This window comes from Rhizobium sp. WW_1, from assembly GCF_003610155.1.
Taxonomy (GTDB): domain Bacteria; phylum Pseudomonadota; class Alphaproteobacteria; order Rhizobiales; family Rhizobiaceae; genus Rhizobium; species Rhizobium tropici_A.
The window spans coordinates 1-55,020 of the sequence record NZ_RAIN01000015.1 but is presented as its reverse complement, the minus strand read 5'-3'; the positions used below and the strand labels follow the sequence as shown (position 1 = coordinate 55,020).

Annotated in this window: 64 protein-coding genes and 1 tRNA gene (1 of these 65 only partly in view); 18 read left to right on the top strand and 47 right to left on the bottom strand. The window is 60.1% G+C overall.

From position 1 onward, the window contains the following. Positions 1–177 carry the 5' portion of an HlyU family transcriptional regulator gene (locus tag BJ928_RS30060; RefSeq protein WP_047634746.1) on the bottom strand. Its footprint begins 162 nt before the window's first position, so only the first 177 of its 339 coding nucleotides appear in the window; the start codon lies at positions 175–177; its stop codon lies beyond the left edge, outside the window. 37 nt (positions 178–214) lie between these two features. Beyond that, positions 215–1,465, bottom strand: a complete 1,251-nt coding sequence (gene ilvA, locus BJ928_RS30055) for a threonine ammonia-lyase (protein ID WP_047634748.1) — start codon at positions 1,463–1,465, stop codon at positions 215–217. Between the two features lie 354 nt (positions 1,466–1,819). Here ilvA and BJ928_RS30050 point away from each other — a divergent pair, with 354 nt between their 5' ends. Together BJ928_RS30050 and BJ928_RS30045 are read left to right on the top strand one after the other, a co-directional pair. After that, positions 1,820–2,161 (top strand): hypothetical protein, encoded by a 342-nt coding sequence (locus BJ928_RS30050; protein ID WP_047634749.1) that lies wholly within the window; start codon positions 1,820–1,822, stop codon positions 2,159–2,161. Positions 2,162–2,251: 90 nt separating this feature from the next. Further along, positions 2,252–2,337, top strand: a tRNA-Leu gene (locus tag BJ928_RS30045). A gap of 79 nt (positions 2,338–2,416) precedes the next feature. On the opposite strand, the gene wrbA is transcribed toward BJ928_RS30045, so the two are convergent. Then, entirely contained in the window at positions 2,417–3,016 is a 600-nt protein-coding gene (gene wrbA, locus BJ928_RS30040; RefSeq protein WP_047634750.1) for an NAD(P)H:quinone oxidoreductase type IV, read from the bottom strand. 242 nt (positions 3,017–3,258) lie between these two features. Here wrbA and BJ928_RS30035 point away from each other — a divergent pair, with 242 nt between their 5' ends. The 5 genes from BJ928_RS30035 to BJ928_RS30015 all read left to right on the top strand — a co-directional run bounded on the left by BJ928_RS30035 (position 3,259) and on the right by BJ928_RS30015 (position 11,907). Beyond that, positions 3,259–4,014 (top strand): competence/damage-inducible protein A, encoded by a 756-nt coding sequence (locus tag BJ928_RS30035; RefSeq protein ID WP_047634751.1) that lies wholly within the window; start codon positions 3,259–3,261, stop codon positions 4,012–4,014. A 237-nt stretch (positions 4,015–4,251) separates the two neighbouring features. Then, positions 4,252–5,097 (top strand): universal stress protein, encoded by an 846-nt coding sequence (locus BJ928_RS30030; protein ID WP_047634752.1) that lies wholly within the window; start codon positions 4,252–4,254, stop codon positions 5,095–5,097. Positions 5,098–5,413: 316 nt separating this feature from the next. Then, positions 5,414–5,911 carry a xanthine phosphoribosyltransferase gene (gene gpt, locus BJ928_RS30025; RefSeq protein ID WP_047634817.1) on the top strand — a complete coding sequence of 166 codons (498 nt, stop codon included), beginning with the start codon at positions 5,414–5,416 and terminating at the stop codon, positions 5,909–5,911. A 769-nt stretch (positions 5,912–6,680) separates the two neighbouring features. After that, a complete protein-coding gene (locus BJ928_RS30020; protein WP_047634754.1) occupies positions 6,681–10,475 on the top strand; it encodes a vitamin B12-dependent ribonucleotide reductase in 3,795 nt (1,264 codons plus the stop codon). 433 nt (positions 10,476–10,908) lie between these two features. Further along, the gene (locus tag BJ928_RS30015; RefSeq protein WP_047634755.1) at positions 10,909–11,907 is read left to right on the top strand and encodes an acyltransferase; all 999 of its coding nucleotides are present in this window, start codon (positions 10,909–10,911) and stop codon (positions 11,905–11,907) included. A gap of 88 nt (positions 11,908–11,995) precedes the next feature. On the opposite strand, the gene BJ928_RS30010 is transcribed toward BJ928_RS30015, so the two are convergent. Beyond that, a complete protein-coding gene (locus BJ928_RS30010) occupies positions 11,996–13,123 on the bottom strand; it encodes an alpha/beta fold hydrolase (protein ID WP_047634756.1) in 1,128 nt (375 codons plus the stop codon). Between the two features lie 306 nt (positions 13,124–13,429). Here BJ928_RS30010 and BJ928_RS30005 point away from each other — a divergent pair, with 306 nt between their 5' ends. Continuing rightward, the gene (locus BJ928_RS30005; protein WP_047634757.1) at positions 13,430–15,052 is read left to right on the top strand and encodes an ABC-F family ATP-binding cassette domain-containing protein; all 1,623 of its coding nucleotides are present in this window, start codon (positions 13,430–13,432) and stop codon (positions 15,050–15,052) included. Positions 15,053–15,069: 17 nt separating this feature from the next. Here BJ928_RS30005 and BJ928_RS30000 read toward each other — a convergent pair whose 3' ends face one another. From BJ928_RS30000 to BJ928_RS29980, 5 genes are all read right to left on the bottom strand, one after another. Further along, entirely contained in the window at positions 15,070–16,083 is a 1,014-nt protein-coding gene (locus BJ928_RS30000; RefSeq protein ID WP_047634759.1) for an OmpA family protein, read from the bottom strand. Further along, positions 16,077–17,015 (bottom strand): membrane protein, encoded by a 939-nt coding sequence (locus tag BJ928_RS29995; RefSeq protein WP_047634760.1) that lies wholly within the window; start codon positions 17,013–17,015, stop codon positions 16,077–16,079. Before BJ928_RS29995 ends, BJ928_RS30000 begins: the two co-directional genes overlap by 7 nt. Then, positions 17,015–17,833 carry a hypothetical protein gene (locus BJ928_RS29990; RefSeq protein WP_047634761.1) on the bottom strand — a complete coding sequence of 273 codons (819 nt, stop codon included), beginning with the start codon at positions 17,831–17,833 and terminating at the stop codon, positions 17,015–17,017. The genes BJ928_RS29995 and BJ928_RS29990 overlap by 1 nt, the downstream gene beginning before the upstream one ends. Continuing rightward, positions 17,811–19,259: a hypothetical protein gene (locus BJ928_RS29985; protein WP_047634762.1), complete on the bottom strand. Its 1,449-nt coding sequence runs from the start codon at positions 19,257–19,259 to the stop codon at positions 17,811–17,813. The genes BJ928_RS29990 and BJ928_RS29985 overlap by 23 nt, the downstream gene beginning before the upstream one ends. 189 nt (positions 19,260–19,448) lie before the next feature. Then, positions 19,449–21,368: a hypothetical protein gene (locus BJ928_RS29980; protein WP_047634763.1), complete on the bottom strand. Its 1,920-nt coding sequence runs from the start codon at positions 21,366–21,368 to the stop codon at positions 19,449–19,451. Positions 21,369–21,599: 231 nt separating this feature from the next. On the opposite strand from BJ928_RS29980, the gene BJ928_RS29975 reads away from it, so the two are divergent. From BJ928_RS29975 to BJ928_RS29950, 6 genes are all read left to right on the top strand, one after another. After that, complete coding sequence (locus BJ928_RS29975) at positions 21,600–22,616, top strand: 2-dehydropantoate 2-reductase (RefSeq protein WP_047634764.1); 1,017 nt, start codon at positions 21,600–21,602, stop codon at positions 22,614–22,616. A 166-nt stretch (positions 22,617–22,782) separates the two neighbouring features. Further along, complete coding sequence (locus BJ928_RS29970) at positions 22,783–23,010, top strand: hypothetical protein (RefSeq protein ID WP_047634765.1); 228 nt, start codon at positions 22,783–22,785, stop codon at positions 23,008–23,010. A 12-nt stretch (positions 23,011–23,022) separates the two neighbouring features. Continuing rightward, positions 23,023–23,964, top strand: coding sequence for a 4-hydroxy-tetrahydrodipicolinate synthase (gene dapA / locus BJ928_RS29965; protein WP_047634766.1), 942 nt, complete (start codon positions 23,023–23,025; stop codon positions 23,962–23,964). A 142-nt stretch (positions 23,965–24,106) separates the two neighbouring features. Then, positions 24,107–24,304 carry a hypothetical protein gene (locus BJ928_RS29960; protein WP_047634767.1) on the top strand — a complete coding sequence of 66 codons (198 nt, stop codon included), beginning with the start codon at positions 24,107–24,109 and terminating at the stop codon, positions 24,302–24,304. Between the two features lie 31 nt (positions 24,305–24,335). Beyond that, complete coding sequence (locus BJ928_RS29955; RefSeq protein WP_047634768.1) at positions 24,336–24,605, top strand: hypothetical protein; 270 nt, start codon at positions 24,336–24,338, stop codon at positions 24,603–24,605. A 208-nt stretch (positions 24,606–24,813) separates the two neighbouring features. Continuing rightward, positions 24,814–25,146, top strand: coding sequence for a DUF1883 domain-containing protein (locus BJ928_RS29950; protein WP_047634769.1), 333 nt, complete (start codon positions 24,814–24,816; stop codon positions 25,144–25,146). A gap of 107 nt (positions 25,147–25,253) precedes the next feature. Here BJ928_RS29950 and BJ928_RS29945 read toward each other — a convergent pair whose 3' ends face one another. After that, positions 25,254–26,570, bottom strand: a complete 1,317-nt coding sequence (locus tag BJ928_RS29945) for a replication-associated recombination protein A (RefSeq protein WP_047634771.1) — start codon at positions 26,568–26,570, stop codon at positions 25,254–25,256. Continuing rightward, positions 26,567–27,970, bottom strand: coding sequence for a DegQ family serine endoprotease (locus tag BJ928_RS29940; RefSeq protein WP_047634772.1), 1,404 nt, complete (start codon positions 27,968–27,970; stop codon positions 26,567–26,569). Before BJ928_RS29940 ends, BJ928_RS29945 begins: the two co-directional genes overlap by 4 nt. Positions 27,971–28,145: 175 nt before the next feature. On the opposite strand from BJ928_RS29940, the gene BJ928_RS29935 reads away from it, so the two are divergent. Then, positions 28,146–28,493 carry a periplasmic protein gene (locus BJ928_RS29935; RefSeq protein WP_047634773.1) on the top strand — a complete coding sequence of 116 codons (348 nt, stop codon included), beginning with the start codon at positions 28,146–28,148 and terminating at the stop codon, positions 28,491–28,493. Positions 28,494–28,709: 216 nt separating this feature from the next. On the opposite strand, the gene ilvD is transcribed toward BJ928_RS29935, so the two are convergent. Next, positions 28,710–30,548: a dihydroxy-acid dehydratase gene (gene ilvD, locus BJ928_RS29930; protein ID WP_047634774.1), complete on the bottom strand. Its 1,839-nt coding sequence runs from the start codon at positions 30,546–30,548 to the stop codon at positions 28,710–28,712. Positions 30,549–30,887: 339 nt separating this feature from the next. On the opposite strand from ilvD, the gene msrP reads away from it, so the two are divergent. Together msrP and msrQ are read left to right on the top strand one after the other, a co-directional pair. Next, complete coding sequence (gene msrP / locus BJ928_RS29925; RefSeq protein WP_047634776.1) at positions 30,888–31,838, top strand: protein-methionine-sulfoxide reductase catalytic subunit MsrP; 951 nt, start codon at positions 30,888–30,890, stop codon at positions 31,836–31,838. Continuing rightward, positions 31,838–32,491, top strand: coding sequence for a protein-methionine-sulfoxide reductase heme-binding subunit MsrQ (gene msrQ / locus BJ928_RS29920; RefSeq protein ID WP_047634777.1), 654 nt, complete (start codon positions 31,838–31,840; stop codon positions 32,489–32,491). The genes msrP and msrQ overlap by 1 nt, the downstream gene beginning before the upstream one ends. Before the next feature lie 30 nt (positions 32,492–32,521). Here the strand turns inward: msrQ and BJ928_RS29915 are convergent, their stop codons facing one another. From BJ928_RS29915 to BJ928_RS29895, 5 genes are all read right to left on the bottom strand, one after another. Beyond that, positions 32,522–33,412 (bottom strand): HlyD family secretion protein, encoded by an 891-nt coding sequence (locus BJ928_RS29915; RefSeq protein WP_047634778.1) that lies wholly within the window; start codon positions 33,410–33,412, stop codon positions 32,522–32,524. After that, positions 33,409–33,618 (bottom strand): DUF1656 domain-containing protein, encoded by a 210-nt coding sequence (locus BJ928_RS29910; protein ID WP_047634780.1) that lies wholly within the window; start codon positions 33,616–33,618, stop codon positions 33,409–33,411. Before BJ928_RS29910 ends, BJ928_RS29915 begins: the two co-directional genes overlap by 4 nt. 4 nt (positions 33,619–33,622) lie before the next feature. Next, positions 33,623–35,695 carry an FUSC family protein gene (locus BJ928_RS29905; protein WP_047634781.1) on the bottom strand — a complete coding sequence of 691 codons (2,073 nt, stop codon included), beginning with the start codon at positions 35,693–35,695 and terminating at the stop codon, positions 33,623–33,625. Then, positions 35,692–36,162 carry a MarR family transcriptional regulator gene (locus BJ928_RS29900; RefSeq protein ID WP_047634783.1) on the bottom strand — a complete coding sequence of 157 codons (471 nt, stop codon included), beginning with the start codon at positions 36,160–36,162 and terminating at the stop codon, positions 35,692–35,694. The genes BJ928_RS29905 and BJ928_RS29900 overlap by 4 nt, the downstream gene beginning before the upstream one ends. A 156-nt stretch (positions 36,163–36,318) precedes the next feature. After that, the gene (locus BJ928_RS29895) at positions 36,319–36,945 is read right to left on the bottom strand and encodes a TetR/AcrR family transcriptional regulator (RefSeq protein ID WP_052227866.1); all 627 of its coding nucleotides are present in this window, start codon (positions 36,943–36,945) and stop codon (positions 36,319–36,321) included. A 77-nt stretch (positions 36,946–37,022) separates the two neighbouring features. On the opposite strand from BJ928_RS29895, the gene BJ928_RS29890 reads away from it, so the two are divergent. Beyond that, complete coding sequence (locus BJ928_RS29890; RefSeq protein ID WP_348628263.1) at positions 37,023–37,532, top strand: DinB family protein; 510 nt, start codon at positions 37,023–37,025, stop codon at positions 37,530–37,532. 14 nt (positions 37,533–37,546) lie between these two features. Here the strand turns inward: BJ928_RS29890 and BJ928_RS29885 are convergent, their stop codons facing one another. From BJ928_RS29885 to BJ928_RS29740, 30 genes are all read right to left on the bottom strand, one after another. Then, positions 37,547–38,764, bottom strand: coding sequence for a phosphotransferase (locus BJ928_RS29885; protein WP_047634787.1), 1,218 nt, complete (start codon positions 38,762–38,764; stop codon positions 37,547–37,549). 172 nt (positions 38,765–38,936) lie between these two features. After that, on the bottom strand, positions 38,937–39,305 hold the full coding sequence (locus BJ928_RS29880; protein ID WP_047634819.1) for a DUF2809 domain-containing protein: 369 nt from the start codon (positions 39,303–39,305) through the stop codon (positions 38,937–38,939). 169 nt (positions 39,306–39,474) lie between these two features. Further along, the gene (rplQ, locus tag BJ928_RS29875; protein WP_047634788.1) at positions 39,475–39,897 is read right to left on the bottom strand and encodes a 50S ribosomal protein L17; all 423 of its coding nucleotides are present in this window, start codon (positions 39,895–39,897) and stop codon (positions 39,475–39,477) included. Positions 39,898–40,041: 144 nt separating this feature from the next. After that, on the bottom strand, positions 40,042–41,052 hold the full coding sequence (locus BJ928_RS29870) for a DNA-directed RNA polymerase subunit alpha (protein WP_047634789.1): 1,011 nt from the start codon (positions 41,050–41,052) through the stop codon (positions 40,042–40,044). 103 nt (positions 41,053–41,155) lie between these two features. Beyond that, a complete protein-coding gene (gene rpsK / locus BJ928_RS29865) occupies positions 41,156–41,545 on the bottom strand; it encodes a 30S ribosomal protein S11 (RefSeq protein WP_004118426.1) in 390 nt (129 codons plus the stop codon). 131 nt (positions 41,546–41,676) lie between these two features. Further along, positions 41,677–42,045, bottom strand: coding sequence for a 30S ribosomal protein S13 (gene rpsM, locus BJ928_RS29860; protein WP_004118424.1), 369 nt, complete (start codon positions 42,043–42,045; stop codon positions 41,677–41,679). A 216-nt stretch (positions 42,046–42,261) separates the two neighbouring features. Continuing rightward, a complete protein-coding gene (locus tag BJ928_RS29855) occupies positions 42,262–42,912 on the bottom strand; it encodes an adenylate kinase (protein ID WP_047634790.1) in 651 nt (216 codons plus the stop codon). Continuing rightward, on the bottom strand, positions 42,909–44,249 hold the full coding sequence (secY, locus tag BJ928_RS29850) for a preprotein translocase subunit SecY (RefSeq protein ID WP_047634791.1): 1,341 nt from the start codon (positions 44,247–44,249) through the stop codon (positions 42,909–42,911). Before secY ends, BJ928_RS29855 begins: the two co-directional genes overlap by 4 nt. 226 nt (positions 44,250–44,475) lie before the next feature. After that, entirely contained in the window at positions 44,476–44,949 is a 474-nt protein-coding gene (gene rplO / locus BJ928_RS29845; protein ID WP_047634793.1) for a 50S ribosomal protein L15, read from the bottom strand. 17 nt (positions 44,950–44,966) lie between these two features. Continuing rightward, positions 44,967–45,179, bottom strand: a complete 213-nt coding sequence (gene rpmD, locus BJ928_RS29840) for a 50S ribosomal protein L30 (protein ID WP_007690786.1) — start codon at positions 45,177–45,179, stop codon at positions 44,967–44,969. A 13-nt stretch (positions 45,180–45,192) separates the two neighbouring features. Further along, positions 45,193–45,762: a 30S ribosomal protein S5 gene (rpsE, locus tag BJ928_RS29835; protein ID WP_004118414.1), complete on the bottom strand. Its 570-nt coding sequence runs from the start codon at positions 45,760–45,762 to the stop codon at positions 45,193–45,195. A gap of 131 nt (positions 45,763–45,893) precedes the next feature. Then, a complete protein-coding gene (rplR, locus tag BJ928_RS29830) occupies positions 45,894–46,256 on the bottom strand; it encodes a 50S ribosomal protein L18 (protein ID WP_004118412.1) in 363 nt (120 codons plus the stop codon). 12 nt (positions 46,257–46,268) lie between these two features. Further along, entirely contained in the window at positions 46,269–46,802 is a 534-nt protein-coding gene (gene rplF, locus BJ928_RS29825) for a 50S ribosomal protein L6 (RefSeq protein ID WP_047634794.1), read from the bottom strand. A gap of 43 nt (positions 46,803–46,845) precedes the next feature. Further along, positions 46,846–47,244, bottom strand: a complete 399-nt coding sequence (gene rpsH, locus BJ928_RS29820) for a 30S ribosomal protein S8 (protein WP_015339607.1) — start codon at positions 47,242–47,244, stop codon at positions 46,846–46,848. A gap of 12 nt (positions 47,245–47,256) precedes the next feature. After that, complete coding sequence (gene rpsN / locus BJ928_RS29815; protein WP_004118406.1) at positions 47,257–47,562, bottom strand: 30S ribosomal protein S14; 306 nt, start codon at positions 47,560–47,562, stop codon at positions 47,257–47,259. A 33-nt stretch (positions 47,563–47,595) separates the two neighbouring features. Then, positions 47,596–48,153: a 50S ribosomal protein L5 gene (rplE, locus tag BJ928_RS29810; protein WP_047634795.1), complete on the bottom strand. Its 558-nt coding sequence runs from the start codon at positions 48,151–48,153 to the stop codon at positions 47,596–47,598. Then, positions 48,146–48,454 (bottom strand): 50S ribosomal protein L24, encoded by a 309-nt coding sequence (gene rplX / locus BJ928_RS29805; RefSeq protein WP_047634796.1) that lies wholly within the window; start codon positions 48,452–48,454, stop codon positions 48,146–48,148. The genes rplE and rplX overlap by 8 nt, the downstream gene beginning before the upstream one ends. Positions 48,455–48,465: 11 nt before the next feature. Further along, positions 48,466–48,834 (bottom strand): 50S ribosomal protein L14, encoded by a 369-nt coding sequence (rplN, locus tag BJ928_RS29800; protein ID WP_003573790.1) that lies wholly within the window; start codon positions 48,832–48,834, stop codon positions 48,466–48,468. A gap of 225 nt (positions 48,835–49,059) precedes the next feature. Continuing rightward, complete coding sequence (gene rpsQ, locus BJ928_RS29795) at positions 49,060–49,299, bottom strand: 30S ribosomal protein S17 (protein ID WP_015339604.1); 240 nt, start codon at positions 49,297–49,299, stop codon at positions 49,060–49,062. A 12-nt stretch (positions 49,300–49,311) separates the two neighbouring features. Beyond that, positions 49,312–49,512 (bottom strand): 50S ribosomal protein L29, encoded by a 201-nt coding sequence (gene rpmC / locus BJ928_RS29790; RefSeq protein WP_007690763.1) that lies wholly within the window; start codon positions 49,510–49,512, stop codon positions 49,312–49,314. An 11-nt stretch (positions 49,513–49,523) separates the two neighbouring features. After that, on the bottom strand, positions 49,524–49,937 hold the full coding sequence (gene rplP, locus BJ928_RS29785) for a 50S ribosomal protein L16 (protein ID WP_004118395.1): 414 nt from the start codon (positions 49,935–49,937) through the stop codon (positions 49,524–49,526). A 36-nt stretch (positions 49,938–49,973) separates the two neighbouring features. After that, the gene (rpsC, locus tag BJ928_RS29780) at positions 49,974–50,699 is read right to left on the bottom strand and encodes a 30S ribosomal protein S3 (protein WP_004118393.1); all 726 of its coding nucleotides are present in this window, start codon (positions 50,697–50,699) and stop codon (positions 49,974–49,976) included. Then, positions 50,699–51,088 carry a 50S ribosomal protein L22 gene (gene rplV / locus BJ928_RS29775; protein ID WP_047634798.1) on the bottom strand — a complete coding sequence of 130 codons (390 nt, stop codon included), beginning with the start codon at positions 51,086–51,088 and terminating at the stop codon, positions 50,699–50,701. The genes rpsC and rplV overlap by 1 nt, the downstream gene beginning before the upstream one ends. 2 nt (positions 51,089–51,090) lie before the next feature. Next, positions 51,091–51,369, bottom strand: coding sequence for a 30S ribosomal protein S19 (rpsS, locus tag BJ928_RS29770; RefSeq protein ID WP_004118389.1), 279 nt, complete (start codon positions 51,367–51,369; stop codon positions 51,091–51,093). A 15-nt stretch (positions 51,370–51,384) separates the two neighbouring features. Continuing rightward, the gene (rplB, locus tag BJ928_RS29765) at positions 51,385–52,221 is read right to left on the bottom strand and encodes a 50S ribosomal protein L2 (RefSeq protein WP_047634800.1); all 837 of its coding nucleotides are present in this window, start codon (positions 52,219–52,221) and stop codon (positions 51,385–51,387) included. Between the two features lie 11 nt (positions 52,222–52,232). After that, positions 52,233–52,526 carry a 50S ribosomal protein L23 gene (locus BJ928_RS29760; protein WP_047634801.1) on the bottom strand — a complete coding sequence of 98 codons (294 nt, stop codon included), beginning with the start codon at positions 52,524–52,526 and terminating at the stop codon, positions 52,233–52,235. Continuing rightward, on the bottom strand, positions 52,523–53,143 hold the full coding sequence (rplD, locus tag BJ928_RS29755) for a 50S ribosomal protein L4 (RefSeq protein ID WP_047634802.1): 621 nt from the start codon (positions 53,141–53,143) through the stop codon (positions 52,523–52,525). The genes BJ928_RS29760 and rplD overlap by 4 nt, the downstream gene beginning before the upstream one ends. A gap of 13 nt (positions 53,144–53,156) precedes the next feature. Next, positions 53,157–53,798, bottom strand: a complete 642-nt coding sequence (gene rplC / locus BJ928_RS29750; protein WP_028753974.1) for a 50S ribosomal protein L3 — start codon at positions 53,796–53,798, stop codon at positions 53,157–53,159. Between the two features lie 39 nt (positions 53,799–53,837). After that, positions 53,838–54,146, bottom strand: coding sequence for a 30S ribosomal protein S10 (rpsJ, locus tag BJ928_RS29745; RefSeq protein ID WP_003547547.1), 309 nt, complete (start codon positions 54,144–54,146; stop codon positions 53,838–53,840). Positions 54,147–54,459: 313 nt separating this feature from the next. After that, on the bottom strand, positions 54,460–55,020 hold a 561-nt coding region (locus tag BJ928_RS29740; protein ID WP_245432606.1), incomplete at its 5' end, for an EF-Tu/IF-2/RF-3 family GTPase.

Genomic DNA, 55,020 nt, shown 5'->3' with positions numbered 1-55,020 from the left:
CTCGATCCGGCCCATGAGGCGGAACTGATTGCCTTCGCGCTGAGGCGTGGCATGGATCGTGCAGCCAGCATGCATCTGGGGTTCGACGCTGACCGTAGAACCGCCAGACTTTTCATTGCCCGCCTGCGACGCGCCACCGGTGAAGATCGAGATGATATTTGAAAAGAACGAAGCCATGGATCGCCTTTAGCATGAAGGTTGCGAGGTCGCAAAGTCAAATGATCAGGTTTGCCAGGATCTCGTTTTCGGTGATGTCCTCATAGCCCATACCGGAACTTTCGAAATTGGCGATAAGCTGCTTGAAATTATCCGGATTCTTCGTCTCGATGCCGATCAGGATGGAGCCGAAATTGCGGGCGCTCTTCTTTAGATATTCGAAGCGGGCGATATCGTCTTCCGGCCCGAGCATGTTGAGGAAATCGCGAAGCGCGCCGGGGCGCTGCGCCAAGCGCAGGATGAAGTATTTCTTCAGCCCGGCATAGCGCATGGCGCGCTCCTTGACGTCGGGCAGGCGCTCGAAATCGAAATTGCCGCCGGAGACGACAGCGACGATGGTTTTGCCGCGGATACTGTCGCGATCGAGCTTTTCCAGCGCGGTGATTGCCAAGGCGCCGGCCGGCTCCAGCACCACGCCTTCGACATTCAGCATATCGGTGATGGTGACGCAGATGGCGTTTTCCTCGATGAGCTTGACCTGATCGGCGGCAAAGCCCTTGAGTGCGGCGAAGTTCAGCTCGCCGATACGACCGACGGCGGCGCCATCGACGAAATTGTCGACCTTGGCGAGCGTGACCACCTGCCCCGCCTCGATGCTGCGGCGCAGGCTCGGCGCTCCCGCCGGCTCGGCAAAGGTAAAGGCTTCGCGAGGAAGCCTATCGGCGAAATAGCCGGTGATCCCCGCGGCAAGACCGCCACCGCCGACGGGAAGAAGGACGTGATCGGGGATAACGCCCTCAGGCAGTTGCTCGGCGATCTCGGCCGCGACGGTCGCCTGCCCCTCGATAATATCGGCGTGATCAAAAGGCGGCACCATGACGCCATCGATCTTTTCGACATGCTCGCGCGCAGCCTGATAGCACTGATCGAAGAAATCGCCGAAGAGCTTGATGGTGATGAACTCGCCGCCGAAGATGCGGGTCTTGTCGATCTTCTGCTGCGGCGTCGTCACTGGCATATAGACCACCCCAGGCACGCCGAAATGCCGGCAGACGAAGGCAAAGCCCTGGGCATGGTTGCCGGCGGATGCGCAGACGAAGGTCTTTCCGGTGCCGCCCTCGACGATCACCTTGCGGAAGAAATTGAAGGCGCCGCGGATCTTGTAGGAACGGACCGGCGTCAAATCCTCGCGCTTCAGCCAGATCTCGGCGCCGTAGCGGGCGGAAAGATGCTCGTTCAGCTGCAGCGGCGTTGCAGAGAAAAGGCCACGCATGGCCTCGGTTGCTTCGAGAACAGTCTGTTTGTCCACGGCTTGTCCGTCCTTCTTCAGTCAGACCCCGCTATGACACAGGAAAGATGAGTAAAGAAAGCCTGTTTATCGCCATTTCGGGCCTCTCAGGCCGAGATTTCCGCTGCGGCACATATGTAGCTGACTATTTTTGTATCCAGCAATCCGTCCCCTAAATCTGCGAGTTGACAGCAAAGCGCCCCCTCCCTCCAATAGCACTCAGCCATCATGACGATGGTTAGAGGCCCGCCCTAAATCCGATCCGTCGGCTCCGGCGGGCTTCGCCTGTCGCTGGACACTCACTTATACTTGCGTCCAGGATTGAGAATCGCGTGAAGGATGCTTATCCCGTCTTATTCGAGGGGGAAAATCATCATGCGCCTTATGCGTCCAGCCATCATTGCCTTCAGTCTTGCCGTGCTTGCTTCCTGCAGCTCCCAGGAAGAGGGTTTCGAGAAGATCATTCCCATCTTGAAGGAAAGTCCCTCTGCGCGAGCGCAGGTCATCGACAAGTGCATGTCGCAGCACATGTCGCCGGAAATGCTGGATGAAGTCGCCTTCTACGTCAGATCCCAGAGAAGCGAAGCAAAGCGGCTCTTTTGCCAGCGGATGACGACTGGCCTGGCATCCGGAAGGATAAGCTATGCCGATTTCAAGGCCTTGTTCCAGCAGAAGAAGGTGACGCCAGCGCTTGTCAGCGCTCTGAAGGGCCGCTGAGCAACGGGCAGTCGGGCGGATACCTGTCGGCCCTTTCCGGCAAAACATTTCCTTGACTGAATCGCTCAAGTGCTTGATGGGGAAAGGCACGCGGACGTGGCGAAACTGGTAGACGCAAGGGACTTAAAATCCCTCGACCTTTGGTTGTACGGGTTCGACCCCCGTCGTCCGCACCAAGATCAAGCTCGATCAAGACAAGAACGAAAAAGGCGCAGCCTTCGCCGCGCCCCTCTCCAACAATAGTCGGCGACCGAATTAAGCCGTGAGCTTGGCAGCGATCTTGGCGACGTGGGCGCCCTGGTATTTTGCGGCTTCGAGTTCGATTTCCGAAGGCTGGCGCGAGCCGTCGCCGTTAGTGATCGTCGAAGCGCCGTAGGGCGAGCCGCCCTTGACTTCTTCCGTGCCCATCTGGCCCTGGAAGGCGTAGGGAAGGCCAACGACGGCCATGCCGTGGTGCAGCAGGGTCGGGATGAAGCCGAGGATGGTGGATTCCTGGCCGCCGTGCTGGGTCGCGGACGAGGTGAAGACCGAACCGACCTTGCCGACGAGCTTGCCGCCGAACCAGAGGCCGCCGGTCTGATCCCAGAAATTGCGCATCTGCGAGGCAACCGTGCCGAAGCGGGTGCCGGCACCGACGATGATGGCGTCATATTCCGCCAGTTCGTCCGGCGTCGCGATCGGGGCTTCCTGATCCAGCTTGAAATAGGAGGCTTTGGCAACTTCTTCCGGAACGAGTTCGGGCACGCGCTTGACGATGACATCGGCACCGGCGGACTTTGCGCCTTCTGCGACGGCATAGGCCATCTTCTCGATGTGACCGTAAGCGGAGTAATAGAGAACCAGAACCTTAGCCATGAAAACGTCTCCCGTTTGTTGGACGCGTTGAATGTCGAGGAATGTTGTATCAGCGATGCGACATGGGCACAGCCCCCGCGCCCAGAACGCACTGTTCATCCTGCGTAGACGGAATTTCATTTGGAATATCTTGTAAGGACCTGTGACGATGCGCAAACGAACGTTTGCATTCGCCGCAAACAGCGCTACCTATTTCGGGTATTTTGCGAACGCGCCGACTGCGCATTTTCCTGGATGTCTCCATGTCGAACGAAACCATTGTCACAGCCGCCATGCTGGCCATCGGCGACGAATTGCTCTCCGGCCGGACGAAGGACAAGAATATCGGCCATCTCGCCGATGTACTGCTGCTGGCTGGCATCGACCTGAAGGAAGTGCGTATCGTGGCCGACGACGAGGATGCAATCGTATCGGCGCTCAACGCATTGCGCGGCCAATATGATTATGTCTTCACCTCCGGCGGCATCGGTCCGACCCATGACGACATCACCGCCGACGCAATTGCGAAGGCCTTTGGCGTGCCCTGCGAACACGATGCCGAGGCCATGCGGATCATGGGCGAAATGTATGCCCGGCGCGAAATGGAGTTCACCGAGGCGCGCCAGCGCATGGCGCGCATGCCAGTCGGCTCGAAGCATATCGCCAATCCCGTCTCGACCGCGCCCGGCTTCAACATCGGCAACGTCTATGTCATGGCCGGCGTGCCGCAGGTTTTCCAGGCGATGCTCGACAATGTCATCCCGACGCTCAGGACCGGCGCGCACGTCTTGTCGACCGCGATTTCCTGCCCTTACGGCGAAGGCGAGATCGGCACGCCCCTCGGCCTCATCCAGAAGGCACATCCCGACACCAGCATCGGCTCCTACCCGCGCTATGTCGGCCAATTCTTCTCGACCGAGATCGTCGTCCGAGGCCGCTCCGCCGAGCTGGTTGAAAATGTCGCAGCGGAAGTGCGCGCGATGATCGAAACCATCCGGCAGTCGAAAGCTACTGCATAATTCCTTAAATCGGGATCGATTTAAGGATAAAATTATGTAGCGAATGTAGAGTGTTACAGCGACCTTTGCGCGTCACATGTGACGCGCGGCGCTGCAACGAAAATCACTCGGCTGACGCCTGATATTCAACGAGGGCGTGCACTTTCCACGGAACCGTAGGGCCATTCTGCGCATTATCTTGTGGCGGAATGCTGATATCATGATCCGATCCAACCCTTCCGCATGGGAGATCTCTTCATGTCCTACAAAACGATAGTGACCGTTCTCGACAATCCCGACAATACCCGCGTCGCCGCCGACTTTGCAGCGGCGCTCGCAAAGGAGCATGGCGCCCATGTCGTCGGCCTTCATGCGGAGCTTGTCTCGACCGTGCCGCTGGTGGCGCCGATGGAAATTCCCGACCCCGTTGCGGTTCAGGCCCTTCAGGATGTCGCTCACAATCAGTCGGTGGACATCGAGCGGGTGTTCCGCTCGAAAATGGAAGCCGCCGGCCTCGATTACGAATGGCACAGCTTTGCCAGCACGATCGGCTACGGCACCGAGCCCCTGGTCGAGAGCGCCCGCAGCGCCGATCTTCTCGTTGCCGTGCAGCCGGACCCGTCGAAATACGGCGACACGCAGGTCGATGTCGAAACTTTCCTGTTCGACAGCGGCCGGCCGGTCCTGCTGATCCCCTATATCCTCAAGGAACCGAAGCCCGTCCGCCGCGTGCTTATCGCCTGGAACGGCTCCAAGGAGGCGGCACGCGCCACCTTCGATGCCCTGCCCTTCCTGAAAGCCGCGGATTCGGTCGAGATCCTTTCGGTCAGCACATCGGAGAAGGACCCGCATCCATCCAAGGAAACCGGCGTCCAGATCGCCGCCGCGCTGACGCGCCACGGCGTTCGAGCCAAGTTCGAGACGACAGCCTGCAGCGGTAAATCGACACCATCTCAGGTCATCGAAAACCGGCTGGCGGACAATAGCATCGACCTGCTTGTGATGGGCGCCTACACGCATTCCTGGCTTTGGCAGATGATCTTCGGCGGCACGACGCGCACCCTGCTGCAATCGATGACCGCGATGACGTTGCTGGCCCGCTAGACGGCCAAGAGCTTAAATCCTGCGGCAACCGGTGCAGAACTGCATCGGTTGCGCGCGTTGCAGCTATTGCCTTTTGTCGGCAAATCCAGCAGAAAGCAGCGACCGATGACAGAATTCCCGCCAGGGAACCGTTCGCGCGGTCGAAGGAGCATGGTCCCGAAAAGCCTGTCGCTTTTCCCGGATGAGATCCTGTTCACGCAGATGGCAAGCGAATCGCGTTCCGGATCTGGATGATGGTCCGCGCCCGCCGCGGGGTCTGCTCAGGGTCGCCGGCGCTGCCGGTGCGTCGTTATTCCATGCCCCGGAGCCTTCTGCCATGTCCCTGCCCGATAAAGCCTTTCCCGTATCCTGGGATCAGTTCCATCGCGATGCGCGCGCGCTTGCCTGGCGGCTTGCCGGCCTCAATCGAGATTTCAAGGCGATCGTCTGTATCACCCGCGGCGGCCTCGTGCCGGCGGCCATCATCTCGCGTGAGCTCAACATCCGCCTGATCGAGACCGTCTGTGTCGCCTCCTATCATGACTATTCCAGCCAGGGCGAAATGAACTTGCTCAAGGGCATTGCGCCAGAACTGTCAGCCAACGGCGGCGAAGGGGTGCTCGTCATCGACGACCTCACCGATACCGGCAAGACGGCCCTCGAGGTTCGCAGCTTGCTGCCGAAGGCGCATTTCGCCTGCGTTTATGCCAAGCCGACCGGTGTTCCCACAATCGACACCTTCATCACCGAAGTCAGCCAGGACACCTGGATCTACTTCCCCTGGGATATGGGCTTCACCTACCAGGAGCCGATCGCTAAGGGCCATCGCGGCTGACACTGCCATTAGAGGCGATGCGAATCAGTCGCGATCGCCAGCCGTGCGGCAACATGATTCGAATGACGGTAATAGAGGTGGGCGCTGCGGCGCCCACTAGATTTAGTGGACGCATATTGGCGGGAACGCGCGGGATTCAAGGGTTTCCGCGCGAATCATGATGTGCCACGGCATGATTTTGCCGCGCTGCCAATGGCATCAAGGTCACGGTCACAATTTTGTCGCTTTTGACTCCGGCCTTGATGAAACAAACCTCGACAGCGGTCGCGCGAAGGGCGAACGACGACGCCCAAGCTCTTGATTCTTCTACCCTCCTGACGTTTCCCCAGTTTCCACAGCTAAGCCCACAAGATATTGTGGTTAACAATCCCTAGCAAACCACCCCTTGACGGAATCGGGTCTTTCAAAGTTAATGGACGACGTTGCGGCGGCGACTGGACCAGGCGTATTTACGAGGGCTGGTTCTCAATTCGAAATCGGATTTGGATTCAGGGCGATACACTTTGATCAGTGGCCGCCGTGAGCGTTTTTGTGCCGATATCGAGGCTGCCAAAAAAGACATGCGGGGACTGGCGGCAATAAGCTGTTAATACTATATTTAGTGTTTGCAGCCACCATCACCACAAGATACAGGAACGCCATCTCCGGATGACACCTCCTGTCAGAGAGCGGATCGAAGCTGGCTGCGCGTTGACATCGCGACGCCGGAATGAGAATTTTTGCGTCCTGCTTTCATGCGGGAGCGCACCAACGAATGAGGATTGGGACCATGCGCATCGAACGTCGTTTTACGAAGGCCGGCCAGTCACCCTATGCGGAGATCGAATTCCGCAAGGCGACGAGCGAGATCAAGAACCCCGACGGTTCGATCGTGTTCCGCCTCGAAAACATCGATGTACCCGCGCAGTTCTCGCAGGTGGCCGCCGACATTCTCGCGCAGAAGTATTTCCGCAAGGCCGGCGTGCCTGCCAAGCTGAAGAAGGTCGAGGAAAACGACGTCCCCTCCTTCTTGTGGCGCTCCATTCCCGACGATGCCGCCATGAAGGATCTGCCCAAGGATCGGCAGAGCGGCTCGGAAACCGATGCGCGACAGGTCTTCGACCGCCTCGCCGGCACCTGGACCTACTGGGGCTGGAAGGGCGGCTACTTCTCGTCCGAGGAAGACGCTTCCGCCTTCTGCGACGAGCTTGCCTACATGCTCGCCACCCAGCGCGTTGCTCCGAATTCGCCGCAGTGGTTCAACACCGGCATGCACTGGGCCTATGGCATCGACGGCCCCGGCCAGGGTCACTATTATGTCGACCCGTTCACCGGCAAGCTCACAAAGTCCAAGTCGGCTTATGAGCATCCACAGCCGCATGCCTGCTTCATCCAGTCCGTCGAGGACGACCTCGTCAACGAGGGCGGCATCATGGACCTGTGGGTTCGCGAAGCCCGCCTCTTCAAGTACGGTTCCGGCACCGGCTCGAACTTCTCGATGCTGCGCGCCGAAGGCGAAAAGCTTTCCGGCGGCGGTCGCTCCTCCGGCCTGATGAGCTTCCTCAAGATCGGCGACCGCGCTGCCGGCGCCATCAAGTCGGGCGGTACGACCCGTCGCGCCGCCAAGATGGTCGTCGTCGACATCGACCATCCTGACATCGAGGACTACATCAACTGGAAGGTCAAAGAGGAGCAGAAGGTTGCCGCCCTCGTCACCGGCTCAAAGATCGTCGCCAGGCACCTGAAGGCGATCATGAAGGCCACGCTCAATTGCGAAGGCGACAATGACGATTGCTTCGACCCGGCCAAGAACCCTGCCCTGAAGCGCGAAATCCGTGCTGCCAAGAAGGACCAGGTTCCGGAAAACTACGTCCAGCGCGTCATCCAGTTCGCCCGTCAGGGCTACAAGGATCTTGAATTCAAGACCTACGACACGGACTGGGATTCGGAAGCCTACCTCACCGTATCCGGCCAGAACTCCAACAACTCGGTTTCGATCAAGGACGACTTCCTGCGTGCCGTCGAGAATGATGGCGACTGGAACCTGACCGCCCGCAAGGACGGCAAGGTCATCAAGACGCTAAAGGCCCGCGACCTCTGGGAATCCATCTCCTACGCCGCCTGGGCATCGGCCGACCCGGGCCTGCACTTCAACACGACGATGAACGACTGGCACACCAGCCCGGCCGCGGGCCCGATCCGCGCCTCCAATCCGTGCTCGGAATATATGTTCCTCGACGACACGGCCTGCAACCTTGCCTCGCTGAACCTGATGACCTTCAAGGACGCAGCGACGAAGCGTATCAACATTGCTGACTACGAGCACGCCGTCCGTCTCTGGACCGTCGTTCTCGAAGTCTCCGTGATGATGGCGCAGTTCCCCTCGCGCCGCATCGCCGAGCTTTCCTATGAATACCGCACGCTCGGCCTCGGCTACGCCAATATCGGTGGCCTGCTGATGTCGTCGGGCATTCCCTATGACAGCGACGAAGCCCGCGCCATCGCCGGCTCGCTGACCGCGATCATGACCGGTATCGCCTATGCGACCTCGGCCGAAATGGCCTCCGAACTCGGGACCTTCCCGATGTTCGAGCCGAACCGCGAGAACATGCTGCGCGTCATCCGCAACCATCGCCGCGCCGCTTACGGCGAGGCCTCGGGCTATGAAGGTCTTTCGGTCAACCCGGTCGCGCTGATCCATTCCGACAATCCGGACAAGGATCTCGTTGCCCATGCCAAGGCCGCCTGGGACAAGGCGCTGCAACTCGGCGAAAGACATGGCTACCGCAACGCCCAGGCAACCGTCATCGCGCCGACCGGCACGATCGGCCTCGTCATGGATTGCGACACGACCGGCATCGAGCCGGATTTCGCCCTGGTGAAGTTCAAGAAGCTTGCCGGCGGCGGCTACTTCAAGATCATCAACCGCGCCGTTCCGGAAGCGCTGCGCACGCTCGGCTATTCCGAAAGCCAGATCGCCGAGATCGAGGCTTACGCAGTCGGCCACGGCAACCTTAACCAGGCTCCGGCCATCAACCCGTCGACGCTGAAGGCCAAGGGCTTCACCGCCGAGAAGGTCGATGCCGTCAACGCCGCGCTCAAGAGCGCCTTCGACATCAAGTTCGTCTTCAACCAGTGGACCCTCGGCGCCGACTTCCTGAAGGGCACGCTGAAGGTGTCCGACGAGCAGATGGCCGACATGAGCTTCAACCTGCTCGACCATCTCGGCTTCTCCAAGAAGGACATCGAGGCTGCGAACATCCATGTTTGCGGTGCGATGACGCTGGAAGGCGCGCCCTTCCTGAAGAACGAGCACCTCGCCGTCTTCGATTGCGCCAACCCTTGCGGCAAGATCGGCAAGCGTTACCTCTCGGTCGAAAGCCACATCCGTATGATGGCGGCAGCCCAGCCCTTCATCTCGGGCGCCATCTCCAAGACGATCAACATGCCGAATGAGGCGACCGTCGAGGATTGCAAGAACGCCTACATGCTCTCCTGGAAGCTCGGTCTGAAGGCCAATGCCCTTTATCGTGACGGCTCCAAGCTCAGCCAGCCGCTGAATGCTTCGCTGATCGAAGACGACAGTGACGAGGATGCGCTGGAAGAATTCCTGCAGGCCCCTGCTGCCGCGCAGGCCGTGACCATCACCGAAAAGATCGTCGAACGCGTGATCGAGAAGGTCGTGCGCACACAGGAGAAGCTGCCGGGCCGCCGCAAGGGCTATACCCAGAAGGCCAAGATCGGCGGACACACGATCTTCCTGCGCACCGGCGAATATGACGACGGCCGTCTCGGCGAAATCTTCCTTGATATGAACAAGGAAGGCTCTGCACTGCGCGCCTTCATCAACAACTTCGCGATTTCCGTCTCGCTTGGCCTCCAGTACGGCGTGCCGCTCGAAGAATATGTCGACGCCTTCACTTTCACCAAGTTCGAGCCGGCCGGCATCGTAACGGGCAATGACGCCATCAAGAACGCCACGTCGATCCTCGACTACGTGTTCCGCGAACTGGCGATCTCCTATCTCGGCCGTCACGATCTCGCTCATGTCGACACCTCGGACTTCAGCAACACGGCGCTCGGCCGCGGCGTTTCCGAAGGCAAGGCCGATGTCGTCTCCAAGGGCCTGACCCGCGGCTACAAGCCGACGCTCGTTCCGACATCGGGCGAACGTCCGGCAGCCGAGGTCAAGGGTTCGGCTACCGCTGCCCCGGCCCGCGCCGCCTCGGTTTCCACGGTCACAGCCTTCGCCGGCAACACCGTCCGCAAGCTGGAGCCGACAAGCGCGGTTTCCACCTCCGAAGTCGTCGCCTTCAAGCGCGATTACGAAGAGCGTGCGAAGGAGTTGGCGGAAGAGATCGCAGAGGAAGTGGCGGAAGAAACCGGCCTCTTCACCGACAAGGCTGCAAGCGACGCGGCAACGGCCAAGACGGACGCCAAGAAACTGGAATCCGAACGCCGCGCCCGCTCCATCATGCAGGGCTACACCGGCAACATGTGCACCGAGTGCCAGAACTTCACGATGGTCCGCAACGGCACCTGCGAGAAGTGCGACACTTGCGGTGCGACCAGCGGCTGCTCTTGATAATTTATCGTGCTCTTAGCTAATCCATCAACGGGGCGAGCAATCGCCCCGCTTTTTTTATGAAGGTGTTTCGTAATCGGACTGAAGCTGCACATTCCCAAATTGCGCTATTACAGCCCCAGGCTGCTGGTGCCGGGGCAGCACTCTCTTCCGTCGACTAAAAATATCCGTCAACGCACCCGTTCATGAAGAAATGCCTAGATAGCTAAAGGTTTGGCCTTATCAGTGCCAATACCCCTCACCCCAAATGCCCGATTTCGGCCACGAAACCGGCGGGAAATCATCCATTTTCATTGAAATTGTTGCTGCAGCAATATTCGGTCTGCCGAGCCTCAAAGCCGTGATCCACGGTACCCGGCTCTTCGACATATTTATCGCTGAATCCCGCCCTTAGTGCGTCGGAAAAAGCAGTCCAATCGTGTGAGGCACCGTTTTGAAAACCGGCAGCGATATCACGAGCATTCAATATCTGCGCGCCATCGCAGCAATTTCCGTTCTTTGTTTCCATGTCAGCGAGACATATGGCCTGAACTTCAAAATCGGGGCTGCGGGTGTCGATATATTCTTCGTCATCAGCGGCTTCATCATGTGGGTCACGACCGAGGGAAGATCGCTCGGTCCGCAGGAATTCATGTGGCGGCGGCTTATCAGAATAGTGCCGCTCTACTGGATTGCGACGGCAGCAACCTTCGTCGTCGCCGTGCTGAAACCGCAATTCTTCTTCGACACGAATTCGAGCGTCGAGAACTTGATCGGCTCTCTTTTCTTCGTGCCCTTCATGAAGGACGAAGCGCTGCATCCGGTCGTCGAACAGGGGTGGACGCTCTCCTACGAGATGTTCTTCTATCTCATCTTTTCGATTTCGCTGCTCGTGCCGGCGTTCAGGCGACTATGGTTCCTGATGGCGGCTCTGGTGGCCGTCGTGATTGCACATTACCTGCTGCCCCTCGGCTATCTCAGTGTTTTCAGCCAACCGGTCATTCTGGAATTTGCGGCCGGCATCGCCATCGGACGCCTGTGGAAACAGAGCTTTCGGCTGCCCTTTCCCGTCTCCATCGGCTTGATGATCATCGGGTTCTCACTGCTGATCGCGAGCGGCCCGCTAATCCATTTGGAACGGGCCGTCCGGTGGGGCATACCGGCGGTGTTGCTGCTGTCGGGCGCTGTTTTCGCGGAGCGGGAGCGCGGCGTCCCTAAGGTGGCATTCCTGCATTTCCTGGGAGATGCCTCCTATTCTATCTACCTATGGCATGTGCTGACCGGCATCATGGTGACGGCACTGCTTTTGCGCATCGGGGTCCCGCACGGTCTGCAGCCTGTATTGATCGTATTGGGCTCGCTGGCCTTCGCCATCGTTTGCTACCTGTGCATCGAGCGCCCGATACAGCGAAGAATGCAATCGTCTCGCCAGCGCCCCGCTTATCGCAACTGACGGGCAAGAACAGAGCACAGCAGTCCCAAACGCCTTGAGATCGGAATTGCATGCGTACGGCGTCAGGGAGTAGATAAACCAAAGAGATTTACGGCACCGTCCCCGACACTTTTGCCGTCCCGTCAATGACCGGGCAGGATGGCGGCACCGGCCGATCGAATAGCACGGCAATGCCGCAATCCGAGGTGAACATCGCCTCGTCGTCATGCCCCACGCCAGGCACTTCGACGACCTTCTGATTGAGATCGGATGGATGCCGCTTCTTCATGTAGTCGAAATAGGTCAGCCCGCGTGCAAGCCGATATGGCCCCTGCGCCATCGCCCCGCAGGAGCGGTCGATGAAATGGGTGTAGGGATTGGTGTCGGCCTGGCCCAGCAGATAGACAACATTGCGCGCGGCATATCTGGTTTCAAGGGTCTTCGGGTCCTGCGAGGATACGTATGGCGGCGCGCCGGCCAGCCCGTAGCGCCACTGCGTCGCCTTGGGGCATGCGGCCAGCCCCGCCTGCTGATCCGGCAAGGCCGGCCGCTCATCGTCGAAATAGAGATAGCTCGAGGGATTGGCGACGACGTAGCGAACGGAGATGCCGGCGCTCGTCAAATCCTCCGCTTCCTTTCCGACCACGGCATAGCGCTGGACTAGCTGGGCTCCTGCCGAGTGCCCCATCACGACGATGGTCTTCAGGGAGGGATAAAGACGGCGATCGGCAAAATGCTGCAATAGGGCATCGAGCGCGGCGAAAGAGCTGATCGGCGCCGGCTGGCGCGCCGGCTCTCCGCCCTTCCAGCCATTTTGCGTCCAGGCCAGCGTTTGCGCCGAGAGCGAGAAGGCGTTCACATCCGGTTTTATCAGGAATTGCGGCGCAACCACCATCGCACCGTCGGCGAGATCGTCTGCCTTTGCCAGCACTTCCTGTCCGGTTGCATAATAGGCATCGGCGTTTCGGAGCGTGCCATGGATGATGATCAGCACCTTCGTCACGTCGGGCGATGCCGCTTCGATCGCGTGATCCGCATAGACGGGCAGCTCGCCCTTCCCCTCCGGCGTGTCGAGGAGCAGGCGTTGGTCCGCGACCTCCTTGACGGGTTGCTCGAGCCGCGCATGCTGGGAATCGGCATCGGCTGACCACGCTTCGCTCGACATGCCGATGGCGACTGCTGCTGCGATCGACAGTCGGGCGCAAACCCTACCCTGAATGCTTCTCAGAATCTTCATCTGTAAAAACTCGGCTGAGGCGGATGACCATGAATATAGCGACTTCCAGCCAAGCGGAAGACGGCGGGCGACCCAATCATGTACCAGCTTGGTTGGAAGTCGCGCCGATTGAACGAGAGAGCGAACCGGAATCCGTCGCCCGACCGAAAGTTTCTCTTCCGCGCGGCAAGCAGGTTGCCTAGAAAGCGTCGCCTATGAACATCAGTCCGCCAGCGATCTCACCTCGCCCTTCCGAAAAGCTGCGACAGAGCGCGCAACCCGTGGCATAAGGCCCCCGAAAAGAGTTTCTTCGGGCCACGCGTAACCATGATTCGTATCGAGAATATCAGCAAGCAGAACAGCCACCGCATCCTCTTCATCGAGGCATCCGCGGCACTCAACAGGGGTGAGAGCGTCGGGCTCGTAGGGCCGAACGGCGCCGGCAAGACGACGCTTTTCCGCATGATCACCGGCCAGGAACTACCCGACGAAGGGCAGGTTTCCGTCGATAAGGGCGTCACGATCGGCTACTTCAATCAGGACGTCGGTGAAATGGAAGGCCGCAGCGCCGTTGCCGAAGTCATGGAGGGCGCCGGCCCTGTCAGCGCCGTTGCCGCCGAGCTGCGCGAGCTGGAAGCCGCGATGAGCGATCCGGACCAGGCCGACAGGATGGACGAGATCATCGAGCGCTATGGCGAGGTTCAGGCCCGCTATGAGGAACTGGACGGCTATGCGCTGGAGGGCCGCGCCCGCGAAGTGCTGGCCGGCCTGAGCTTCACCCAGGAGATGATGGACGGCGATGTCGGCGGACTTTCGGGCGGCTGGAAGATGCGCGTGGCGCTCGCCCGCATCCTGCTGATGCGCCCCGACGTCATGCTGCTCGACGAACCGAGCAACCATCTCGACCTCGAAAGCCTGATCTGGCTCGAATCCTTCCTGAAGGGTTACGAGGGCGCGCTTCTGATGACGTCGCACGACCGTGAGTTCATGAACCGCATCGTCAGCAAGATCATCGAGATCGATGCCGGCAACCTGACCAGCTATTCGGGCGACTATGAGTTCTACGAGCAGCAGCGGGCGCAAAACGAAAAGCAGCAGCAGGCGCAGTTCGAGCGCCAGCAGGCCATGCTCGCCAAGGAAATCAAGTTCATCGAGCGCTTCAAGGCGCGCGCTTCGCATGCCTCGCAGGTGCAGAGCCGCGTGAAGAAGCTGGAAAAGATCGACCGCGTCGAGCCGCCGAAGCGCCGCCAGACGGTCGCCTTCGAATTTCAGCCGGCACCCCGCTCGGGCGAAGACGTGGCCGTGCTGAAGAATGTCTACAAGAAATACGGCAGCCGCAGCATCTATGAAGGACTGGATTTCATGGTTCGCCGCCGCGAACGCTGGTGCATCATGGGCATCAACGGCGCCGGCAAATCCACGCTTTTGAAACTGGTGGCTGGCTCGACGCAACCGGATGAGGGCAGCGTCGCCCTCGGCGCGAGCGTCAAGATGGGATATTTCGCCCAGCACGCCATGGATCTGCTCGACGGCGAGCGCACCGTGTTTCAGCAACTCGAACACGATTTTCCGCAGGCAGGCCAAGGCGCACTGCGGGCGCTGGCCGGTTGCTTCGGCTTCTCCGGCGACGATGTGGAAAAGAAGTGCCGGGTGCTGTCGGGCGGCGAGAAGGCGCGGCTCGTCATGGCCATCATGCTCTTCGACCCGCCGAACCTGCTGATCCTGGACGAGCCGACGAACCATCTCGATCTCGACACCAAGGAAATGCTCATCCATGCGTTGTCGCAATATGAAGGGACGATGCTGTTCGTCTCGCACGACCGACATTTCCTGGCGGCGCTCTCCAACCGCGTGCTGGAGCTGACGCCCGAAGGCGTCCACCAATATACCGGCGGCTACACGGAATATGTGGAGCGCACCGGCTACGAGGCGCCCGGTCTCAGGAGCTGATATCAGCAGAACCGACGCTATTGCGTGTTGGCCGAGGGCACAGCGCCGGCGTTGATCACCGCCACGGGCGCTGTCCTGCCACGCACACGGATTTCGATGCGGCGGCGTGACTCGACGGCGCCGCGCTGGCCGGAGGTGACGGTATCGCCGGGCAGGATCAGTTGCGCGGCGGACATCGGCAGGATGGTGGCATCCTTCAGCTTCGGATTGGCCCGTAGCACATTGGCAACGGCAATGGCGCGGGCAAGACCAAGGCCGGCATTGTCAGCTGGCAGCAGTGCCGAGACCGGCAGCCTGCCGTCCATCGCGCTGATGATCGTATCGTCCAGATTGGATTTTTCCCGCGCCACCGGCTGTTCGTCGGTGTGGCCGATCACTTCGACGATATTGGCGCCATAGAGGCTCAGATTGCTGGCGATTTCGTCCGTGATCGTCGTGCTGAGAAGCTGGGAGAAGGTGCCCGTGAGCTCTGCGCTTCCTGATTGGAAATAGTTCTTCTTGGCATCGTCGAGATTGATGATGGGCGGCCAGTCGTGCATGCCCTTTCCACCGCCACTGTCGGCCAGAAGCTTGTTGACCTCGTCGGGCGCTGACGCCAGCGAGACGCCGTGTTGCTTCAGAACGGCCGCGACCTTGGACAGCGACTGCAGATCGGCCGATGTCGCGCCCTGATCCGCCATGCTGTCGAGCGTCTCTTTCGCCAGCACCAGTTCCCGCCATTGCTTGTCCACCACGGCTTTGTCGGCGGCTGACAGATCGCTGGAGACGACCTTGGACTGCAGCAGGACGATCTCGGCCGCCTGCTCCGCCCGCTTCTTCTCCAGCACGGCGACCTGCTGCTCAGCTTTCTCAAGCTTGCGCTCGACTTCGTAGCGCTTGTTTCTCTCTGCCGAAATCAAGGCGGCCGCCACGAGCAGAAGACAAAACACCAGGAGCAACATGGATTCGGCCATCGTCAGGCCAAGGATGAGACCACGATTGTAGCCCCTATGCTCCAGTTTCGGCTGCGTGTCCGAGCCTTCTGTTACCATAGATGCCACCAGCGTTTTCGCGGTTCGGCTTCTATTTCGGACGCGACGCGATCATCGGCTTCCGGCTTCGGCAGCGGCGCCTGCCCCATCGCTTCCGCCATGCGTCCGAGCGCCAGTTCGATGTTGCGCAGCGGCTGCAATTGCGCCTCCGACATCTCCTTGATCGCGGTAATCGCCGGCGCCAGTTCGGCGCGCACGACATCCTCCGGCGAGCGGATCTCCTCCAGCTTCCTGCCGACATTCTCGACGGCGGCGCCGAAGGTGCCGATGATCTCCGAAAGCTGCGATGTCGTCGCCGTCAGCTGCGCGGCGGCGTCATTGATGGGGGTTACCGCCTGCTTCGCCAGCATTTCCAGGATCTTGTTGATCTCCTGGCCGTTGCGCTCGGCCTGCCGCGCAATCTCCTCGAACCCTTCCGACAGCATCTGGTTGCTGACGCGCCGGTAATGCGAGAATTCGCGCGACGAGGAATCGAGTTCGGTTCGAACCCGCCGCGTCATCTCGGCAAGCTCGTGGCGCACGCTGCGCTCGATGTCGATCGGATCGCGCCGCATCTGGTTGAAGAGAATGCGCAGCGTCACGCCGGCGATGGTCGAGGTAACGGCGATGCCGAAATTGCGAACGATGGTTTCGATCGATGTTTCGCCGGCGAAGAGATAGAGCGATACGCCGAGGCTCGAGAGGGTGAACAGGAAACCCATATAATAGAGATTGTCGCCCGCCTGCTCGTTGTGCAGCCGAAATCCGGCAACGGCCAGCGACACAATGAAGTAAATCGCCATCAGCACCAGCGGCACGCCTGTCACGATCGGCAGCGACCAACCCATGAGCTTCGACGACCAGATGAAGATCATGCCGGCAATGGTGATGGAGGCGAAAAGCACCATCGGCCCGTAATCCCGGATGAGATATCTGGCGTCGGTATTGGCCATCAGCGTATCCCCTCCAATCGCACGAAGCCGTCGAAATAACCGTTATTGCCCTTGATCCATTGCGCCCAGAAGTTTGCGAGGTCTTCCATGGTGAACTTGATGTTCGGCCGTTGAAAGGCGAGGATCTTGACCGTGACGCCATCCAGCGACGTGCGAAAACGGTCGTTTGCCGGGCTGTGCTGGTATTTCTGATAGGAGGCGCCGTCGCGGTAATTCGAGAAGGCGGGCGTGTGTTCGAGCATGTCGGAGGCAATATAAAGGCGCTTCGGGATACCGGCCGGCGCGTTGGCAAAAACCTCCAGATTGATCTTTTGAATGGCCGCCATGATCGGCGACAGCCTGCCGGACTCGCCTGCTGTCAGCTTGCCCGCGATCTCGGTGAGCGGCTTCTGGAAGCCCTTCTCCCATCGTGCCTGCGCGAGCCGCGGATTGCTGGTCCATTCGTCGACATTCGCACCACTTCCCGGATTGCAGCCGTGGAAGGTCTGGATCAGCTCGCCTTCCTTTTCGGTGAGCGCATAGATATCGATGGCCCCGCCGACCGGCACATCCGCCACGATCTTCTGGAACTGGTTGCGGAGATCGAGCGCCGTCGAGTCGGCGATGGGATCGGTGACGTCGAGCAATATGGCCGTTTCCGCCTTCGGGCCGTCCACCGGGCAAAGCGACGCCTGATCGACGGCGACATTGCTGGCCGCCTTGTAACGCAGCCAACCATAGGCACCGACGATCCCGAGCGACAGGACCGCAAGGCAAACCGTTGCGATGATGAGACCGGCGGACCCGCCGCGCCGGCTACGCCGCTTGCGTCGCGCCAAGGATGCTCTCCGGGAAAAGATTATCGAGCTGGTGATATTTCTCGATGGCGCGCTCGAATTCGTCGCCGATCCGCTTGATCTGCTCCGAAAGCTCCGCCTGCGCACTCTGGATGCGCGATCCCAGCACCTTATCGTCCCACTCCTCCTCGGTGCGGATGACAGGCGTCAGACGCTCCATCCTGTACGCAGCCTTGAAATAGGAGGGCTCAGGCTCGCTTCGCGCAGCCCGGTTGGCGTCGCGATAGGAGGTGAGCAGCACATTGGCGGAACGCTCGAGGTGGTTCTGGTGTTCGGCAAAGAGCCCCGCCGTCCTCGCGCGATGGGCGATGATGGCGGCCGTTTCCTGCCGGCGAAGGGAAAGATCACGGATGATCTCCTCGATCTTGCTGTTGTGCTCATCGCGGATTTCGCGGAGATCCTCGATCAGATCCAGCTTGCGGTCGATATAATTGTCCCGCGCCGCATCGAGACGCTTCTGCACGCCGGCAAAACCCGGATAGGGATCGGTCAGATAGCAGCCATCGATGAAGGCGACGAGCGAGAACATCAGGCCGATGGCAAAGAGCATCCAGGAGTTCAGCTCCTGCAGCCCGAGGGGTGCCGCCTTAAGGCGTTGGATCACCTCGGCGCCAGCCCCGCTCAAAATCGTCGCCGAGACTTCGCGGTAATGCGCCAATGCAATGTTGATGCCCAGCGCGACGGCGACATAGGCGACAAGCCCGAGGAGGCCAAGCAGCTTCAGTGCAAAGGAGCGATGCACCAGAAAGCGCACGCAGAAGAAGGAGAACATCAGTGCCGTGCCGATGTTCAGGAAGGCGAAGGCTGCCGCTTCCGTCACACCGCCGACGAGACCCTGTTCGCTTCCCTTGGCGAGAAAACTGCCGTTCATCACCATTTCGATGAGCACGAGGAAAACGATGAGCGAAACCTTGAAGCCCCATGCCGCCCGGCTGGAAACCTTTGCTGCCCGCTGCAGCTTGTGCTTCGCCTTGAAGCCGACCATTTCGTCCTCGGCGGTCTTCAGGTTGCGGCGCAGACCATGCAGTTCATCGACGCCGCTTGCCACCTCCGCCTTGAAATCCGAGACGCTGGACGCGTTCGCCTGACGGATCAGCCCGAACTGCCCTTCGAAATCGAGATTGCGCAGGCGGCTGTCGAAGGTCTGGAACTGATCTTCGAGGATCTGGTAGGAGCTTTTCTTCTCCGCCTCCACCCAGGCGACGATACGCTGCTCCGTCTCGTCATGCGATTGCGCATCGGGCGGCGGCCGGTTCTGCCGGCCGGCAGCGGCTCCTTTTTCCTTCAGGTCGAGGGTCGCACCAAGCTTTTCGATATCGACGACGGGAAACACGTCCGTCGAGGCGCGGAAATCATGGCTGGTCTCCCGAACGCTATCCCAGAGACGGTTGAGGGCTTCGAAACGCAACGATCTTCCCCGGCGAATTCATCAACTTAGAAAGGACAATTGAGAGATCGATACCGCACTGGTTGTCCACGGTCCAGCGCGATGTGAGGAGGTTAGGATGCGATTGTGGTAAAGGCTAGCCCAAGCCCGCAGCGATTGGAAAACATCCGACGGCAAGGACCAGCGCTCGCTCATCGCCACGGATCGCTGCTACGCCCTATGCGAACTCGGGATGGCGCGCCAGAAGCCGGCGCGACGCAGCCCCTCCCGATAGATGTCACGCTGCCATTCCTCCTTGAACGGGACGACCGAGACCCAGCGATCGACATCGAAATCCGGGTTGGTCTTGCGAACCCGCCTCACGAAGAAGCCCGCCTTCTCTTCGTCTCCGAGCATCGCCCAGCTCGCCGCCGAGATTCTGTCTGCCAGGCGTGTGTCCGCCATCCGACCGATATAATCGAGAGCGGTTTCGAACCGGCCAAGCGTGTAGCTCGCCACGGAAGCGGTCCAAAGATAGGTGTCGGGGCTCACGGGGTTGAGCGCAATGGCGGTTTCGATCTTCGTCAGCGCCAGATCCGGTCGTGAGGAGTGAAGCAGCGCTTCGGCATGATCGGCCATGATGCCGGCATGGCCCGGATTGAGGGCTTCGGCCAGTTTGAGCGCATCGATGCTCTCATCACTTTTTCTTTGGAAAAGCTTCGCCATGCCGAATTCGCGATAGCCATCGGCAATATCACGCCGCGCCGCGATGGCCTGCATCGCATAATGTTCCGCCTCGCCCAGCAAGGCTGCATCGCTTCCCGATGTCAGCACCCATTCCTTGGAATAGGTGCGGGCGATTGAACTCAAGGCAGGGGCAAAATGGCTGCTGGTGCGCAACGCTGCTTCAAGCTCCCCGCGCGCCCTGTGCAGATTCGGCATCGAGAGGTGTTCGAGGTAGCGCTTGCCGGCGAGGTAGCGTTGATAGGCCGCAGGATTCTCTTCCAGATGGGCTCTCATCATCTCGCGGCGCTCTATCTGCCCGGCAAGAGACAGAACGATATGACGCCCGACGGTCCGTCTCTGCTCTTCCGGCGAGGACCGTCCGAGGCTGGTGCGCTCGGCCCAGATGATTTCATCGGTCGCGGCGTCGACCAGCTGCGAGAACAGCAGCGGCCCGTCATCACGAGCACTAAGCCGCATTTCGAGAATGTAGGAGCGGTCCCATTGATCGAAGGTCGCGACGGCACGCTCTCCAACCCTACCGACCCGGATCGCCGTGCAGCGACCGGCGATTTCGAGACTGTCCAGCGCGCAGAAGCCAACGGTGATATCGTTTACCAGAGACGCGGCATCGTAATCCATGCCTTGCCTCTCCGCGGAAGGCAGCAACAGGAGAGGTATCCTTGCTCTTGGGCGGGCGACCTGACGCCCTTCACGATGGCGAATGGCATCCCCGGCTCGAATTTGCGAAGCATGCTCGTATTGTGCGGACCATGAATCCAGCAGTGCGGCACGCTGCTCGAAAATCCGCCTGAAATGCTCGACCTCACCTTCCGCATCGAATATCCGCAGCAGGATCCGAAGAATATCCCGATCCTCCGGGTCCAGGCCCAGGGCCAGGAGTGCCGCCTCCTTCACCAGGGCAACATCGTCCTTGGCATCCGCCTCGGCGGCAGCGACACCCAGCGCCTGCTTCAGCGCCGAAAGATGCCTGCCACCTTGAGCGGCACGCCAATGAAAGAAAATCGCGCTCTGGCAATCGACACCGCGAAGGAATTCGGCCTCAAGCGTTTTCGCCAGCAGTTTCAATCTTGCGAAGACCGGGCCGCCGTCTTGCGAGTGCGCAAACCAGAGATCGGAGCTCGCTGGAGGCGCTTCGAGCTCGACGGCTGTTTCGCTGAAACGAAGGAACGACCAACCGAGCTTATTCTGGCGGCTTCTGATCCGCGAAACCAGCTTGCGAAGATTGACCTGCGCGCTGCCATTGTCGTCTCCCCACAAAAGCCGGGCGATCGTGCCGCGTGATGCGCCCGCCGTCGGCTCCAGCATCAGACAGACCAGGATCAGCAGACCTTTTTCAGGGAAGGAAACCTCGCAGCCGTCGCCGTCCAGAAGTTTCAAGCCGCCAAATGCCTGTAGTGAAAACATAGCTCCGCTCACAAGATCCGTGCGAAGCAGTGGTGGCTGAGAAGGTATTTCCGTTTCCCGTTAACCCCATTCGCGCTCTGACGAGTATGGTGAAATTTCCATAAGACTGTAGTGTGTCGGAAGGTTTGGCGATTTTCAATTCCAATTGCCGGCAATCTGATAAACCACTCGCTAAATCATGGGCTCGACATATCTTTCCCGAGCACGCGACATCATTCGGAGCATCAAATCATGACGCCCTCCCCCTTCAAGAACATCTGTGTCTATGGCGCCGGCGCACTGGGCGGCGCGATCGCGGCAAAACTCGCGTCCTCCACGAGCGCGCAGACACGAGTTTCGGTCGTTGCGCGCGGAGCCCATCTTGAGGCCATTCGAGCCGACGGCATAAGCCTCTGGGAAGCGGGTGTGGAGAGCCCTCTCATTGCGCAGATGACGGCAACGGCCGATGCGGGCGAGCTACCGCCACAGGATCTCGTCATCACCGGGCTCAAGGGGCATCAGCTTGCCGCAGCCGTACCCGGCATTGCAAAGCTGCTGCATTCCGGCACCCGCGTCGTCATGATCCTCAACGGCGTGCCTTGGTGGTATTTTCACCGGGACCGACAAAGCGGCCATGCCGAGCATCAGATGGAAGAGCTGGACCCGAATGGCGATCTCTGGCGCCTGATCGGGCCGGAGCGCATCATCGGCTGTGTCGCCTATCAGGGAGCGGAGGTTGCCGCGCCCGGCGAGATCAGGCTCAGCAATAGCGGCCACTTCATCCTTGGCGAACCTTCCGGCGAAACGACGGCCGATATCGAAGCAGTCGCGGCGCTGCTGCAGCAGGCCGGCGTGAAGGTCTCCATCTCCGCGCGAATTCGCGACGATATCTGGAGCAAACTGATGGGCAACGCCGCCTTTAATCCCATCAGCGCGCTCACACGCGGGTTGATGTCCGACATCATGGATGATCCGGCCCTCTCCGCGATGGTCGGCCAGGTGATGAGCGAGGTGAAGGCCGTCGCCGAAGCCCTGGGATCTCAGGTCGCCATGTCCGTTGAAGAACGCCTCGAACGCTCGCGACAGATCGGGCCGGTGCGCACCTCGATGCTGCAGGATCTGCTTGCCGGCAAGGCGCTGGAGATCACGCCGCTCGTCGGCGTCGTGGTCTCTCTCGGCAGGCTCGCGAATGTGCCGACGCCGGTCTCGGCGACCATCCTCACGCTTGTCACCCAGCTCGACCGGAAGAACCAGCAAGGCGCGGGTTAGGCAAAGCAGCCCTCGAACTTCGAGCAGCAGGCAATCAGACCGGTTGCCGGGTCGAAGCCGAGGACGCCAACTCTTTATATCTCACTTACTTCTTCGCCTTTGGCCGCGAATGGATTTCCTATGACCTCCGGCGTTACGCTTGTGTCGGAATATGGAGATACACGCCATGCTCGATACACACGCACCCAATCTGACGGACGCCATCCGCGTCCTCGTTCATAACAGCGATGAGAGGCATCACCGCATCGCGGCATCCGCTCCCGGCGCAAAGAATGCGCAGAAGCGTCAGTTTCAAAATCACCAGGTTCGCGAGAAGCGCACCTTTCAAGCCATGTTCGCCTTCGGCCTGCTGCTCGGCGGCTTGGAGCTGTTCATCGTGCTGCACTATCTTTGAGATGCCGCTGAGATGAACAGACCGATTTTTTCAAGACGCATAGGCGGTGCGATCACCGCTCTTGTCACACCATTTCGCGATGGCGTTTTCGATGGTGTCGATATGATGGCCCATATCGAATGGCAATTGCTGAGCGGTATCGACGGGCTTCTCGTCTGCTCCGTGACCGGCGAAGGGCCGACACTGACCGAGGCGGAACGAATCCGCGCCATCGAAATCTGCGTCGAACTCTCCGAAGACAGGGTGCCCGTCATCGTCGCGACAGGCACCAACGACACGGCAACAACCATCGAAGAAACGATACAGGCGCAACGCCTCGGCGCGGATGCCGCTTTCGTGACGCTTCCCTATTATTCGAAACCGACCCAGAAGGGCGTGCTTCATCATTTCGAGCAGCTTGCGGAACTGACCGAGCTGCCCATCATCATCCACAATCAGCCATCGCATACCGCCATCGACCTAATGCCGTCCACAGTCGCGCAATTGGCCGAGATTCCAGGTATCGTGGGGATTGCCGATGGCACCGGAGACGTCTCGCGTCTCGATCTCTGGCGATCGCTGCTGCCGGAGCGCTTCAACCTCTACACGTCGAACGATTCCCGTGCGCTCTCGTTCACGGTTGCGGGCGGCGATGGTTGTTTCTCCAATGCAGCCAATATCGTCCCGCGCCTGTTCCAGTCCATGCAGCACTCGGCCGCCGGCGGTAATCTCAACGCATCGCGATCCATTGACGACCGTCTGCAGCCGTTGTTCGACGCTTTGTCGCGCGAGAGCGAACCGGCAACGGTCAAGCACGCCCTGTCGCTCGTGCGACATATAGGAGCCGACGTCCGTCTGCCGTTGGTGGATGTCACCAACGAAACCGCCGAGGCGCTTCAGGCTGCCGTCCTGCCCTTCCAGTTCGACGGCAGCGGCCGATTTGCATCCCGCCAAACCTTCCGCCTCGGGTTGTGAAGTCACTCATCCCTATGAGATTTTTATATTTTTGCCATTTGAGGCAAATGGAAATCCTAGCAACTCCCCCATAGATTCAACAGCGTAGCACCGGAGGCGATCTCAATCGAACCAACGGTGCGGGTGACACTGGAAAGGAACTATGATGTCACGCTACAGGCATGCCGGCTTATCCGCCGACCCCCTCCAACGCCCTCGCTCGGTGGCCATCGCCAAGAGCGAGTGGTCCATCTCTTCAGACGCCATGCTGAACGGACTTTGGTCCGTCGCTCCGCGCCTCGGCCTTGTCCTCCTGATCGCCGGCACCCTGCAGATGGTGCTGCGCATGACCGGACACTGAGAACAACGAAGAGATTAAAGAGGAAAATACGATGGCAAACGCACAGCATATTCAGCGCCGCACGGCCCACAGCCCGATTTCGTCGGCTCCGGCTCGCTTCATCATCGGACGCGACCGTCGCGGCAGCTGGATCGTTCAGGACCGGCAAGGTCTCGTTGGCGGCCTGTTCCGCAACGAGGCGGCCGCCCTGCACTTCGCGGCCGAAGAGTGCAATCACAATCCCGCCGATATCTGCCATGCACCCGAAGGCGCCGTGCTCGACCTGGACGGTTTTGCATTCAGCTCATCCAATCTGCATTGAAGCGCGGCACGAGCCGGGATCTTCTCTTTACGCTTAAGCCTCCCCATACCTCGTATAAAGCAATGCCAAAGGCGCCGCACAGCTTCTGTGCGGCATCCTTCCTCCGCCCGACCCGGAGGTGCGCAGGCTTCGACAGCTATCAGACCAAACGCTTCCTTAACCCGCCTTCAGGTAAGCTTTCTGGCGAGATATGCAAAGAACAGAACCAATGTCGAAGCCTGCCTTCCGCTACAGCCACTATGATCTCAAGGAACAGCGCGCCGGAACCGTGATCGAAATCACGCTTTCTGCCATCGCCAATGTCAGGCTGCTGAACAGCTCGAATTTCGAACGGTTCACGGAAACCCTCAAGCATCAGTTTCTGGGCGGCGTCGCCAAGAAATCGCCGATCAGACTTACCATCCCCGACTCCGGACACTGGCACGTCGTGGTCGATATGGAGGGCCACAAGGGCGTGGCTGAATCGAGCGTGAGGATTGTCGACAAGTCTGCCGCTCCGCGCATGCAAAAGGCGCCCGAGGAAAACGCTGCCGGGCGCTGATACCGAACTTCGCATTCCTTGTGTCATGAAGATGCGGAAACTGTCCGTCGTGCCGCTTTTACGCAATTCCCGATGAGAAAACGCATCGCGCTTTGCCCGGAATTGCTCTAGCGCTCGCCGCGCTCCTTGCGCAGCTTCGCCCACCAGTCCAACCGCTTGCGGATATCGCGCTCGAAGCCGCGCTCGGGGGGATCGTAAAAGGTCTGGCGACCCATCTTCTCGGGAAAATAGTTCTGGCCTGAAAATGCGTCCGGTTCATCGTGATCGTAGCGATAGCCGTCGCCATAGCCTTCGGTGCGCATCAGCTTCGTCGGCGCATTGAGGATATGCTTGGGCGGCAGGAGCGAGCCATTCTGCTTGGCGGCCTGGGTCGCGGCCTTGAAGGCGGTGTAGACGGCATTGGATTTCGGCGCGGTCGCGAGATAGACGCAGGCCTGCGCGAGCGCCAATTCTCCTTCCGGCGAGCCTAGATAGTCATAGGCATCCTTGGCGGCATTGCAGATGACGAGAGCCTGTGGATCGGCAAGCCCGATATCCTCCACCGCCATGCGCACCAGCCGGCGTCCGAGATAGAGCGGGTCTTCGCCGGCATCGAACATGCGGGCGAGATAATAGAGCGCGGCGTCCGGGTCGGAACCGCGAACCGATTTGTGCAGCGCCGAGATCAGATTGTAGTGCCCGTCCTGCGCCTTGTCGTAGACCGGGGCGCGGCGCTGGACGATCTTGACCAGCATGTCAGGATCGAAAAGCTCGTCCTTGCGCGCGGCACGCCAGACCTCTTCTGCCAGCGTCAGCACCGAACGGCCATCGCCATCGGCCATGCGGATCAGGCTGGCGCGGGCATCCTCCGTCAACGGCAGCGGCTTGCCTTCCACCGTTTCGGCCCGGCGCAGCAATTCCTCCAGGCTCTCTTCATCATGCGACTGGAATGTCAGGACGCGGGCACGGGAGAGAAGAGCGGCGTTGAGTTCGAAGGACGGATTTTCCGTCGTCGCCCCAACGAGAATAACCGTGCCGTCTTCCATCACCGGCAGGAAGCTATCCTGCTGGGCGCGGTTGAAGCGATGGATCTCGTCGACGAAGAGCAGGGTCTGGCGGCCATCCATCCGGCGCAGACGCGCCGTCTCAAAGACCTTCTTCAGATCGGCAACGCCGGAAAAGATCGCCGAAATCTGTTCGAAGGCAAGACCGGCCTCCCCCGACAACAGCCTTGCAACCGTCGTCTTGCCGGTGCCGGGCGGTCCCCAGAAGATCATCGATCCCAGCGAACCCGCCTCGATCATCCGGCGCAGAACGCCGTTTTCGCCGGTCAGATGTTCCTGACCGGTGACTTCGGCCAATGTTTGCGGCCGCAGACGATCGGCGAGAGGCCGCTTGTTGGCGACCTCCTCCGGTATCCGCGGTGCAAACAGGTCATCACTCATCGGAAGAACTGCCTAATGCGCTGACCGTCGCGCTCGATCTCAACGCGCCAGAAGCTCGGGTTGGAGGTAACGGCCTTCTGAAGGATTTCCGTCGTGTTGATCGCCACGCCGTTGATGGAGATGACAATATCACGGGCGGCAAACCCAAGGCGGTCAGCCGGCGAATTCTGCTTCAAGCTCTCGATGACGACGCCAGTGGAATCAGGCGGCATATGCAGATCATCGGCGACGCGCGGCGAGAGATTGGCAACGGTCGCGCCGGAGAAGGGATTGTTGCCTTCGATCACCCGCTCATCGCGCGGCGTGGATTCGGGCGCGGCGGCAAGCGTCATCGTCGCCTGATGCTCCTTGCCATTGTCCAATACCGTCAACGCCACGGTGGCGCCGAGGCCCGCCGTGGTCAGGCGGTAGCCGAGCGCATCGGGATGCTCGATCGGGATGTTGTTCAGCGCGGTGATCACCTCGCCCGGCTTCAAGCCAGCCTTGGCCGCCGGCCCGCCATCGACCACCTTGGTCACCAGCGCACCGCGCACCTTGTCGAGGCCAAGCGCTTCGGCAACGTCGGAGGTCACCGGCTCGAAGGATGCGCCGATGTATGGCCGTTCGAAAGCCTTGTCGCCGCGGTCGGCTGCGGCAAGGAAGACCTTCACGAGATTGGCCGGGATGGCAAAACCGATGCCGTTGGAGCCGCCGCCCTGGGAGAAGATCGCCGTGTTCAGCCCGATCAACTGGCCGGTCATGTTGACGAGCGCGCCGCCCGAATTGCCGGGGTTGATCGAGGCATCCGTCTGGATGAAGAAGCCGACTTCGTTCTTCACCTGATTACGGGCGAGCGCCGAGACGATACCGCTCGTGACAGTCTGACCGACGCCGAATGGATTACCGATCGCGAGTACGAGATCACCGACCTCGATACCATCGGAATTGCCAAGCGGCAGAACCGGGAAGGTCTCGTTCTTCGACTGGATCTTCAAGACGGCGAGATCGACGCGATCATCCTTCAGAATGACCTTGCAGGGAAACTCGCGGCCGTCCGAAAGCGCGATCTTGATATCGTCGGCGCCATCGACGACGTGGTTGTTGGTGATGACGGTGCCGTTTGCCTCGACGATAACGCCCGAACCCAGCGACGACTGTTTCTCGGTGCGATTCGGCATACGTTGGCCGAAAAACTGCTCGAAGAAGGGATCGCCGGCGAAGGGGGACTGACGCTGCACGACGCGCTCGGCATAAACGTTCACCACGGCGCCGGAGGTCTGCTTGACCAGCGGGGCGAAGGAAAGCTGCATCTGCGTCTGGCTTTCCGGCAACGTCTTTGCCGTCTGAGCCCCAGCAGAAAGCGGCATCGCCATGACGAGGGCAATCATCGAAACGGCAGTGCGCTTCAGGAGGACATGCATGAAAGTTTCCCTTTTTAATTCTCTTGAAACAACGTTGTAGCGCCCGACGCTAGAAAGAAAAGAGGGCGGAAGCATGAAGCATAAATGGAGGCCGGCGACGATAAAAAACAGGCTCGCTGAACAAAAACATGCTGTCATGCATTTCGCGTTGGGAATCGTCAAAAGGGAACCAGACATGCGATTGAATCATCTTGCCGCCGCCACCCTCCTCATCTCGCTGGGTATGGCCGGCACGTCCCATGCCGCCAGCTTCGATTGCGAGGCGCAGAACCTGAAGCCGGACGAAAAGACGATCTGCGACGTCCGTGCCCTTAACGATGCCGATGTCAGGATGGTGACGACCTTCGACCTGCTCTCCGGCCTTCTCGCCATGGGCGCGCGCGGCACGATGCAGGACCAGCAGACCGAATGGCTAAAGAAGCGGCAGGCCTGCGGAGCGGATGTCGCCTGCCTGACTTCCTCCTATCAGGAGCGTCAGAAGGAGCTGAACGACGCCTACAAGCAGATCAATCGGCCGCTTTGAGGGTGTGGTCTGACGCGATTTGGAGGCCTAGCCAATGTGTCCCCTCTCCCCGCCTGCGAGGAGAGGGTTAGGGTGAGGGGCTGCTGCTGTAGGTTAGGCAAACTCCAACGCGGCAGCAAATCTCCAAAAGCCCCTCATCCGTCCTCTCATAACCAAGCTAACGCTCGGTCATGAGAGTCCACCTTCTCCCCGCTGCGCAGGGCGAAGGGGCTTTGGCTATTTACCGCCCAGATCGCGAACGGCGCCGCGGTCCGCGCTCGTGGCAAAAGCGGCATAGGCCTTGAGCGCCGTTGTAACATTGCGCTTGCGCGGCTCAGCCGGGTGCCAGCCCTTGGCATTCTGTGCTTCGCGGCGAGCCGCAAGTTCAGCATCGTCGACACGCAGGCTGATGGTACGGTTCGGGATGTCGATGTCGATCATATCGCCTTGGCGGACCAGGCCGATCGTGCCGCCATTGGCCGCTTCCGGCGAAGCGTGACCGATCGACAGGCCCGAGGTACCGCCGGAGAAGCGGCCGTCGGTGATGAGCGCACAAGCCTTGCCGAGACCCTTCGACTTCAGGTAGCTCGTCGGATAGAGCATTTCCTGCATGCCGGGGCCGCCCTTCGGGCCTTCATAGCGGATGACGACGACGTCGCCGGCTACGACCTCGTTGCCGAGGATGCCCTTAACGGCAGCGTCCTGGCTTTCGAAGACCTTGGCCGGACCGGAGAACTTCAGGATCGATTCATCGACGCCGGCCGTCTTCACGATGCAGCCGTCGACCGCCAGATTGCCCTTGAGGACGGCGAGGCCCCCATCCTTGGAGAAGGGATGCTGCGCATCGCGGATAACGCCCTTTTCGCGGTCGAGATCAAGCTCTTCCCAGCGCGCGCTCTGGCTGAAGGCAACCTGTGTCGGAACGCCGCCGGGAGCGGCGCTGAAGAGTTCCAGAGCCGCCTTGTTGTCGGTAACGGCAATATCCCATTGCGCCAGCGCCTCGCCCAGCGTCGGAGCGTGGACGGTTGGCAGGTCGGGGTTCAGCAGTCCCGCGCGGTTCAGCTCGCCGAGGATTGCCATGATGCCACCGGCGCGATGCACGTCTTCCATATGAACGTCGGACTTGGCCGGCGCCACCTTGGAAAGGCAGGGAACGCGCCGCGACAGGCGGTCGATGTCATCCATGGTGAAATCGACTTCGCCTTCATGGGCCGCAGCGAGGATATGCAGCACTGTATTGGTCGAGCCGCCCATGGCGATATCGAGCGCCATGGCGTTCTCGAACGCACCCTTGCTGGCGATCGTCCGCGGCAGAGCCGTCACATCATCCTGCTCGTAATAGCGCTTTGCCAGCGCGACGACCCGGCGACCGGCCTCGAGGAAGAGCTCCTTGCGATCGGAATGGGTCGCAAGCGTCGATCCGTTGCCGGGCAGCGACAGGCCGAGGGCTTCCGTCAGGCAGTTCATCGAATTGGCGGTGAACATGCCCGAGCACGAGCCGCAGGTCGGACAGGCGGAACGCTCGATGACCTGAACGTCTTCATCGCTGATCTTGTCGTCGGCAGCCGCAACCATGGCATCAACCAGGTCGAGGGCGACCTTCTTGCCATGCAGCACGACCTTGCCGGCTTCCATCGGGCCGCCGGACACGAAGACCGTCGGGATGTTGAGACGCAGCGAGGCCATCAGCATGCCGGGGGTGATCTTGTCGCAGTTCGAAATGCAGACCATGGCGTCGGCGCAATGGGCGTTGACCATGTATTCTACGCTATCGGCGATGAGTTCGCGCGACGGCAGCGAATAGAGCATGCCGTCATGCCCCATGGCGATGCCGTCATCGACCGCGATGGTGTTGAATTCCTTGGCAACGCCGCCCGCCGCTTCGATTTCACGCGCGACGAGCTGGCCGAGATCCTTGAGGTGTACGTGGCCGGGCACGAACTGGGTGAAGGAGTTGACCACAGCAATGATTGGCTTGCCAAAATCGCTGTCCTTCATACCCGTCGCGCGCCAAAGGCCGCGCGCGCCGGCCATGTTGCGGCCGTGGGTGGTGGTTCTGGAACGATAAGCTGGCATGGTGTCTTCCTCGTCATCCTGGAATTTGCGCGGGGTCGGCAGGGGCCAAAGGTTTCGGGCCGAAGGGGACGCCGGCAACTCCGCTTTTTGGAATTGTCCTAATCCAATCGTGCAATACTGTCACTATCAACTCAAGCGAATCCGGTACGCTGCGGGGCAAGCGCTGCGTCCGGGCAAACAAGCACTGCGACCACAGTTGGGAACGAAGCAGCCTGTTCACAAGCACACACAAAAAGTTGCTTTCACTTCCAAAGAAATGCCGTCCTAAGAGTGTAACAAAATCTGTGTCCGCTGCGTATGGCTGATATCGAAGCTGTTACCGCATAGAGGAATTGTTGCATGACCTCCTTCCGCCCACCGAAAATCACATCTTCCGAGATCACTCCCCGCTCGGTCTATCTGAAGCGGCGCGACTTCCTGACGGCAGCGGCAGCGGGTATCAGCATGGCTACGATCGGCGGCAAGGCGGCGATGGCCGAGGCGCTGACGGCGACCAAGAGCAACTATACGGTCAACGAGAAGCTGACGCCGATCAAGGACGTCACGACCTACAATAATTTCTACGAATTCGGCCTCGACAAGGCCGATCCGGCCAACCTTTCCGGCAAGTTCAAGCCGCGCCCGTGGACGATCAAGGTCGACGGCATGGTCAACAAGCCCGGCACCTTCGATGTCGATGCGCTGATCAAGGAATTTCCGCCGGAAGAGCGCGTCTATCGCATGCGCTGCGTCGAAGCCTGGTCGATGGTCATTCCCTGGGACGGTTTCCAGCTGTCGGCGCTGCTCGACAAGGTGGAGCCGCAGGGCAGCGCCAAGTTCGTCGCCTTTGAAACCGTCGTCAGGCCGGAGGAAATGCCGGGACAGTCCGGCCTGCTGCAATCGCTGGACTGGCCCTATGTCGAGGGCCTGCGCCTGGACGAGGCCCGCAATCCCCTCACGCTACTGGCCGTCGGTCTCTATGGCGAGACCCTGCCGAACCAGAATGGCGCCCCGATCCGGCTCGTGGTGCCGTGGAAGTACGGCTTCAAGGGCATCAAGTCGATCGTGCGCATCACGCTCACCGACAAGCAGCCGGTGAATACCTGGCAGGCGACCAACAGCCAGGAATACGGCTTCTACGCCAACGTCAATCCGGCGGTCGATCATCCGCGCTGGAGCCAGGCCACCGAGCGGCGCATCGGCGAAGGCGGCTTCTTCGGTTCCAACCGCCACCCCACCCTGCCCTTCAACGGCTATGCCGATCAGGTTGCCAGCCTTTATAGCGGCATGGACCTCAGGGTGAATTTCTGATGGCTTTCTCCTTCGCTCTCCCCAAGCGTTGGCAGCCCGCCTCCGTCTGGGCGCTCTATGTCGTCGGGCTTCTGCCGGCCGCGTGGGAATTCTATCTCGGCGCGACGGATCAGCTCGGCGCCGACGCGGTCAAGACCTTCGAACTTTTCCTGGGGCTGTGGGCGATCCGGTTTCTGCTGCTGACACTTGCGGTCACGCCGCTCCGAGATCTCTTCGGCTGGAACTATCTGCGCTATCGCCGCGCGCTCGGCCTGCTCTGTTTCTACTACGCGCTGATGCACCTGACCGTCTATATGGTCCTCGATCAGGCGCTCGACGTGCAGGCCGTCATCGACGATGTGCTGAAGCGGCCCTTCATCATGTTCGGCATGGCGGGGCTCGTCATGCTGCTGGCGCTCGCCGTGACTTCGAACAATTTCTCGATCAAACGACTCGGCAAGACATGGATCTGGCTGCATCGCCTCGTCTATATCATCGCCGCCTGCGGTGCCCTGCACTTCGCCCTGTCGACGAAGGTGCTGTCGCTGGAGCAGTTCATCTATATCGGCCTGCTGATCGCGATGATCCTCTACCGATCCTATCGGCCGATCATGATGGAAAGACGCCGGGCGGCACGCAGGCCGGCCGCGGCCTCCAGTTCCAGAGCGGCCTGAGACGGCCGCCCTCCTCTTTTCAGGCGATAGTTACTCTGCAGCGCTGGCGATCTTCGCGTTGCCCTGTTCCTGCACTTCAACGGTCGCCGTCAAGCCGGCGATCAGCTTCGTGCCGTCGGGCACCTTGTCGAGGGCGATGCGCACCGGCACGCGCTGCGCCAGCCGCACCCAGCTGAAGGTCGGGGTGATATTGGCAAGCAGGCTGCCGGAGGTGCGCTCACGGTCCTCGATGCCGTAGGCGATGCTCTCGACATGGCCGGTCAGCTTCTCGGCCTGTCCCATCAGGTGAATATGGACTTCGTCGCCGATGTGGATGCGCGGCAGCTTGGTTTCCTCGAAATAACCCTCGACGCGTAGGGAATCGCTATCGATCAGCGCCACCTTGGCGGTGCCGGCAGAGACGTAGTCGCCCGGACGCAGGCTGAGGTTCGAAATCGTGCCGTTGACGGTGGCGCGCACTTCGGAGCGGTCGAGGTTCAACTGGGCAAGCTCGCGATTGGCGGTCGCCTGACGAACGGCGGCTTCATCCTGCTGGACGGTGGTTAGCGCCTGCTCCTTCTGCTGCAGGGAGGCAGCATCGCCGAGGCGAGCCTGCCGCGCGCTTTCGCGCTGGGCCTGCTCGAGAGCGGCATTGCTGCTTGCAAGGGCTGCATCCGCCTGTTCAAGGGCAATGGCAAAGCGGTCGCGATCGACGCGGAAGAGGACATCGCCCTTCTTGACGGTCTGGTTGTCCTTGACGAGGACCTCGCTCACGAGACCCGAGACGTCAGGCGCGATGCCGACGACATCGGCCCTGAGGCGCGCATCGCGCGTCCAGGGCTCGTCCATGTAGTGACCCCAGAGCTGGCGGCCGACATAGACGGCGGCAACGACGAAGATGAGAGTGACGGCCACACGGCCGATGAGTTTTAACGCGTTCATGTGAAGTACCAACGAGAGACAGAGGAGACGGCGCCGAGCAGCAGGACGTAAAGCGCGAGATCGAAAAGACCGCGGTGCCAGACCAGAGTGTAAACTCCGATCCATGCCAACAGGCGTCGAACGATGATGACGGCAAACAGCGTCACCAGCATGAGAACAAGAAGGCGCGGGATATAGACGCCATAAAGATCGAATTCTGCGGGCATGATATTACTCGGCGGCAATGGGAAGAGGTTGAGTGGTATCCGACAAAGGTGGCCGCCAGCTTGCCGGCGGTTCGGCATGAGGGAAGAGCGCGCGTCGAAGTCCGACGAGGGCATCGAGGCTCGCGCGACCGGCGTGCCGTTTTTCCTGTGCGACGGCTTCAAGCCCATGGTCGATTGACACGCGCAGCTCGTCCGTGGGTTCGATAGCGCGCTTGGCCTTCAGCCGCGAGCGATAGAAATCCGATACGCCGATCAGCACTTCGCTGACGGATGCGGCGGCGGCCGGCTTCAGCTGGCCACGCTCCTTCTGCAACATCAAGACGTTGAAGCCGAGGCGGACATCGGCGTAACCGTCGACCTTCTTGAGTTCGCGGTCCTCGATGCCGGCAAGGCGCGGCACGAGCTGGCCCAAGCGGTCGAGGATGCGGCCGGAAAGACGCTCATGATCGACGCGACGGATACCAGCGGCGGTTTCGGCAAGGTCCGTCCACCCCGCCCTGACCAATCTCCAGGCAGCCAATTCGGCGCCGAACGGACGGGTGAGCAAGGTCCAGACCAGGGCGAATCCCACACCGGCCAGAGCGGCGATCGCGCTATTGGTGAAGCTGGCGAAATCGGCGGAGTAACGATCCTGCAGCGCGATGAAGCTTGCGCCATTCACCGCGAGCAGCATGCCGAGCATGTTGGTCTGCGGCCGGGTAATCAGAAGCCCCATCACCAGGAAGGGCGGAGCAAAGACCAACACCAGCATCTCGAAGCCGGAGATCGACGGCAAGACACCGAAGATATAGACGCAGGCGACGACCAGGCTGACCGCTGTCCAGATGAACATGGTGGTGATGAAGGGCGCGGGGCGATCGAGCGCGGCGAAAAACGAGCAGGCAACGGCCGCCATCGCGATGAAGCCGGCACCATCCTCCCATCCGGAATAGATCCAGAAGAAGCAGGCGACCACAATTCCAACGACGACACCCCCCGCCGAAAAGGCAAGCAGGGCGTAATCATAATGCCTGATGTGACCAACGACGTTGCGATGGCGGAAGGCGGGACGCCAAGTGCCGACCTGCTGCCCGGAAACGATCTGGGCACGCAGCGTCAGGCAATCCTGCCAAAGGTCGACGATTTCCTTCAGACGGGCGAGAGCGCTCGACCGGACGAGGTCATCCCAGCCGAGGTCAAGGTCATTCTGCTGCAGCTCCTCGATCTTTCTCGACAGGGTTTCGGCGGTCTCATCGGCCTTGCAGCGACCACCCTGCCCGAGCCAATCGGCCACGTCGTTGAGAACGGCAACCAATTCCTGCGGTAGCGGCTTGCCAGTGGCCTTCAAGGCGTGCAGGCGGTCAGCAAGGGAAGAGAAGAGCGGCAGCAGCATCAACAGGCGACCGCGCAGCTCGCGGGAATGCCGAACGATATCGCGGCTGCCTGCATCATATTTCAACTGGCTGATGACGAGATCGAGGCCGGAAACGTCAGCGGCAAGCTTCTGGCGCTTCAGGGGAGTTGCGGGCGAAGCCCCCTCGCCGCGCAGGATCTCATCCGCCCAGGTGCCGGCGTCATCCAGCCACGAGCCGATGCGCTGACCGAGCACGGTGCCAACGCTGCTCGGAAAGGCGATAGCGCTGACCACGCTTGCGCAGACGATACCGATGATAATCTCTTCCGAACGGGCGAGCGCGACATCGAAGATGGTTTCGGGCGCGCCGACGGTCGGCAGCGCGATCAGCGGCAGCGTATAGCCGGCCAGCATGAAGACATAGCTGCGCGAGGTGCGGTCGAGCATCGAAATGAACAGCAGAGTGCCGGTCCAGAGCGCAACGACGATCGAAAGCAGTTCGGGCGCATTGACGAAAAGCGGAATGAGGATCACCGACGCTGTCGCACCGATCAGCGTACCGAGAGCGCGATAGAGCCCCTTGGAACTGGTTGCGCCAGCAAGGGGATTGGCAACCACATAAACGGCGGCCATCGCCCAATAGGGTCGCGGCAGATCGAGCGACAGCGCGATGAACAGCGCCATGATCGCGGCAATGAAAGCCTTGACCGAAAATAACCACTCGCGCCAGGACGGAATGCTCATAGGACCTTCTCCGGCTCTGGTTCGACGGCCTTGGATGCTTCGAACTCCTCAAACGCCTTCAGGACGCGAACCGCAGCTTCGATGTCTGCCGGGTCGACATTGGCAAGGATCTTGCCGCGCAACTCGTCCAGGGCGTCCTCCATGCGGGAGGCAAGCTTCTCGCCTTCCGGCGTCAGCCACAGGCCTTTCGCGCGCCGATCCGTCGGATCATCCTTGCGGATGACAAGATCCATGCTTTCGAGATGATCGAGCAGTCGAACCAGCGAGGGTCCTTCGATGCCGACATAGGTGGCGAGAACCACCTGCCGCACGCCGCCGCCCAGACGACCGATCCAGAGCAGCGGCGCCGCCACGGCCTCGGATATGCCATGAGAACTCAGCGTGATATCGACGACCCGGCGCCACTGGCGGCCGGTCGTGAGCAGATTGGCGGTGAATATGCGTTGCATGGCGTTTAACGATTTCATAGGATTCTATTAGCACTAAACTAATTAGGATTCAAATTATTATGACCCGAAGTGCTATCTGAAATGCGAAATGCAGCTATGCGAATATTGATGAGCGCCTTGAGCGGGACCGGCTGAAGCCACACGCAACTGATGACCTGCCGACCGCTCAGCCTCCTATCGATCGGCGGCGCTGAGATAAGAGCAGATCATCTTGACCAGCTCTCGCTTTAACTCGGGCGAATCGAGCGTCCCTTTCCGTGCACCGTTGTGAACTACACCTTCGACCACGCCGGATAGAAGCTGCGCAAGAACATCGTCGGAGGGACCGGCCCGAGCGCCGCGATGCGCGGCAACAAAATCTCTATAATGGCTTTGATAGGCCACCAGGAAGGCATCGTGGGCCGACCTGGAGCCTTCGAGCCCCGGCACCTCATCCAGAAGCACCCTATGTAGTTCCGGATTGATGCCATGGACGTCGATCATACCCTGAACGAGCGCATCGACCCCCTGCTGCAACGGCAAACCGGTTGCCGCCGCCTGGCGCAGGATCGCCAGGACTTCATCGAAATGGCGCCGCCTTATGGCTTCGATCAGGGAGAGCTTGTCGGGAAAATACTGATAGAGCGAACCGATGCTGATCCCGGCAACAGCCGCCACGGCATTCGTTGTGAAGCCGCCCCAACCACGATCGGCCAAAACGCGAGTACCCGCTTCGACAATCGCATCCACCGTCGCTCGCGAACGCGCCTGGCTCGGCTCCTTCCGCATATGGGAACGTGGCTTCCTAATGCGAGTAGACATGCGCGCCTCATTTCATGAAAATGTGAGCAGATTACTCGCATTTCCCCATCCGACGAAAGGGCAAACTCTTGAGCGAAGTGTCATTGCTGCGAACGCTTTTCGACTATCAGGCATGGGCGAATGAGGAATTGCTCGGTGCGATCGACCGCCTCGATCCCGACCGGCGCGGCAAGGAGCGCCATCTTTGCGTCCGGCTGATGAACCACTCGCTGGTCGTTGCCCACATATTTGCGGCGCATCTCACCGGACGGGAGCATGGCTATACGGACGACAATACGCCCGAGACGCCTCTCCTGCCTGATCTTCATGCGATGCTCACGGCCTCGGATCACTGGTATTTGAAGTACCTTGAGACCCTCGCTCCAGAGCGTCTGTCCGAGGCTCTGCCATTCATCTTTACGGACGGGGACAAAGGCTGCATGACGCGCCAGGAGATGCTCCTACACGTCGTCACCCATGGAGGCTACCATAGGGGCGAGATCGGCCGCCTGTTGGCGCAGCTTTCCATCACACCGCCCTGGGATACGCTTGCGGTTCATCTCCACCGAAGCGAACCCTCGCGCCGACTGGCAACGGCGGCGGAGTAGCGTAAATCCTTTATTCAGTCCGACTTTTTCAACAGCGCCGCCGTGTCGCGCAGCCAGCCGGCAGGATCGTCGCGGTGATAGATCCGCTCCGACGGCTCGATATTGTCGAGGAAGCGCTGATAGATCACGGCGCGTCTGGCCATGGCGACCGGCGCGAGGAGTTCTGCGGCGCGGGCCGGGTCAGAGCCGGGCACATGGGCCTGCCATTCGCGATTCCAGTGATCCTTGATCGTCTCGATGTGCTCGGGCGGTACCGCATCGAGAAAGGCCGACTGGTCGAGCAAGGGGTGACCAATGCCGCTGTCGCCCCAGTCAAGCAGCGTGATCTCACGTTCGGTGCCGCGAAAATTGCCGGGATGGCAGTCGCCGTGGACAAGCGTGTCCGGTAAGCCACAGGCATAGATTTCGGCAAACAGCGCTGGAAGACCTTGCACGAAACGCCGCAGCGTTTCACGCTCGTCCTCCGACAATTCCTCGCTTGTCCGCCGCACGACGTCGGCAATCTCCGAACACAAGCTCGGGCTGCGCCAATCGGGCAATCCCATCGCACGCAGCTCTCCGACGCGGTCGATCCAGGACGCCTGTATCTCGACAAGCAGCGTCACCATGCCGAGCAGCTGCGGCAGTGCAGCCTCATACATGTCGTCGCCGGGAATCTCCGCAATCAGAACGCGCCCGTGTTCATCGTGCCCGTACAATGTCGGAACATGGTGGCCGGCCAGCGCCGTGATCGTGCGGCCTTCATGCGCCAGAAACGCCGGCACGACTTTCAGCCAGGCCGAGTGGCCGCCGATGGGTATGCGCCAGACGCTGGAGAGGTTCCAGCTGCGAATCTGGATAGGCTTGGCGGTCGGCGCCAGGCCATGGCCGGCAAGTACCCGCACCGCCCAATCGAGATCGGCGGCGGGACCCCCGGGCTCGGCATAGGCCAGGCGAAGCGGATGAGCCTCGACCTTGCCCGCCCAAGCCTCCGCCGGCACGGGCTCAGCAATCTCGGCGAGATAGGTGACATCGCCGCCGGGTGCCCGGTCACGCGCTGCTTCCAGCAGGCGCAGGACGGTCACGTCGATGCCATGGCGTTCACGCGCGGCGCGCACGATGGACTCCACCTCCTGCCACCAGGGAACCTCTACGGAAAGCGGCGGCAGAGAGCCGACCACAGTGCCATCGGATGTCACCAGCACCAGCCGTGCTGTGCGCGACGGCACCGTTGTCTCTTCCTGGCTTTCCATGTTTGCGCCCCCTCGCCCCTCGTTTGTCCCTAAGCAACCCGTCTGTCGCGAAGGGCCTCACCTTCCATACAGTGAATTCGACTTTACCCTGTATTCAGGCTCACTCCACTACCCTGACGGCAAAAATACGGCGAACTGAATCATGCGCTGGCGAGCCGTTGCGTCGGGGGAATCAAGCCGCGCGCTTCGTCCGGAACAGGGCTCGATCAATTGCCAGCGCCGAGGCGATACCAGTTGCATAGGCCAGGATGTTCCAGAGCGAGAACACCCTTCCCAACAACAGGGCTCCGGCGGTGGTCAGCCGAAACGCGTCCAAATCGGGCGTATGCCACAGCCTGAAGAACTCGACGGCGACGGCCAGGATCAGCGCGGCAGAGGCAACCTTCAAGCCCCTGACATCGGCACATATCATGGCGAAAAGCCAATAGACCATGGCTCCCCACAATATCGAGCCGCCATATTTGACGACCGCAAAAGGAAGATCGGCCGCATATCCGAAGCGCCGCAAAGCCAGGCCGCAGCCGATCGTCAGGAGGACCATTGCAAGCAGCAAGACTCTGTTGCGATTGAACTTTGGTTGCCTTTTCAATGCCTATCCCCGTAGCCGACGAGCAGGGCCTTATAGGCGGCACAGCCCAGACAAACCGCAAACGCCAAAAGGCCGGATGATCGCTCATCCGGCCTTTCAATTTATACCCGAAGCTCAAGCCTTAAGCGGCTGCAGCTTCTTCTTCAGCAGCAACGCGAGCCTTGTCGGCTGCGCCCTTGGCATTGACGTCGCGATCAACGAATTCGACGACTGCGAGAGCGGCATTGTCGCCCTGGCGGAAGCCGGCCTTCATGATGCGCAGGTAGCCGCCGTTGCGGGTGGCGTAACGCGTTGCAATCGCATCGAACAGCTTCGAAACGACGACGGCATCGCGGATCTGCGAGATGGCCTGACGACGAGCGTGCAGGTCGCCGCGCTTGCCGAGAGTTACCAGCTTCTCGACGATCGGACGAATTTCCTTCGCCTTCGGGAGCGTGGTGACGATCTGCTCATGGGTGATGAGCGAAGCAGCCATGTTGGCGAACATCGCCTTACGGTGGCTAGCGGTTCTATTCAGCTTGCGGCCGGCTTTACCGTGGCGCATTGCTATTCTCCTTCACTTGCAGGCATCGCTCGCCTGCAGTTTGTTGGGCGCATGCCCCGCTCCGAATCCTGGCGGAGCGAAAGGTGCATGCGCTGTTTAAGATGCTAAGGCCAGCTTTAAGCGCTCCGTGGAGCGCTTGCGGCCTTAGTATTGGTCTTCGTAACGCTTGGCGAGATCTTCGATGTTCTCAGGCGGCCATGCCGGCACTTCCATGCCGAGGTGCAGGCCCATGGAAGCGAGAACTTCCTTGATTTCGTTCAGCGACTTGCGACCAAAATTCGGCGTGCGGAGCATTTCTGCTTCGGTCTTCTGAATGAGGTCGCCGATGTAGACGATGTTGTCGTTCTTCAGGCAGTTTGCCGAACGAACGGACAGTTCGAGTTCGTCCACCTTCTTGAGGAGCGCCGGGTTGAAAGCGAGTTCGGTAACTGCTTCTTCTTCGGCTTCCTTCTGCGGCTCGTCGAAGTTGACGAACACGCCAAGCTGATCCTGGAGGATGCGAGCCGCGAAAGCGACGGCATCTTCACCGCTGATCGAACCATCGGTTTCGATCGACATGCTCAGCTTGTCGTAGTCGAGAACCTGTCCTTCACGGGTATTTTCAACCTTGTAGGACACCTTCTTGACCGGCGAATAGAGGCTGTCGACCGGGATAAGGCCGATCGGTGCATCTTCCGCACGATTACGCTCGGCCGGGACATAGCCCTTGCCGTTGTTGACGGTGAACTCCATACGGATTTCGGCACCCTCGTCGAGCGTGCAGATGACATGCTCGGGGTTGAGGATTTCGATATCGCCGACCGTCTGGATGTCGCCAGCCGTTACAACGCCTGGGCCCTGCTTGCGGACGACCATGCGCTTGCTGTCATCGCCGTCCATCTTGATGGCGATTTCCTTGATGTTCAGCACGATGTCCGTCACGTCTTCCCGGACGCCCGGGATAGAGGAGAACTCATGCAATACGCCGTCGATCTGCACGGCCGTCACAGCGGCGCCACGCAGAGAGGACAGCAGAACGCGACGCAGCGCGTTGCCGAGGGTAAGACCAAAGCCACGCTCCAGCGGTTCAGCCACGAGCGTTGCCTTGGTGCGGCCGCTCGAGGTGAACTCGACCTTGTTGGGCTTGATCAGTTCCTGCCAGTTTTTCTGAATCATATTTTTGCCTTCCGTTCGTTGCCACCATCCAATCGTGGCAACCGAGCTTGAGTAACACCAAGCCGGGCGCATCTACCCCGGCCGGTGTCGTGAGTGGCGATGATCAGACGCGACGCTTCTTGCGCGGGCGGCAACCATTGTGCGGGATCGGGGTCACGTCGCGGATCGACGTGATCATGAAACCAGCAGCCTGGAGGGCGCGCAGAGCGGATTCACGACCGGAGCCCGGACCGCAAACTTCAACTTCCAGCGACTTCATGCCGTGTTCCTGAGCCTTCTTGGCGCAGTCTTCGGCAGCGATCTGGGCAGCGAACGGGGTCGACTTACGCGAACCCTTGAAGCCCTTGGCACCAGCGGACGACCAGGCAATCGCATTGCCCTGTGCGTCGGTGATGGTGATCATCGTGTTGTTGAAGGTCGAGTTGACGTGTGCAACGCCCGACGTGATATTCTTGCGCTCGCGACGACGAACGCGGACGGCTTCCTTGGCCATGTTAGTCCTTTCTTGGATCTCTGCACCGCCGTAATCCCAGCGGCTCCACCGAAACGGCACCCATTGAGCACCGCTTCAAACTCAAAAGAGGCCGGCGGACCGCCAGCCTCCCAAATCCGGTTGCCCGGAAATTACTTCTTCTTACCAGCAATCGCCTTTGCCGGGCCCTTGCGGGTGCGGGCATTGGTGTGCGTGCGCTGGCCGCGAACCGGCAGGCCGCGGCGATGACGCAGACCACGGTAAGAACCGAGGTCCATCAGACGCTTAATGTTCATCGCGGTTTCGCGACGCAGATCACCTTCGACCTGATAGTCACGGTCGATGGTTTCGCGGATCTGCAGAACTTCAGCATCGGTCAACTGGTTGACGCGACGCTCGGCCGGAATACCGACCTTCTCGCAGATTTCCTGTGCAAACTTCGGTCCGATCCCGTGAATGTAACGAAGCGCAATAACTACGCGCTTTGCAGTCGGGATGTTGACGCCAGCGATACGAGCCACGCCTGTTCTCCTTGCATTCCTTTTGCCTGAGCAAAGGTCTTGTTATGCAGCCCGGGAGCTGCTTGTTCGATGTGTGTCCGCCACATGTCAAAACGACCGTGCTCGGACTTCCCGTTGGAAATCCGCGCCGATCGCATAGCATGTCGCGAGTTGGCGCGGTGTTTAGCGGAATCAGCGCGAAAAAGCAACCGCTCCGGCAAGTTTATTTTAGGCTATCTAAAGCTTAGCCAGGATAGCCTCTATGCTGTCGGTCACATGCTCGATATCGGCCATGCCGTCGATGCTCTGCAACTTGCCTTTCGCATAGTAGTAACCGATCAGCGGCGAGGTCTCCTTGTAATAGACCTGGAGACGGGTCGCCATGGTTTCGGCATTATCGTCCGGACGGCGCTTGAAATGCGTCGAGCCGCACTTGTCGCAAACACCTGCCGTTGCCGGAAGTTTGTCAGTATCGTGATAGACGCTGCCGCAGTTCGAGCAGGAATAGCGGCCGGAAACGCGGCGAATCAACTCGGCATCATCAACCTTCAGCTCGATAACGACGGAGAGTTCGAGACCCTTGGCCTCCAGCATCTTCTCCGTGGCATCCGCCTGCACCAGCGTGCGCGGGAAACCGTCGAGAATGAAACCCTTTGCGCAATCCGGTTGGTCGATGCGTTCGGAGACGATAGCGTTGACGATCTCATCGGAAACAAGCTTGCCGGCGTCCATGACGGCTTTGGCGCGCTTGCCAACTTCAGTCTCGGCCGCCACCGCAGCTCGCAGCATGTCACCTGTGGAAAGCTGCGGAATGCCGTGCTTTTCCACGATGCGCTGGGCCTGGGTCCCCTTACCTGCTCCCGGCGGCCCTAAAAGTATGAGTCTCATCGCCCCCTCTTTCCTCCACGCAACTTCGATTTCTTGATCAGGCCTTCATATTGCTGTGCAATCAGGTGACCCTGAATCTGTGCCACCGTATCCAGCGTTACGCTAACCACGATCAGAAGGGAAGTGCCACCCAGAGACAGCGGAATACCGGTCTGGGACACAAGGATTTCGGGCAGGATGCAGACGAAGACAAGATAGATCGCGCCGATGACCGTGATACGGGTCAGCACGTAATCGATATATTCGGCAGTGCGCTCGCCAGGACGGATACCCGGAATGAAGCCGCCGTGCTTCTTCAGATTGTCGGCTGTGTCCTTCGGATTGAAGACCAGCGCCGTGTAGAAGAAGGCGAAGAAAGCAATCAGGGCGGCGTAGAGCACCATGTAGACCGGCTGGCCGTGGCCGAGTGCAGCAACGATCGACGTCACCCAGGTCGGAAGCGCGGTGTTATTGCCAAGACCAGCGACGGTCGCAGGCAGCAACAGCAGCGAGGAAGCGAAGATCGCCGGAATGACGCCCGAGGTATTGAGCTTCAGCGGCAGGTGTGACGTATCGCCCTGGAACATGCGCGTGCCGACCTGGCGCTTCGGATACTGGATCAGAAGGCGACGCTGCGCACGCTCGACGAAGACGATCAGCGCGATGACCAGAATGGCGACCACGAGGACAGCGAGAATCAGGCCCGTCGACAGAGCGCCGGTGCGGCCGAGTTCGAGCGTGCCGGCAAGAGCGGTCGGAAGACCGGCGGCGATGCCGGCGAAGATGATCAGCGAGATACCGTTGCCGATACCACGAGACGTTACCTGCTCACCGAGCCACATCAGGAACATGGTGCCGCCGAGCAGCGTAATGACGGTCGAGATGCGGAAGAACCAGCCGGGATCGACGACGACGCCGTTGCCATGCTCCAGGCCGATCGCAATGCCGTAGGCCTGCAATGCGCCGAGCAGCACCGTGCCGTAGCGGGTGTACTGGTTGATGATCTTGCGGCCCTGCTCGCCTTCCTTCTTCAGGTTTTCGAGCGAGGGAACGACCGAGGTCATCAGCTGAACGATGATCGAGGCCGAGATGTAGGGCATGATGCCGAGCGCGAAAATCGCCATGCGCTGTACAGCGCCGCCCGAGAACATGTTGAAGAGGCCAAGAATGCCGCCGGACTGATTCTGGAAAGCCTGGGCGTAAGCGGCAGGATTGAGGCCAGGAAGCGGAATGTGGGTGCCGAGCCGGTAGACGAGGAGAGCGCCGAGCGTAAACCACAGGCGCTTCTTGAGATCCTCGGCTTTGGCAAAGGTCGAAAAATTGAGGTTGGACGCCAATTGTTCCGCTGCAGAAGCCATGCAAATCTCCGCATCACCAATTCCGGCATAGTCGGCCGAGCCCGGAATCAGTATGTAAATTGTTCAAAAGCCGGGCTTCGGACGGATTGCGCAGCAATCGGGCGCCTCACCCTTGGTTCCCGTTATCGATCGGAAAGATACTTGCCGCATCGATCAGATTCGTGAGGCTCACATATGGGAGCAAAATCGCCCGAAGTGAAGTCACCTCGGGCGATTATTGATAATATTATTCTGCTGCTGCAGCAGCGAGCAGCTTGACGGAGCCGCCAGCCTTTTCGATCTTCTCGACTGCGGACTTGGAAGCGCCTGCAACTTCGAGAGCAAGCTTAGCCTTCAGTTCGCCGTCCGAGAGAACGCGAACGCCGTCCTTGACGCGGCGAATGACGCCAGCTGCCTTGAGAGCGGCTGCATCAACCGTGTTCTTGGCATCGAGCTTGCCGGCATCGACGGCAGCCTGGATGCGTGCCAGCGACACGACAACGTAGTCGGCTGCGAAGATGTTGTTGAAGCCGCGCTTCGGCAGACGACGGTAGATGGGCATCTGACCGCCTTCGAAGCCGTTGATCGCAACGCCCGAACGGGACTTCTGACCCTTCACACCACGGCCGCCGGTCTTGCCGGAGCCGGAGCCGATGCCGCGGCCGAGGCGCTTGCGGCTGTGGGTCGAACCCTCGTTATCCTTGATTTCATTCAGTTTCATAGCGAATTACCCCCGGCTCACTTCTCGTCGACAACGCGAACGAGATGCTGGACAGCACGGATCATGCCACGAACAGCCGGAGTATCTTCCAGCGTGCGGCGACGGTGCATCTTGTTCAATCCGAGACCGATCAGCGTCTTCTGCTGAACATCCGGACGGCGGATCGGGCTGCCAATCTGTTCGACCGTAACGGTCGCCTTGGCTTCAGCCTTCTTGGTCGTCTTGGCCATAGGTCAAACTCCCTTATTCTTCGGAGGCGTTGCCCGAAGCGGCGCGGCGAGCCTGCAGGGTGGCATACTTGATGCCGCGCTGAGCTGCGATGTCCTTCGGGTGAACCTGGTGCTTCAGGGCGTCGAACGTGGCGCGAACCATGTTGTAGGGGTTCGACGAACCGGTCGACTTGGCAACGACGTCATGAACGCCGAGCGTTTCGAAAACGGCGCGCATCGGGCCGCCGGCGATGATACCGGTACCGACCTTGGCCGAACGCAGCAGAACCTTACCGGCGCCGTGACGGCCATGAACGTCGTGATGCAGCGTACGGCCGTCGCGCAGCGGTACGAAGATCATGTCGCGCTTGGCGCTTTCGGTGGCCTTGCGGATAGCTTCCGGCACTTCGCGTGCCTTGCCATGGCCGAAGCCTACGCGACCCTTCTGGTCGCCAACGACGACGAGAGCAGCAAAGCCGAAACGACGGCCGCCCTTAACAACCTTGGCGACGCGGTTGATCGCGACCAGCTTGTCGACGAATTCGCTATCGCGCTCTTCACGGCTCTGACGGTCTTCCCGCGGAGCCCTCTTTTCCTGTGCCATTGTCCTCTTCCTTTTTCTTTTCCGGGTGCAATCGGCAAACAAAACGAAGACCGCATGCCCTCCCTTGCGGGAAACCTGCGGTCCGGTGAACATCCGGCCGGCATCCTTGGGATCACCGGCCGGAAATCAGATTAGAAGGTCAGGCCGCCTTCGCGGGCTGCTTCAGCCAGGGCCTTGATGCGGCCGTGGTAGATGAAAGCGCCGCGATCGAACACGACTTCCTTCACGCCGGCCTTGGAGGCGCGCTCGGCAACGAGCTTGCCAACGAGGGCTGCGGCGGCGGTATCGGCACCGGTCTTCAGAGAACCGCGCAGATCCTTGTCGAGGGTGGAGGCAGCCGCGAGGGTCTTGCCAGCCACGTCATCGATGACCTGGGCGTAGATGTTCTTCGACGAGCGATGAACCGACAGGCGCGGACGGCCATTGGCCACCGACTTGATTTGGCGGCGCACGCGGTTGGCGCGACGCGCAAGTGCTTCTTTCCTGCTAGCCATTTCGCGTGATCCTTACTTCTTCTTGCCTTCTTTGCGGACGATCCGCTCTTCGGCATACTTAACACCCTTGCCCTTGTAGGGCTCGGGGCCGCGGTATTCGCGGATTTCAGCGGCAACCTGGCCGACCTGCTGCTTGTTGATGCCAGTGACGACGATTTCCGTCGGCTTCGGCACAGCGATCGAGATACCCTGCGGCGGCTCATAGACCACGTCGTGGCTGAAACCGAGCGCGAGCTGCAGGTTCTTGCCCTGCATGGAGGCACGGTAGCCGACGCCGTTGATTTCGAGCTTGCGCTCGTAGCCGTCCTTGACACCCTTCAGGATGTTCTCGATCATCGTGCGGGACATGCCCCACTTTGCGCGAGCATCCTTGGAGTCGTTGAGCGGCGTCACGACGATTGCATTGTTTTCCAGCTTGAGACCGATTTCGTCGTTAGCGACGAAAAACAGCTCGCCCTTGGGGCCCTTGGCAGTCACTTTCTGGCCATCAACCGTGGCCGTGATCCCTGCAGGTACCTGAACGGGCTTCTTACCGATACGAGACATTTTTCAAACCTGTCTGTTTCGAGGGAGATATCTCTGTCCGATCTTAGAAGACCGAGCAGAGAACCTCGCCACCAACATTCTGTTCGCGAGCCTGGTGATCGGCCATCACACCCTTCGGAGTCGAAAGGATGGTGATGCCGAGGCCGTTCGCGACCTGCGGAATGGACTTAACCGAGACATAAACCCGGCGGCCCGGCTTAGACACACGGCCGATCTCGCGGATCACCGATGCGCCTTCGTAGTACTTGAGTTCGATGTTGAGCTCAGACTTGCCGTTGCCGAAATCGACGACGGAATAGCCACGGATGTAGCCTTCAGCCTGGAGTACATCGAGAACGCGTGCACGGAGCTTGGACGCAGGCGTCGAAACCGACGACTTGCGGCGCGAAGCGCCATTGCGGATGCGGGTGAGCATATCGCCCAAAGGATCAGTCATAGACATCTAATCTGCTCCTTACCAGCTGGACTTGACGATGCCCGGCACCTTGCCGAGATTGCCGAGTTCACGCAGCGCGATACGCGACATGCGCAGTTTGCGGTAGTAGGCGCGCGGACGGCCCGACACTTCGCAACGGTTGCGAATACGAGTCTTCGATCCATCGCGCGGCAGCGATGCCAGCTTCAGGGTGGCCTTGAACCGGTCTTCGATCGAGAGAGACTGGTTCATGATGATTGCCTTGAGAGCAGCCCGCTTCGCGGCCTGGTTGGCAACCGTATTGCGGCGGCGCTTGTTCTTTTCAACTGCGCTTGTCTTCGCCATATCAGGGTTCCTTTTCTACGCTCGTCGTTACGGTTATTGACGGAACGGGAAGTTGAACTCTTTCAGAAGAGCCCGTGCTTCGTCGTCGGTCGTCGCCGTCGTGCAAACGATGATGTCCATGCCCCACATCTGATCAACCTTGTCGTAGTTGATCTCAGGGAACACAATGTGCTCCTTGATGCCCATGGCGAAATTGCCACGACCGTCAAAGCTTTTCGGGTTCAGGCCGCGGAAGTCGCGAACGCGCGGAAGCGCGATGTTGACCAGGCGATCCAGGAACTCGTACATGCGGGCGCCGCGCAGGGTGACCTTCGCGCCGATCGGCATATTTTCGCGGACCTTGAAGCCAGCGATGGAGTTGCGTGCGCGGGTGATGACCGGCTTCTGGCCAGCGATGGCCGCCAGGTCGGCAGCAGCAACGGTCGGCTTCTTCGAATCAGCCGTCGCTTCGCCAACGCCCATGTTGATCACGATCTTGTCCAGCTTCGGGATCTGCATCTCGTTAGCGTAGGAGAACTTCTCCTGCATGGCTGCACGGATGCGAGCAACGTATTCCTTCTTGAGCCGCGGCTCGTACTTTACCTCAGCCATCGATCACTTCTCCAGAGGTCTTCGCCACGCGGACCTTCTTGCCATCCACAACCTTGAAACCGACGCGGGTCGGCTTACCGTCCTTGTCGACGACTGCCAGGTTGGACAGGTGAAGCGAGGCTTCCTTGCTGATGATGCCGGCTTCCTGGGTCTGCGTCTGGCGCTGATGGCGCTTGATGACGTTGACGCCACGAACGACCGCACGGTCTTCCTTCGGCAGCACTTGAATGACTTCGCCGGTACGGCCCTTGTCCTTACCGGTCAATACGACAACCTTGTCGCCTTTACGGATCTTCTGCATCGCTCCGCTCCTTACAGTACTTCTGGAGCCAGCGAGATGATCTTCATGTGGTTCTTGGCGCGAAGTTCGCGCGGAACCGGTCCGAAGATACGGGTGCCGATCGGCTCTTTCTTGTTGTCGATGAGGACTGCTGCGTTGGTATCGAAGCGGATGACGCTGCCATCCGGACGACGGATGTCCTTGGCGGTGCGAACGACAACCGCCTTCATCACGTCACCCTTCTTCACACGGCCGCGCGGGATAGCTTCCTTGATCGAAACGACGATAACGTCGCCGATAGAAGCATACTTGCGCTTCGAGCCGCCCAGCACCTTGATGCACATGACACGACGTGCGCCGGAATTATCCGCCACGTCGAGGTTTGTTTGCATCTGAATCATGTCAGGTCGCCTTCTTGTTGTTACCGGAATGGTTGGGCCAATCGACCCCCTACCCCGGCTTATGGACTAGTGTCTTGTCTGATTATGCCTGGCGTCGGGACCCCAAGGATCGTCTCTGCCGGCCATCAATAAAGCAAAAGAACGCCCGTTCTCGAGCGTCCTGCTTCCAAGCTCGTGCTTCATACAGATATTTCGCCCAGACGCAAGGGCCTGAGCGAAATTCTGTTACTTGGACTGGGCGGAAATGACCGTCCAGGTCTTATCCTTGGAGATCGGCGCGCATTCCTCGATGGAAACGACGTCGCCGGTCTTGTACTGATTGTTTTCGTCGTGAGCCTTGTACTTCTTGGAACGACGAACGGTCTTCTGGAGCAGCGGGTGAGCGAAACGACGCTCAACGCGGACAACTACCGTCTTCTCGTTCTTGTCGCTGACCACGACGCCCTGCAGAATGCGCTTCGGCATGTTATTTTTCCTTTAGGCCTTTGCTTCTGCCGCCTTCTGGCGGGCAATGGTTTTTACGCGAGCGATGTCCTTACGGACTTCGTTGATGCGCGAGGACTTCTCGAGCTGGCCGGTCGCCTTCTGAAAGCGCAGGTTGAACTGCTCCTTCTTCAGCTTGGCAAGCTCGTCCTTGAGTTGGTCGGCGCTCAGGGCGCGAACATCTGCGGCTTTCATGAGCTTCTTCCTTACTCTGCAATGCGCTGTACGAAGCGCGTCTTGACCGAGAGCTTGGCAGCGCCGAGGCGCAGAGCCTCACGAGCGATTTCTTCGCTCACACCGTCGATCTCGAACATCATACGGCCGGGCTTGACCTTGCATGCCCAGTATTCGACAGAGCCCTTACCTTTACCCATACGGACTTCGGTCGGCTTTGCGGTTACCGGAACATCCGGGAACACGCGGATCCATACACGGCCGGCGCGCTTCATATAGCGCGTGATCGCGCGGCGAGCCGCTTCGATCTCACGAGCGTTGACGCGGTTGGGCTCTTGCGACTTCAGGCCGAATTCGCCGAACGCCAGATCAGAACCACCCTTGGCAACGCCCTTGATGCGGCCCTTGAATTGCTTGCGGTACTTCGTACGCTTTGGCTGCAACATTTTCTTATTCTCCGAACTTATCTGCCACGTACGCTATCAGGCGTTGTCGCGGCGGCGGTCTCTATCGCGATCGCGGCTAGCCGGACCCTGGGCGTCGCCTTCGAGCGCGCGGCGTTCGGAGGCCATCGGATCGTGCTCAAGGATTTCGCCCTTGAAGATCCAGACCTTGATGCCGCAGATACCGAAAGCGGTTTCTGCTTCAGCCGTACCGTAGTCGATGTCGGCGCGCAGCGTATGCAGCGGCACGCGGCCTTCGCGGTACCATTCCGTACGAGCGATTTCAGCACCGCCGAGACGGCCGGCGCAGGTGATCTTGATGCCTTCGGCGCCAAGACGCATCGCGGACTGAACGGCGCGCTTCATGGCGCGACGGAAAGCAACACGGCGTTCCAGCTGCTGAGCGATCGACTGGGCAACCAGCGTCGCGTCGATTTCCGGCTTGCGAACTTCAACGATGTTGAGGTGCGTTTCGGAATTCGTCATGTCCGACAGCTTCTTGCGGAGCTTGTCGATGTCAGCGCCCTTCTTGCCGATGATCAGGCCCGGACGAGCCGAGTGGATCGTGACGCGGCACTTCTTGTGCGGACGCTCGATGACCACCTTGGAGATACCAGCCTGCTTCAGTTCGTTCATGACGAACTTGCGCATCTTCAGGTCTTCGTGGAGGAGCTGGCCATACTCGGCATTGTCCGCAAACCAGCGGCTATCCCAGGTACGGTTGATGCCAAGACGAAAGCCGATCGGATTGATTTTCTGACCCATTATGCGGCCTCCCCTTGAGCTTCCACTTCACGAACGACGATCGTCAGGTGCGCGAACGGACGCTCGATGCGAGACGCACGGCCGCGGCCACGAGCGTGGAAACGCTTCATGACGATCGACTTGCCCACGTAAGCTTCCGCTACGACCAGCGAGTCAACGTCGAGATCGTGGTTGTTTTCTGCATTGGCGATCGCAGATTCGAGCGTCTTCTTCACAGCGCCAGCGATACGCTTGCGCGAGAATTCCAGCTCTGCGAGCGCGCGGTCAACCTTCTTGCCACGGATCTGAGCCGCGACCAGGTTGAGCTTCTGCGGGCTGACACGGAGCGTGCGCGCAACTGCCTGCGCCTCATTGTCCTTCAGCCGGCGTTCGGTTTTTGCCTTGCCCATTGTTACTTCCTCTTCGCCTTCTTGTCCGCACCGTGACCATAATAGGTACGGGTCGGGGCGAACTCGCCGAACTTGTGTCCGACCATGTCTTCATTGACGCTGACCGGAATGTGCTTGCTGCCGTTGTAGACGCCGAAGGTGAGACCGACGAACTGCGGCATGATGGTGGAGCGACGGCTCCACATCTTGATTACTTCGCTACGTCCGCCTTCGCGCACCTTCTCAGCCTTCTTGAGAAGATAGCCGTCAACAAACGGACCTTTCCATACTGAACGAGCCACTTGAGACTTCCTCTCTTACTTCTTGCGCTGATGGCGCGAGCGCATAATCATCTTGTCGGTCGACTTGTTCGACCGCGTACGCTTGCCCTTGGTCGGCTTGCCCCACGGGGTCACCGGATGGCGACCACCAGAGGTGCGGCCTTCACCACCGCCGTGCGGATGGTCAACCGGGTTCATGACGACGCCGCGGTTATGCGGCTTCTTGCCACGCCAACGCGAACGACCGGCCTTACCGTCGTTGATGTTAGCATGATCCGGGTTCGAAACCGCACCGATCGTTGCAAGGCAGGTGCCATGCACGAGGCGCTGTTCGCCGGAGTTGAGGCGAAGGATCGCCATGCCCTGGTCACGACCGACGAGCTGCGCGTAGGAACCGGCGGAGCGAGCGATCTGGCCGCCCTTGCCCGGCTTCATTTCCACATTGTGGATGATGGAGCCGACCGGGATGAACTGAAGCGGCATGGTGTTGCCCGGCTTCACGTCCACTGCCTTTTCCGAAGCAATGACCTTGTCGCCGGCAGCAAGACGCTGCGGAGCGAGGATGTAGGCCAGTTCGCCGTCCGTGTACTTCACCAGAGCGATGTAAGCGGTACGGTTCGGATCGTATTCGATACGCTCGACCGATGCTTCAACGTCGAACTTGCGACGCTTGAAGTCGACCAGACGATAGCTGCGCTTGTGACCGCCGCCCTGAAAGCGAACGGTGATGCGGCCGGTGTTGTTACGGCCACCCTTGGAGGTCAGGCCTTCCGTCAGCGTCTTGACCGGCTTGCCCTTGTAGAGCGAGGAGCGATCGACGATGACCAGCTGACGCTGGCTCGGGGTCGTCGGATTGAATGTTTTCAATGCCATTTTCTTATTCCTCAGAGACCGGTGGAGACGTCGATCGACTGGCCTTCGGCGAGCGTCACAACAGCCTTCTTCACGTCCTTCTGCTTGCCGACGAGACCCTTGAACCGCTTGGTCTTGCCGAGGCGCAGCAGAGTGTTAACGGCCGTCACCTTGACGCCGAAGAGCGCTTCGACGGCAGCCTTGATTTCCGGCTTCGTCGCGTTCTTGGCAACGTTGAAAACAACCTGGTTATTGTCCGAAAGCAGCGTGGACTTTTCGGTGATCGCAGGAGAAACGATCACATCATAATGGCGAAGATCCGTCACTTGAAACGCTCCTCTAGAGCTTCAACTGCAGCCTTGGACAGCACGAGCTTGCCGCGGCGCAGGATGTCATAAACGTTGATGCCCTGAACCGGCAGAACATCGATGTTCGGGATGTTCTGGGCTGCGAGCTTGAAGTTGCTGTCGAGTTCAGCACCGCCGATGAACAGAGCGTTCGTCAGGCCGAGCGTTTCGAAAGCACCAGCGAGTGCCTTGGTCTTGGCTTCGGTTGCGACGAGATTGTCGATGACAATCACATCTTCAGCCTTGAACTTGGCAGAGAGAGCGTGACGCAGGCCGAGGGCGCGAACCTTCTTCGGCAGATCGTGCTCGTGGCTGCGAGCGACTGGGCCGTGAGCCTTACCACCGCCGCGGAACTGCGGAGCGCGAGCCGAATGGTGACGAGCGCGGCCCGTACCCTTCTGCTTGTACATCTTGGCGCCGGTGCGCGCGACATCCGCGCGGCCCTTTGCCTGATGCGTGCCCTGCTGCTTCTTGGCAAGCTGCCAGCGAATGACGCGGGCAAGAATGTCTTCACGCGGCTCGAGGCCGAAAATCGCGTCAGAAAGGGAAACCTTCCCAGCGTCTTTGCCCTCAAGGGTCTTGACGTTCAATTCCATTGGTTTGGCTCCCTTACTTCGCTGCCGACTTGACGGCGTCGCGCACGATGATCCAGGCACCCTTGGAGCCGGGAACCGCACCCTTGACCAGGATCAGACCGCGATCTTCATCGGTCGAAACCACTTCAAGGTTCTGCGTCGTCACGCGCGTCTGGCCCATGTGACCAGCCATCTTCTTGTTCTTGAACACCTTGCCCGGGTCCTGGCGCGAGCCGGTCGAACCGTGCGAGCGGTGCGAAACCGACACACCGTGCGTGGCGCGCAGACCGCCGAAGCCGTGACGCTTGATGGCGCCGGCAAAGCCCTTACCGATCGTCGTACCGGTCACGTCGACGAGCTGGCCCGCCGTGAAGTGAGCAGCCTTCAGCTCGGTGCCAACTTCCAGCAGGTTGTCGTCCGTAACGCGGAATTCAACGAGCTTGGCCTTCGGCTCAACGCTTGCGACGGCGAAATGACCGCGCAGGGCCTTCGTCGTGTTCTTAACTTTAGCCTGGCCGGCACCCAGCTGAACTGCGGTGTAGCCATTCTTTTCAACTGTGCGCTGGGCTACGACCTGGCAGCCATCCAAACGCAATACGGTTACCGGGACATGCTCGCCGGCGTCGTTATAGACGCGGGTCATTCCCACCTTCTGTGCAATCACACCTGAACGCATCGGTTCAATCCTTCTCACTCAGCTCGAGGACCAGAGGTCTCAGAGCTTGATCTCAACATCGACACCGGCGGCGAGATCGAGCTTCATCAGCGCGTCTACCGTCTGCGGAGTCGGGTCAACGATGTCGAGGAGGCGCTTATGCGTGCGCATCTCGAACTGCTCGCGGCTCTTCTTGTCGATGTGCGGGGACCGGTTTACCGTAAACTTCTCGATGCGGGTCGGAAGCGGAACGGGGCCCCGGACGCTAGCACCGGTGCGCTTCGCCGTCGACACGATCTCGCGCGTGGAAGCATCGAGAATCCGGTGATCGAACGCCTTCAGGCGAATGCGGATATTTTGGCCGTTCATTCGACGTTATCCTTGTGTTTTGTTATCTCGCGCGCCGCTTAAAAAAGGGCACGGATTGTTCGTTTTCCTAAGGCGGACCACCGGTTTCAAAGATCGAGAGGGACGCCGGCGACGGCATCCCCATCCACTTCTTCAGACCTTTCGGCCCACCTTAATTGTTAATCTCTTCGACCGCTTCGTTATCCGAAGCAGCACGCAAATCGCGCTCGCGCGCCATTTGCAACATTTCCATGTCATAAGCAAGCGGCTAAAGCCGCCTGCATCATAATAATGTCATCGAATCGGCCACTCGGAGGGAGTGGCCGGCTTCGAATTACTCGACGATGGAGGCAACGATGCCTGCGCCGACGGTACGGCCGCCTTCGCGGATAGCGAAGCGAAGCTTTTCTTCCATCGCGATCGGAACGATCAGCTCGACGGCAACGGTGACGTTGTCGCCAGGCATAACCATTTCCGTGCCTTCCGGAAGCGTCACGATGCCGGTCACGTCAGTCGTACGGAAGTAGAACTGCGGACGGTAGTTCGTGAAGAACGGCGTATGACGGCCGCCTTCTTCCTTCGTCAGAATGTAGGCTTCAGCCATGAACTTCTTGTGCGGCTTCACAGAACCCGGCTTGCACAGGATCTGACCACGCTCGACGCCGTCACGGTTAACACCGCGGATCAGCGCGCCGATGTTGTCGCCTGCCTGGCCCTGATCGAGCAGCTTGCGGAACATTTCAACGCCGGTAACCGTCGTCTTCGACGTCGGACGAATGCCGACGATTTCGACTTCTTCGCCAACCTTGACGATACCACGCTCGACGCGGCCCGTCACAACCGTACCACGGCCGGAGATCGAGAACACGTCTTCGATCGGCATCAGGAACGGCTG

Bases quoted from the DNA above. Each gene is read 5' to 3' on its own strand.
- rplQ (WP_047634788.1), bottom strand. From the start codon at position 39,897: ATGCGCCACGGTAAAGCCGGCCGCAAGCTGAATAGAACCGCTAGCCAC.
- ilvD (WP_047634774.1), bottom strand. From the start codon at position 30,548: ATGCCAGCTTATCGTTCCAGAACCACCACCCACGGCCGCAACATGGCC.
- BJ928_RS29970 (WP_047634765.1), top strand. From the start codon at position 22,783: ATGCTCGATACACACGCACCCAATCTGACGGACGCCATCCGCGTCCTC.
- dapA (WP_047634766.1), top strand. From the start codon at position 23,023: ATGAACAGACCGATTTTTTCAAGACGCATAGGCGGTGCGATCACCGCT.
- BJ928_RS30005 (WP_047634757.1), top strand. From the start codon at position 13,430: ATGATTCGTATCGAGAATATCAGCAAGCAGAACAGCCACCGCATCCTC.
- rplR (WP_004118412.1), bottom strand. From the start codon at position 46,256: ATGGCTAGCAGGAAAGAAGCACTTGCGCGTCGCGCCAACCGCGTGCGC.
- BJ928_RS29980 (WP_047634763.1), bottom strand. From the start codon at position 21,368: ATGTTTTCACTACAGGCATTTGGCGGCTTGAAACTTCTGGACGGCGAC.
- BJ928_RS29910 (WP_047634780.1), bottom strand. From the start codon at position 33,618: ATGCCCGCAGAATTCGATCTTTATGGCGTCTATATCCCGCGCCTTCTT.
- rplF (WP_047634794.1), bottom strand. From the start codon at position 46,802: ATGTCTCGTATCGGTAAGAAGCCCGTTCAGGTACCTGCAGGGATCACG.
- BJ928_RS29935 (WP_047634773.1), top strand. From the start codon at position 28,146: ATGCGATTGAATCATCTTGCCGCCGCCACCCTCCTCATCTCGCTGGGT.
- BJ928_RS29950 (WP_047634769.1), top strand. From the start codon at position 24,814: ATGTCGAAGCCTGCCTTCCGCTACAGCCACTATGATCTCAAGGAACAG.
- rplN (WP_003573790.1), bottom strand. From the start codon at position 48,834: ATGATTCAGATGCAAACAAACCTCGACGTGGCGGATAATTCCGGCGCA.
- BJ928_RS29960 (WP_047634767.1), top strand. From the start codon at position 24,107: ATGATGTCACGCTACAGGCATGCCGGCTTATCCGCCGACCCCCTCCAA.
- BJ928_RS29870 (WP_047634789.1), bottom strand. From the start codon at position 41,052: ATGATTCAGAAAAACTGGCAGGAACTGATCAAGCCCAACAAGGTCGAG.
- rplV (WP_047634798.1), bottom strand. From the start codon at position 51,088: ATGGGCAAGGCAAAAACCGAACGCCGGCTGAAGGACAATGAGGCGCAG.
- BJ928_RS29855 (WP_047634790.1), bottom strand. From the start codon at position 42,912: ATGAGACTCATACTTTTAGGGCCGCCGGGAGCAGGTAAGGGGACCCAG.
- BJ928_RS29915 (WP_047634778.1), bottom strand. From the start codon at position 33,412: ATGAACGCGTTAAAACTCATCGGCCGTGTGGCCGTCACTCTCATCTTC.
- rplE (WP_047634795.1), bottom strand. From the start codon at position 48,153: ATGGCTGAGGTAAAGTACGAGCCGCGGCTCAAGAAGGAATACGTTGCT.
- rpsH (WP_015339607.1), bottom strand. From the start codon at position 47,244: ATGTCTATGACTGATCCTTTGGGCGATATGCTCACCCGCATCCGCAAT.
- msrQ (WP_047634777.1), top strand. From the start codon at position 31,838: ATGGCTTTCTCCTTCGCTCTCCCCAAGCGTTGGCAGCCCGCCTCCGTC.
- BJ928_RS29995 (WP_047634760.1), bottom strand. From the start codon at position 17,015: ATGGCCAATACCGACGCCAGATATCTCATCCGGGATTACGGGCCGATG.
- BJ928_RS29900 (WP_047634783.1), bottom strand. From the start codon at position 36,162: ATGAAATCGTTAAACGCCATGCAACGCATATTCACCGCCAATCTGCTC.
- BJ928_RS29975 (WP_047634764.1), top strand. From the start codon at position 21,600: ATGACGCCCTCCCCCTTCAAGAACATCTGTGTCTATGGCGCCGGCGCA.
- BJ928_RS29895 (WP_052227866.1), bottom strand. From the start codon at position 36,945: ATGTCTACTCGCATTAGGAAGCCACGTTCCCATATGCGGAAGGAGCCG.
- rpmC (WP_007690763.1), bottom strand. From the start codon at position 49,512: ATGAAAGCCGCAGATGTTCGCGCCCTGAGCGCCGACCAACTCAAGGAC.
- rpsK (WP_004118426.1), bottom strand. From the start codon at position 41,545: ATGGCCAAGGAAGCCGTCCGCGTTCGTCGTCGCGAGCGCAAGAATATC.
- rplB (WP_047634800.1), bottom strand. From the start codon at position 52,221: ATGGCATTGAAAACATTCAATCCGACGACCCCGAGCCAGCGTCAGCTG.
- rplO (WP_047634793.1), bottom strand. From the start codon at position 44,949: ATGAAACTGAATGAAATCAAGGATAACGAGGGTTCGACCCACAGCCGC.
- wrbA (WP_047634750.1), bottom strand. From the start codon at position 3,016: ATGGCTAAGGTTCTGGTTCTCTATTACTCCGCTTACGGTCACATCGAG.
- rplX (WP_047634796.1), bottom strand. From the start codon at position 48,454: ATGCAGAAGATCCGTAAAGGCGACAAGGTTGTCGTATTGACCGGTAAG.
- rplP (WP_004118395.1), bottom strand. From the start codon at position 49,937: ATGTTGCAGCCAAAGCGTACGAAGTACCGCAAGCAATTCAAGGGCCGC.
- BJ928_RS29945 (WP_047634771.1), bottom strand. From the start codon at position 26,570: ATGAGTGATGACCTGTTTGCACCGCGGATACCGGAGGAGGTCGCCAAC.
- BJ928_RS30020 (WP_047634754.1), top strand. From the start codon at position 6,681: ATGCGCATCGAACGTCGTTTTACGAAGGCCGGCCAGTCACCCTATGCG.
- BJ928_RS29885 (WP_047634787.1), bottom strand. From the start codon at position 38,764: ATGGAAAGCCAGGAAGAGACAACGGTGCCGTCGCGCACAGCACGGCTG.
- secY (WP_047634791.1), bottom strand. From the start codon at position 44,249: ATGGCTTCTGCAGCGGAACAATTGGCGTCCAACCTCAATTTTTCGACC.
- rpsE (WP_004118414.1), bottom strand. From the start codon at position 45,762: ATGGCACAGGAAAAGAGGGCTCCGCGGGAAGACCGTCAGAGCCGTGAA.
- rpsC (WP_004118393.1), bottom strand. From the start codon at position 50,699: ATGGGTCAGAAAATCAATCCGATCGGCTTTCGTCTTGGCATCAACCGT.
- BJ928_RS29955 (WP_047634768.1), top strand. From the start codon at position 24,336: ATGGCAAACGCACAGCATATTCAGCGCCGCACGGCCCACAGCCCGATT.
- BJ928_RS29940 (WP_047634772.1), bottom strand. From the start codon at position 27,970: ATGCATGTCCTCCTGAAGCGCACTGCCGTTTCGATGATTGCCCTCGTC.
- rpsN (WP_004118406.1), bottom strand. From the start codon at position 47,562: ATGGCGAAGACAAGCGCAGTTGAAAAGAACAAGCGCCGCCGCAATACG.
- rpsJ (WP_003547547.1), bottom strand. From the start codon at position 54,146: ATGAACGGCCAAAATATCCGCATTCGCCTGAAGGCGTTCGATCACCGG.
- BJ928_RS29905 (WP_047634781.1), bottom strand. From the start codon at position 35,695: ATGAGCATTCCGTCCTGGCGCGAGTGGTTATTTTCGGTCAAGGCTTTC.
- rpmD (WP_007690786.1), bottom strand. From the start codon at position 45,179: ATGGCCAAGACGACCAAGAAGGCTGAAGCCAAGGCGACCGTTACGGTC.
- rpsQ (WP_015339604.1), bottom strand. From the start codon at position 49,299: ATGCCGAAGCGCATTCTGCAGGGCGTCGTGGTCAGCGACAAGAACGAG.
- BJ928_RS30010 (WP_047634756.1), bottom strand. From the start codon at position 13,123: ATGAAGATTCTGAGAAGCATTCAGGGTAGGGTTTGCGCCCGACTGTCG.
- msrP (WP_047634776.1), top strand. From the start codon at position 30,888: ATGACCTCCTTCCGCCCACCGAAAATCACATCTTCCGAGATCACTCCC.
- rplD (WP_047634802.1), bottom strand. From the start codon at position 53,143: ATGGAATTGAACGTCAAGACCCTTGAGGGCAAAGACGCTGGGAAGGTT.
- BJ928_RS30035 (WP_047634751.1), top strand. From the start codon at position 3,259: ATGTCGAACGAAACCATTGTCACAGCCGCCATGCTGGCCATCGGCGAC.
- BJ928_RS30000 (WP_047634759.1), bottom strand. From the start codon at position 16,083: ATGGTAACAGAAGGCTCGGACACGCAGCCGAAACTGGAGCATAGGGGC.
- BJ928_RS30050 (WP_047634749.1), top strand. From the start codon at position 1,820: ATGCGCCTTATGCGTCCAGCCATCATTGCCTTCAGTCTTGCCGTGCTT.
- rplC (WP_028753974.1), bottom strand. From the start codon at position 53,798: ATGCGTTCAGGTGTGATTGCACAGAAGGTGGGAATGACCCGCGTCTAT.
- BJ928_RS30030 (WP_047634752.1), top strand. From the start codon at position 4,252: ATGTCCTACAAAACGATAGTGACCGTTCTCGACAATCCCGACAATACC.
- gpt (WP_047634817.1), top strand. From the start codon at position 5,414: ATGTCCCTGCCCGATAAAGCCTTTCCCGTATCCTGGGATCAGTTCCAT.
- BJ928_RS29880 (WP_047634819.1), bottom strand. From the start codon at position 39,305: ATGGTCCTCCTGACGATCGGCTGCGGCCTGGCTTTGCGGCGCTTCGGA.